At 41.1% G+C, this 48,645-nt stretch carries 45 protein-coding genes and 1 CRISPR repeat array (1 of these 46 running past the window's edge); of the genes, 25 read left to right on the top strand and 20 right to left on the bottom strand.

Annotation, left to right across the window (positions count from 1 at the left end):
* The first annotated feature begins 163 nt into the window (after positions 1-163).
* Together PY364_RS25605 and PY364_RS25600 are read left to right on the top strand one after the other, a co-directional pair.
* The gene (locus PY364_RS25605; protein ID WP_275570529.1) at positions 164-844 is read left to right on the top strand and encodes a hypothetical protein; all 681 of its coding nucleotides are present in this window, start codon (positions 164-166) and stop codon (positions 842-844) included.
* A gap of 39 nt (positions 845-883) precedes the next feature.
* Positions 884-1,480 (top strand): GNAT family N-acetyltransferase, encoded by a 597-nt coding sequence (locus PY364_RS25600; protein ID WP_275570528.1) that lies wholly within the window; start codon positions 884-886, stop codon positions 1,478-1,480.
* A 40-nt stretch (positions 1,481-1,520) separates the two neighbouring features.
* On the opposite strand, the gene PY364_RS25595 is transcribed toward PY364_RS25600, so the two are convergent.
* Positions 1,521-3,458, bottom strand: a complete 1,938-nt coding sequence (locus PY364_RS25595; RefSeq protein WP_275570527.1) for a serine/threonine-protein kinase — start codon at positions 3,456-3,458, stop codon at positions 1,521-1,523.
* A 189-nt stretch (positions 3,459-3,647) separates the two neighbouring features.
* On the opposite strand from PY364_RS25595, the gene PY364_RS25590 reads away from it, so the two are divergent.
* From PY364_RS25590 to PY364_RS25565, 6 genes are read left to right on the top strand one after another with little or no spacing between them, the layout of a single operon-like run.
* Complete coding sequence (locus PY364_RS25590; RefSeq protein ID WP_275570526.1) at positions 3,648-6,329, top strand: type I restriction-modification system subunit M; 2,682 nt, start codon at positions 3,648-3,650, stop codon at positions 6,327-6,329.
* Entirely contained in the window at positions 6,326-7,615 is a 1,290-nt protein-coding gene (locus tag PY364_RS25585; RefSeq protein WP_275570525.1) for a restriction endonuclease subunit S, read from the top strand. Before PY364_RS25590 ends, PY364_RS25585 begins: the two co-directional genes overlap by 4 nt.
* An 8-nt stretch (positions 7,616-7,623) precedes the next feature.
* Positions 7,624-8,526 (top strand): nucleotidyltransferase, encoded by a 903-nt coding sequence (locus PY364_RS25580; protein WP_275570524.1) that lies wholly within the window; start codon positions 7,624-7,626, stop codon positions 8,524-8,526.
* Entirely contained in the window at positions 8,523-9,173 is a 651-nt protein-coding gene (locus PY364_RS25575) for a hypothetical protein (protein ID WP_275570523.1), read from the top strand. Before PY364_RS25580 ends, PY364_RS25575 begins: the two co-directional genes overlap by 4 nt.
* Positions 9,174-9,190: 17 nt before the next feature.
* Complete coding sequence (locus PY364_RS25570) at positions 9,191-12,322, top strand: type I restriction endonuclease subunit R (RefSeq protein ID WP_275570522.1); 3,132 nt, start codon at positions 9,191-9,193, stop codon at positions 12,320-12,322.
* Positions 12,323-12,342: 20 nt separating this feature from the next.
* Positions 12,343-13,026, top strand: a complete 684-nt coding sequence (locus tag PY364_RS25565; RefSeq protein ID WP_275570521.1) for a SprT family zinc-dependent metalloprotease — start codon at positions 12,343-12,345, stop codon at positions 13,024-13,026.
* Between the two features lie 76 nt (positions 13,027-13,102).
* Here PY364_RS25565 and PY364_RS25560 read toward each other — a convergent pair whose 3' ends face one another.
* Together PY364_RS25560 and PY364_RS25555 are read right to left on the bottom strand one after the other, a co-directional pair.
* Positions 13,103-14,029 carry a HEAT repeat domain-containing protein gene (locus PY364_RS25560; RefSeq protein ID WP_275570520.1) on the bottom strand — a complete coding sequence of 309 codons (927 nt, stop codon included), beginning with the start codon at positions 14,027-14,029 and terminating at the stop codon, positions 13,103-13,105.
* 64 nt (positions 14,030-14,093) lie between these two features.
* Entirely contained in the window at positions 14,094-14,492 is a 399-nt protein-coding gene (locus PY364_RS25555) for a protein kinase (RefSeq protein WP_275570519.1), read from the bottom strand.
* Between the two features lie 172 nt (positions 14,493-14,664).
* Between PY364_RS25555 and PY364_RS25550 the strand changes: the two genes are divergently transcribed.
* Positions 14,665-15,492: an NADPH-dependent oxidoreductase gene (locus PY364_RS25550; protein WP_275570518.1), complete on the top strand. Its 828-nt coding sequence runs from the start codon at positions 14,665-14,667 to the stop codon at positions 15,490-15,492.
* Between the two features lie 48 nt (positions 15,493-15,540).
* Here the strand turns inward: PY364_RS25550 and arfB are convergent, their stop codons facing one another.
* Positions 15,541-15,957, bottom strand: a complete 417-nt coding sequence (gene arfB, locus PY364_RS25545) for an alternative ribosome rescue aminoacyl-tRNA hydrolase ArfB (RefSeq protein WP_343278863.1) — start codon at positions 15,955-15,957, stop codon at positions 15,541-15,543.
* A gap of 109 nt (positions 15,958-16,066) precedes the next feature.
* Positions 16,067-16,681, bottom strand: coding sequence for a hypothetical protein (locus PY364_RS25540; RefSeq protein WP_275570516.1), 615 nt, complete (start codon positions 16,679-16,681; stop codon positions 16,067-16,069).
* A 189-nt stretch (positions 16,682-16,870) separates the two neighbouring features.
* On the opposite strand from PY364_RS25540, the gene PY364_RS25535 reads away from it, so the two are divergent.
* The 12 genes from PY364_RS25535 to cas2 all read left to right on the top strand — a co-directional run bounded on the left by PY364_RS25535 (position 16,871) and on the right by cas2 (position 27,732).
* Positions 16,871-17,215: a hypothetical protein gene (locus PY364_RS25535; RefSeq protein WP_275570515.1), complete on the top strand. Its 345-nt coding sequence runs from the start codon at positions 16,871-16,873 to the stop codon at positions 17,213-17,215.
* Positions 17,216-17,236: 21 nt separating this feature from the next.
* Complete coding sequence (locus PY364_RS25530) at positions 17,237-17,485, top strand: hypothetical protein (RefSeq protein ID WP_275570514.1); 249 nt, start codon at positions 17,237-17,239, stop codon at positions 17,483-17,485.
* A 15-nt stretch (positions 17,486-17,500) separates the two neighbouring features.
* Positions 17,501-17,704, top strand: a complete 204-nt coding sequence (locus PY364_RS25525; protein WP_275570513.1) for a hypothetical protein — start codon at positions 17,501-17,503, stop codon at positions 17,702-17,704.
* Positions 17,691-17,915 carry a hypothetical protein gene (locus PY364_RS25520; protein WP_275570512.1) on the top strand — a complete coding sequence of 75 codons (225 nt, stop codon included), beginning with the start codon at positions 17,691-17,693 and terminating at the stop codon, positions 17,913-17,915. The genes PY364_RS25525 and PY364_RS25520 overlap by 14 nt, the downstream gene beginning before the upstream one ends.
* Before the next feature lie 169 nt (positions 17,916-18,084).
* Positions 18,085-18,360: a hypothetical protein gene (locus PY364_RS25515; protein ID WP_275570511.1), complete on the top strand. Its 276-nt coding sequence runs from the start codon at positions 18,085-18,087 to the stop codon at positions 18,358-18,360.
* 179 nt (positions 18,361-18,539) lie between these two features.
* Positions 18,540-20,739: direct repeats of the CRISPR family, unit length 37 nt; unit sequence GTTTCAGTCCCGTTGCCGGGATTCTATTAATTGAAAG.
* A 390-nt stretch (positions 20,740-21,129) separates the two neighbouring features.
* Complete coding sequence (locus PY364_RS25510; RefSeq protein ID WP_275570510.1) at positions 21,130-22,938, top strand: hypothetical protein; 1,809 nt, start codon at positions 21,130-21,132, stop codon at positions 22,936-22,938.
* 131 nt (positions 22,939-23,069) lie between these two features.
* A complete protein-coding gene (locus PY364_RS25505) occupies positions 23,070-24,032 on the top strand; it encodes a DevR family CRISPR-associated autoregulator (protein ID WP_275570509.1) in 963 nt (320 codons plus the stop codon).
* Positions 24,013-24,789, top strand: coding sequence for a hypothetical protein (locus PY364_RS25500; RefSeq protein WP_275570508.1), 777 nt, complete (start codon positions 24,013-24,015; stop codon positions 24,787-24,789). Before PY364_RS25505 ends, PY364_RS25500 begins: the two co-directional genes overlap by 20 nt.
* On the top strand, positions 24,767-25,804 hold the full coding sequence (gene cas6 / locus PY364_RS25495; protein ID WP_275570507.1) for a CRISPR system precrRNA processing endoribonuclease RAMP protein Cas6: 1,038 nt from the start codon (positions 24,767-24,769) through the stop codon (positions 25,802-25,804). Before PY364_RS25500 ends, cas6 begins: the two co-directional genes overlap by 23 nt.
* A gap of 72 nt (positions 25,805-25,876) precedes the next feature.
* Positions 25,877-26,461, top strand: a complete 585-nt coding sequence (gene cas4 / locus PY364_RS25490; RefSeq protein ID WP_275570506.1) for a CRISPR-associated protein Cas4 — start codon at positions 25,877-25,879, stop codon at positions 26,459-26,461.
* A gap of 3 nt (positions 26,462-26,464) precedes the next feature.
* Positions 26,465-27,442 carry a type I-D CRISPR-associated endonuclease Cas1d gene (cas1d, locus tag PY364_RS25485; protein WP_275570505.1) on the top strand — a complete coding sequence of 326 codons (978 nt, stop codon included), beginning with the start codon at positions 26,465-26,467 and terminating at the stop codon, positions 27,440-27,442.
* Positions 27,439-27,732 (top strand): CRISPR-associated endonuclease Cas2, encoded by a 294-nt coding sequence (gene cas2, locus PY364_RS25480; protein WP_275570504.1) that lies wholly within the window; start codon positions 27,439-27,441, stop codon positions 27,730-27,732. The genes cas1d and cas2 overlap by 4 nt, the downstream gene beginning before the upstream one ends.
* 525 nt (positions 27,733-28,257) lie before the next feature.
* Here cas2 and cas3 read toward each other — a convergent pair.
* The 11 genes from cas3 to PY364_RS25425 form a co-directional block, all read right to left on the bottom strand.
* The gene (cas3, locus tag PY364_RS25475) at positions 28,258-30,306 is read right to left on the bottom strand and encodes a CRISPR-associated helicase Cas3' (RefSeq protein ID WP_275570503.1); all 2,049 of its coding nucleotides are present in this window, start codon (positions 30,304-30,306) and stop codon (positions 28,258-28,260) included.
* Entirely contained in the window at positions 30,293-30,940 is a 648-nt protein-coding gene (locus PY364_RS25470; RefSeq protein WP_275570502.1) for a DEAD/DEAH box helicase, read from the bottom strand. Before PY364_RS25470 ends, cas3 begins: the two co-directional genes overlap by 14 nt.
* 1 nt (position 30,941) lies before the next feature.
* The gene (locus PY364_RS25465) at positions 30,942-33,239 is read right to left on the bottom strand and encodes a TIGR03986 family CRISPR-associated RAMP protein (protein ID WP_275570501.1); all 2,298 of its coding nucleotides are present in this window, start codon (positions 33,237-33,239) and stop codon (positions 30,942-30,944) included.
* Positions 33,240-33,251: 12 nt separating this feature from the next.
* A complete protein-coding gene (gene csx19, locus PY364_RS25460; RefSeq protein ID WP_275570500.1) occupies positions 33,252-33,851 on the bottom strand; it encodes a CRISPR-associated protein Csx19 in 600 nt (199 codons plus the stop codon).
* A complete protein-coding gene (locus PY364_RS25455) occupies positions 33,851-35,368 on the bottom strand; it encodes an RAMP superfamily CRISPR-associated protein (protein WP_275570499.1) in 1,518 nt (505 codons plus the stop codon). The genes csx19 and PY364_RS25455 overlap by 1 nt, the downstream gene beginning before the upstream one ends.
* 4 nt (positions 35,369-35,372) lie before the next feature.
* Positions 35,373-36,947, bottom strand: a complete 1,575-nt coding sequence (locus PY364_RS25450) for an RAMP superfamily CRISPR-associated protein (protein ID WP_275570498.1) — start codon at positions 36,945-36,947, stop codon at positions 35,373-35,375.
* Positions 36,944-37,642 carry an RAMP superfamily CRISPR-associated protein gene (locus PY364_RS25445; RefSeq protein WP_275570497.1) on the bottom strand — a complete coding sequence of 233 codons (699 nt, stop codon included), beginning with the start codon at positions 37,640-37,642 and terminating at the stop codon, positions 36,944-36,946. The genes PY364_RS25450 and PY364_RS25445 overlap by 4 nt, the downstream gene beginning before the upstream one ends.
* Positions 37,635-39,350 (bottom strand): hypothetical protein, encoded by a 1,716-nt coding sequence (locus tag PY364_RS25440; RefSeq protein ID WP_275570496.1) that lies wholly within the window; start codon positions 39,348-39,350, stop codon positions 37,635-37,637. Before PY364_RS25440 ends, PY364_RS25445 begins: the two co-directional genes overlap by 8 nt.
* Positions 39,351-39,419: 69 nt before the next feature.
* On the bottom strand, positions 39,420-40,751 hold the full coding sequence (locus PY364_RS25435) for a DUF1887 domain-containing protein (protein ID WP_275570495.1): 1,332 nt from the start codon (positions 40,749-40,751) through the stop codon (positions 39,420-39,422).
* Positions 40,752-40,816: 65 nt separating this feature from the next.
* On the bottom strand, positions 40,817-41,398 hold the full coding sequence (locus PY364_RS25430) for a hypothetical protein (RefSeq protein ID WP_275570494.1): 582 nt from the start codon (positions 41,396-41,398) through the stop codon (positions 40,817-40,819).
* A gap of 20 nt (positions 41,399-41,418) precedes the next feature.
* Entirely contained in the window at positions 41,419-41,724 is a 306-nt protein-coding gene (locus PY364_RS25425; RefSeq protein WP_275570493.1) for a CRISPR-associated protein Csx3, read from the bottom strand.
* A 99-nt stretch (positions 41,725-41,823) separates the two neighbouring features.
* Here PY364_RS25425 and PY364_RS25420 point away from each other — a divergent pair, with 99 nt between their 5' ends.
* From PY364_RS25420 to PY364_RS25410, 3 genes are all read left to right on the top strand, one after another.
* Entirely contained in the window at positions 41,824-43,164 is a 1,341-nt protein-coding gene (locus PY364_RS25420) for a TIGR03985 family CRISPR-associated protein (RefSeq protein ID WP_275570492.1), read from the top strand.
* Between the two features lie 7 nt (positions 43,165-43,171).
* The gene (locus tag PY364_RS25415) at positions 43,172-43,747 is read left to right on the top strand and encodes an HD domain-containing protein (protein WP_275570491.1); all 576 of its coding nucleotides are present in this window, start codon (positions 43,172-43,174) and stop codon (positions 43,745-43,747) included.
* A 218-nt stretch (positions 43,748-43,965) separates the two neighbouring features.
* Positions 43,966-44,844 (top strand): GAF domain-containing protein, encoded by an 879-nt coding sequence (locus PY364_RS25410; protein WP_275570490.1) that lies wholly within the window; start codon positions 43,966-43,968, stop codon positions 44,842-44,844.
* Between the two features lie 52 nt (positions 44,845-44,896).
* On the opposite strand, the gene PY364_RS25405 is transcribed toward PY364_RS25410, so the two are convergent.
* The 4 genes from PY364_RS25405 to PY364_RS25390 form a co-directional block, all read right to left on the bottom strand.
* Complete coding sequence (locus tag PY364_RS25405; RefSeq protein WP_275570489.1) at positions 44,897-45,049, bottom strand: hypothetical protein; 153 nt, start codon at positions 45,047-45,049, stop codon at positions 44,897-44,899.
* A gap of 260 nt (positions 45,050-45,309) precedes the next feature.
* On the bottom strand, positions 45,310-47,169 hold the full coding sequence (locus tag PY364_RS25400) for a C-terminal helicase domain-containing protein (protein ID WP_275570488.1): 1,860 nt from the start codon (positions 47,167-47,169) through the stop codon (positions 45,310-45,312).
* A gap of 111 nt (positions 47,170-47,280) precedes the next feature.
* Positions 47,281-48,297, bottom strand: a complete 1,017-nt coding sequence (locus tag PY364_RS25395; RefSeq protein ID WP_275570487.1) for a histone deacetylase — start codon at positions 48,295-48,297, stop codon at positions 47,281-47,283.
* Positions 48,298-48,355: 58 nt separating this feature from the next.
* The gene (locus PY364_RS25390; protein WP_275570486.1) at positions 48,356-48,544 is read right to left on the bottom strand and encodes a hypothetical protein; all 189 of its coding nucleotides are present in this window, start codon (positions 48,542-48,544) and stop codon (positions 48,356-48,358) included.
* A gap of 90 nt (positions 48,545-48,634) precedes the next feature.
* Between PY364_RS25390 and PY364_RS25385 the strand changes: the two genes are divergently transcribed.
* Positions 48,635-48,645, top strand: partial view of a nuclease A inhibitor family protein gene (locus PY364_RS25385; RefSeq protein ID WP_275570485.1) — the start only. It continues 391 nt past the right edge of the window; only the first 11 of its 402 coding nucleotides appear in the window; its start codon is at positions 48,635-48,637; its stop codon lies beyond the right edge, outside the window.

The raw sequence follows: 48,645 nt of genomic DNA, 5'->3' as shown, positions 1-48,645 counted from the left end.
CTGAAGATAAACTTTTGTTGCTGCGCTCTGGTGGAAAGCCTAGTCCGGTGGAGCTTGTGAAATTAGCTGCGGCGCTTGGTTGGGAAGCTCAAAAGTTAATCGATCTGTATCAGCAAAGTTTTCCGTGTGAATGCGAACAGAACCTATAGGGAGATAAATAATTATGGAATTACACGAATATTTACCAGATGGCTGGAGAGTAGAGCTAAACAACGGAACACCATCAATTATCGCTCCTAGCCAGCAAGCTGCTGATTGCTGGCTAGAAAGACTTTGCCAGGAGTTAGTTCAAACGGCCGAAAATTTAGGCGGCATCGTTGAGCTGCGCTGGCCCAGCGCGGTGCGTGGCTATCAGTTCGATTCAAAGCTTAAAGCGATCGCTAATACTGAATCGAGCCAACCCCAGAATTCCGTCATATCTACGCCCAAAGAAATCGGAGCCGCCGTCCAAAAACTCTCCCCTGCAACACCGATAGAACAAAGCCAAATTGATTTTGCGGCGCTTTACGGGAGTTCTAACCCAGTCTACATCCAGCAAATAGCCGATCAGCGGATATTGTTTGCTAACGGAGCCGCGCTAGCAGCTCAGCAAAAAACGGCAGCGGAGCTAATTGGATCGGACGGCAGTGCTCTGGACGATCAAAGCGAGTTGGATAAAATGCACGAATATTTATTACGCGATCGCGTTATTGAACAATACGAATTTCCTGGCTGGCGATTTTACAAGGACGATTCTGGGATGTGGAGGCGCAAGCGCATGATTTTCATTGAAAACTTCACTTTTGTGTCGTTTCTTGGCGAAGTTTGTCGAATCGGCGAAGTCTTAAGCGCCCAGACAGCTTAGATGTGAGGTGAAACTTAGGAGCGATACTATATGAAGTAAATGCAGTATAAAGTTGAAGTTGTTAATTCAAGCACTTTTCCCGAACGCCTCTCTTCCTTAATCGAAATTTATCAGAACATTTTTGCTGAACCCCCAGAATTTCAGCAATGGAGTAATTCTGATTTGGAACAAATTCTAAGTTCCTATTTAAAAATGGGGAAGTTGGCGGTTGCGATCGCGCCCGATCATCAAGTTGTAGGCTTCTGTGCAAGCATTCCATTTAAGGGGAGTAAACTATGGAAAAGCTCGGCATTATTTTCTAATAATTCTGTTTCCCTCTCCGCAGATTTCTTTCAGGAGTGCTTTCAAATTGATGTTGAAAATTTAGATTATATTGCGGACTTGGGCGTAGTAAAAGCGTTTCGGCATCAGGGTGTTGGCACTCAATTGATGAAGGCGATAAGTGCTCTGAAAGAGCAGCCAACTTTACTGCGGGTTTCTGTATGCCGCCCAGAAGCTTACGCATTGTATTATAAACTAGGTTTTCGCGATATGGGAGTGAAACAGTGGGCAGAATATCGGCGTATTGATGGTACTATCAAACCTTCGGAAAAAATATTAATGTTTCGGTTTAGCGCGGGAACAGATTTTAGTTAAACTCGCAGCTCTCACTTAAGGTGAATTGTATATTTTTGTATTATTTCCACAGTTTTATGCTGAAATCCTGACTCCCACTAGCTAAAATTTGACCATCAGAGCTAATAGCTAAAGAGGTGACAGGTGCTAAATTCTGAGTGAGGGTTTTAATTTCCTCCCCAGTCTCTAAGTTCCAAATTTTGATACTTTTATCTTCGCTACTGCTAATAAGAGTGTACCCATCTGGGCTTATTACGACAGACAAAACAGAGGCAGAATGTCCGGTTAAAGTACGAAGCAGCTCACCATTGCTCAGGTTCCATACTTTAATTTGTTTGTCTTGGCTACCACTAACAAGAGTCTCTCCATCTGGGCTAATTGCTACACATAACACAGGAGCAGAATGATCAATGAGTGTGTGGTTAGGCCAAACAATAATACTACAATCCTGACTACCACTGGCTAGTATTTTTCCGTTGGAGTGAATTGCTAGGCAAGTAACGCCATTAGTATGTCTAGTGTAAGTGTGCGTTATTTGAGCTGTTTCAATATTCCAAAGCTTGATAGTTTTATCCGAACTACCGCTAAATAAAACTGAATTCTTTTTTGGGTGAAAAGCGATGCAAGTTACAGGCTTTGAATAACCAGAGAGAGTTTTAATTTCTTGCCCATTTTTTAAGTTCCACAATTTAATAGTTGCATCAATACTACCACTTGCCAAAGTTTCACCGTCTGGGCTGATGGCTACAGAAGTTACGCTTGCTGAGTGACCTGTAAGTGCGTAAATTTCTTCGCCTTCAATAAGATTCCAAACTTTGACGATCTGATCGTCACTCCCACTAACAAGAAACTGCCCGTCTGGACTAATAGCCAAGCAACGTACAGGCCCTGAATGTCCAGATGATAAATCCCCCAATGTGCAGTCTAAGGAAACTTTTTGCCAATCTATCGAATTTTGCAATGCAGGTTGAAAAGTTTCATAGTAATGTTGAAATCCCTGGTAAAGATCAGAGAAAAGTTGTTCATTCCTCTGCATCCTTTGCATTTCTTTTCGCAATCGATATCTTTCTGGCGTAATGGCTACAGTAGGATGCAAAATTTCGTCAATTTCTTTGAGCCGTTGCAAAATAGCCTGGGCATCAGTAAAGCGCTTTTGAAGAACTCGCGCCATAAGTTGGTCGATAAACTCTGCAAACACAGGTGAAATATGGGGTGCTTCATCGCGCCAATTCTCTAATTCATCAGTGTAGAGGTCATGTTCGTAGGGATTGTGGAATTCAGTAGGATGCTTTCCCGTTAGTAAATAGACAAAGGTACGACCCAAGGCAAAGAAATCAGATTGTGGGGAAGCTTGACCATTATATTGCTCCAAGGGAGCATAGCCAGGGGTATGAATAGTCGTGATTTGCTCCGCTGCGTGTTTCCCTTCGTAAGTGTTGGTAATTTCCCGCACCGTTCCCAAATCAATTAATGTTAACAATCCATCGGGAGAAAGCATGATATTGGACGGCTTAATATCCCGGTGGAACAACTGATTTTGGTGGAGGTCGCTGAGGATATAAACTAACTCCTCTAACCAATAACGGGCTATTTTTTCACTGATAGGCTGATTCTTCCGCTGGGACATCCAATTTTGCAAATTGTCGCCTTCAATTTTCTGCATTACAAAGCAATGCACTTGTTCCTGACTGTTACCATCCGTAAAGGTAAAATACTCCTCACCTTTGGGAATTCCTAAAATATTGAGGCGACATAGAACTTCGGCTTCCCGCTTGAATAGTTCTACAGCCTTGGGGCTGTTTTTAATCAAAACTTTTAGAACTTTCGGAGGTCGCCCGCGATCGCTTACTTCATAAGTTTTGCCAAAGCCACCTTCTCCCAGTAAATGGATGGCGCGATAGCGCCCTTCTAGCAACAAATTAGAACCACAGCTAGAGCAACGTGACAAATTATCGGTATTTTTCGGATTGGAGCAATGAGGATTAATACACAAGCTCATCTTTGTAATTTGGTGGGAGTAGAATCTGGTCAACTGGACAAGGCAGCAAAAGCGAGTCCCTATTCTGCTACAGTTATAAACTAACACAACGTTTTATAATGTGTACGTTCAGGGATGGCGCAATGCGATCGCCAAAATATGACTTACACTCGATCGCTTAGTAAAACTTAAGGAGTTGGAAAAATTACCTTGCAGCAAGATAAGATTACTCTCAGTCAATTAGAGAATTTTCTCTTCAAATCCGCCGATATTCTGCGCGGTAAGATGGATGCTTCAGAGTTCAAAGAATTTATCTTTGGAATGCTATTTATTAAACGCTTGTCGGATGAATTCGATCGGAAGCGTAACGAAGTTAAAAAAACCTATACTCATATTGATGACCCGAAATTGTTAGCGGAACTGTTGGAAGATAAAACTTCCTATGGCGAGACGTTTTTTGTGCCACCCCGCGCCCGTTGGCACGAAGCTTGGTTAGATGAAGATGGTAATCAAGTGCCGCCACTGAAGCATCTCAAGCAAGATATTGGCAATATGCTGAATAAGGCGATCGCGGCGGTAGAAGATGCCAATGATGCCTTAGCGGGAGTATTAAAAAACAATATTAATTTTAATGCTATTAAGGGCAAAACCAAGATTCCCGATCAGAAGTGGAAAGACTTACTCGATCACTTTAATCAGCCTAATTTTGTATTGGTTAACGATAACTTTGAATTCCCCGATTTGCTAGGGGCAGCCTATGAGTATCTGATTAAGTATTTTGCCGATAGTGCGGGTAAAAAAGGGGGGGAGTTTTATACGCCGTCTGAGGTGGTGCGGCTTTTGGTGCAACTGGTTAAACCAGAGGCGGGCAATACAATTTACGATCCAACTGTGGGGTCAGGAGGCTTTTTAATCCAATCTTATCAGTATGTGGAAGAACAGGGGCAAAACCCGAATAATTTGGCTCTGTATGGTCAAGATTCTAATGGTACGGTTTGGTCAATTTGCAACATGAATATGATTTTGCACAACATCAGCCGTTTCACGATTGAAAATGGGGATACACTCGAAGATCCACAAATTTTAGAGAATGGTCAAATTCGGAAGTTCGATCGCGTTTTGGCTAATCCTCCTTTTTCCCAGAACTATAGTCGGGCTAGTTTGCAATTTAGCAATCGGTTTTGGGAGTTTTGCCCTGAGACGGGTAAAAAAGCCGATTTGATGTTTGTGCAGCACATGATTGCTAGTCTGAAACCTGACGGACACATGGCGACAATTATGCCGCATGGGGTGTTATTTCGAGGGGGTAAGGAGAAGCTGATTCGGGAAAAGTTAATTGAGAATGATGTCATTGAGGCGATTATTAGTTTACCGTCAGGGTTGTTTTATGGCACTGGGATTCCTGCCTGTGTTTTGGTGGTGAATAAGAACAAACCCGATGAATTGCGGGATAAAATTTTATTTGTGAATGCCGATCGCGAATTTGCGGAGGGTAAGGCTCAGAATAAGTTACGCCCTGAAGATATTGAGAAAATTGATTTTGTGTTTACCCACAAAAAGGAGTATCCCAAATATAGCCGTTTGGTGAGTAAGCAAGAAATTGTTGAGCAGCACGATTACAATCTGAATATTCGCCGCTATGTGGATAATACGCCCGAACCTGAACCCGAAGATGTGACGGCTCACTTGATTGGTGGGATTCCCCAGTCGGAAGTTGCAGCCCAAGCGGTAGATTTTGCCCGGTTTAAGGTGGAATCTAAGACGTTGTTTGGGCCATTGCGTGAGGGTTATTTGGCGTTTGTAGAGGCGATCGCTACTAAGTCTACGATTAAGGCTACGTTGGAAGCGGATGCTAATCTCCAAAATACTATTAATCAACACTATGAGGCACTCTTAAACTGGTGGCAGGTGGCACGGGATGATTTTGCTCAGTTGGGCGAAGGCAAGAAAATGCCAGAGGTTCGGCGGGAGTTGCTGACGGGGTTAAAGGATAAGCTGATTGGGTTGGGGGTGTTGGATGAGTTTCAGGCGGCGGGGGTGTTTGTCAATTGGTGGCAACAGATTCGCTATGATTTGAAAACGATCATTAATACTGGTTGGCATCATACCCTGATTCCTGATGAGTATCTGATTGCGGCATTTTTTCAGGATGAGGTGAGGGCGATTGAGGATTTGGAAGGGCAAATTAGTGGGACTCAGGGGGAACTGAGTGAGGCGATTGAGACGGCGCAGGAGGTGGCGAGTTATGAATCAGAGGAGGATGAGACGGTAACGGCGACTTCGATTAAGAAGGTGTTGAAGGATTTGATAGACGATCTTATGGATGATATTAATAATGTGCTAAGTATTTCGGCGGCGCGGGAGTTGGCAAAGTATAAGGCTGAATACGAGGCGATCGCCAAGCTTGAGAAGCAGATCAAGGAGTTGAAGGCGGATGTCAGGGAGAAGCAGACAGAGTTAGATATAAAGTTGCGGCTAAAGCGGGTTGGTGGGGAGGAGTTTCGAGCAGAAACTGAGGGATTGATTCAGCAAGTGATGGCGGAAATGGCGGGGCTAAAACCTAATGACAAAGATGATAAAGGGAAACTGGCGCGGTTGACTAAGGATAAGGAGGCACTAAAGAAACGGCTGACACGCATTGATGGGTTATTAGTGGCGATTGGTGGGCAGTTGACGACAGAGGAGGCGAAGGGGTTGATTTTGCAGAAGCTCTATGATTGGGTGAGGGAGCAATTAACCCGCTATTTGAATGGGGCAAAAAGGGCGCTGATTGCTTTAGTTGAGAAGCTTTGGGATAAGTATGCGGTTTCTAGTCAGGAGTTGGAGGCAGAGCGAGAGGAGACTTTAGCGGAGTTGAATGATTATTTGAGTAAGTTGGGATATTTGGCATGATGAAAAATTGGGATATTAAAAAGCTGCGCGATCTTGCTGATATACGAGTTAGTAATGTTGACAAAAAAATCTATCCTAGCGAACGCCCTGTAAAGCTTTGCAACTACATGGATGTTTATGCAAATGACTATATTACTGGTTCAATTCAGTTTATGAAAGGTTCTGCAAATGATGCAGAGCTTGAGCGATTTGGTTTAAATATTGGAGATGTAATTATTACCAAAGACTCAGAAACTCCTGATGATATTGGCATTCCTACCGTTATATATGAGCAAATAGATAACTTAGTTTGTGGTTATCATCTGGCACTAATTCGGCCTGACAATGAAAAAATTGATTCTATCTTTCTCTCTAAATATCTTTCAACTTCACGAGTAGCTAATTATTTTGCCCTTCATGCTAGTGGTTCTACACGCTTTGGGCTTCCCATTGGAGCGATTGAGTCGGTTGAAATTTTAACACCGCCAAAAGAAGAACAAAAACAAATTGCTACGGTTCTTTCGACCATTGATCGCGCGATCGCCCAAACCGAAGCCATCATTGCCAAGCAGCAGCGAATCAAAACCGGACTGATGCAGGAATTACTCACCAAAGGCATCGACGAAAACGGCAACATCCGCAGCGAAACCACCCATGAGTTTAAAGATTCCGCGATCGGGCGTATTCCCGTAGAATGGGAAGTAAAAGAATTACGAGAAGTATCCCTAATTATTGACCCAAATCCTAGTCATAGGTATCCACCTTCATCTGATATCGGTGTTCCTATTGCTTCAACAGAAAATTTTGTTGGAGATAATGATTTTGACTTATCTGTTTCAGAAAAAGTACCTTTCTATGTTTTCGAGCAACAAAATCAAAGGTGTAATTTTTCCCAAACGGATGTAGTTTTTGCGAGAAAAGGAAGACTCGGTTTTGCAAGATATTATGGTGAATCAGAAAAAGTATTTAGCCATACAGTAGTTATCTTTAAGAAACGTGATGAACAGCTATTAGAATCACATTATCTTCTATGGCTTGTGAGATTTCGTGATTTTTTTGACCAACTTGATAAGCGAATGAATAGTAATAGTGGTGTTCCAACTCTTGGAGTGCAATTTCTTGGATCTGTACCCGTTAGAATCCCTAAACTATCTGAGCAAATTCAAATATGCTCAACTCTTGATTCATTAGAAATGAGGATTGAAGAAGAAAAAAGAAGTCTCTCAAAACAAAAACGGCAAAAAACTGGACTTATGCAAGGCTTACTCACGGGTAAAGTCCGCGTTACCTCATTGAACAAGGAGTAAATTGGTGTATGAATATAACAGAGGATACTTTCATATCATGGTCTAAAGGACCCTCCAAAACGGAATCTGAGAAGTGTGATAATGCAGAAAGACTTGTGCGTAAAGCAATAAAGGCTGATGCAGATATTTCATATCTAGATATTTCTGTTTTTGCCCAAGGTTCTTATCGTGCAAGAACAAATGTTAGGCAGAACAGTGATGTAGATATTTGCATTTGTTATAACTCAGCATTTTTTCCAGAGTATCCTAAAGGCACTATTAAAGAAAATTTTGGAAATTTTGATAGCAATCTGTCTTTTTATGACTTTAAAGATATAGTTGGTAAGGCTCTTGTCAATTATTTTGGAAAATCTGGCGTTACACGTGGCAACAAGGCTTTTGATGTCCATCAAAACACCTATCGAATTGATGCAGATGTAGTGCCAACATTTGAGCATCGGTGTTATACTGGGGAAAAAAATTCAGACGGTACTCATAATTATCTTTCAGGTGTAGCATTTAAGCCGGACAAAGGAGGTTTAATAAAAAATTGGCCCCAACAAACTTACGATAATGGTATTAGTAGAAACCTTAGTACAAATCGAAAATATAAACGGCTTATCCGCATCCTAAAACGACTGCGAGACAAAATGCAAGACGAGAACATAGTAGAAGCTAAAAACTGTCCTTCATTTCTTATTGAATGCCTTGTTTGGAATGCTGATATTAAAGCATACCAAAAGGAAACATACACTGAGATTCTTCGATATATTATCGCAGATGTCGGGAATCGAACAAGTAATGATGCAGATTGTTCTGAATGGGGCGAAGTCAATGAGTTAAAATACCTTTTCAGGACTTCTCAACCTTGGACACGTAAGCAAGCAAATCAATTCCTCCAAGCAGCCTGGGATCGAATAGGGTATCTATGAAAAATTTTAAGACTAAGCCTTTTGCTTATTTTATCTTCACTCTGTTTGCAATTTGCTTTGCTGCGATTGCACTAATAACAAATGAAGAAATAGTTGATGTCTGGAGTACAGTAAAGATAGCCTACAAAACAATTCCTATTCTGTTAATACTATGGCTAGGCTTTACTAAATATGCCTGGAAGTGGTCGGTATTTCAAGCTTGGCTTGTGCCATTTCCTTATATCGAAGGAACGTGGCAAGGAAACATCCAAACAACATGGAAAAACCCAAAAACAGGTGAAATACCCGGTCCGATACCCGTAATTCTAACAATTAAACAATCTTTTTCGAGAATCAGTTGTGTTATGCGAACGGCAGAGATGACTAGCAGCAGCCATTTCGCAGACTTTTGGTTAGATAGCGATGAGCAGTTACGGAAGCTTGGATACTGCTATGTAAGCAATCCTTCAGTATCCGTTGCAGAACGTAGTCAGCCTCATCAGGGAACAATTGTTTTAGATATTATTGGTAATCCTGTCAATAAACTTCGTGGTACTTATTGGACAAGCCGAAAAACAACAGGTGAAGTAGAGTTAATATTTCACTGTAGAGAAAGGCTTGATGAATATCCAAATGACCTCGGAGAACATCCGATGAAAGACCAATAAAAACTTTCCACAACGTTATGCCTACTCTAGATAAAACCACAACCGCTATCAAACTTGACGAACGCAACCACGTCGAAAAGCCATTGCTAGATCAATTAACTGGCTTAGGCTGGCAAGTACGCGACCTCGACAAACACCAAAAACCCCAAGATAGCGATCGCGAAAACTTCACCGAAGTCGTCCTATTGCCAATTTTGCGCCAACAACTTCAGGTAATTAACCCTTGGCTCGAAACTGACCAAATCGAAGAAGTCATTAAACAACTTATCGCTAATTTCCCCAGTAATAACCTCCTCGAAAATAACCGCCATCTCTTCACCCTACTCCAAGAAAATACCAGCGTCTCCGAAAATCGCAAGACAGGCGAAAAAAGCCCCACTGTCAAATTTGTAGACTTTACTCATACCAGCAATAACTGCTTTATCGCCATTTGCCAATTCAAAATCCGCATTCTCGGCACAGAACACCACATCATTCCCGATATTGTCCTATTTCTCAACGGCTTACCCATCGTCGTCATTGAGTGTAAATCCCCCAAAGTACACGACCCAATCCCCGAAGCAATAGACCAACTAATGCGCTACAGCGAACAGCGCGGAGCCAAAGGCGAAGGCAGCGCCCCTCTGTTTTGGTATAACCAGTTTCTAATAGTTACCTGTCGTAACGAAGCCAAATTTGGCACCATTTCCACCCACATCGAAAAATACTTTTATCGTTGGGCAGATCCCTACCCGCGCACCCTTGAAGACTTAGCTCATGGAGCCAGTAGCCCCAACGATCAGCAACGCCTCGTAGCGGGAATGCTTGACCATAATAACCTCCTAGAAATCATCCGCAACTTCACCCTCTTCTCCGTTAGCGACAAAGGCGAAACTATCAAAATTGTCGGGCGCTATCAACAGTTTCGCGCCGTCAAAAAAGCCGTGCAGCGCCTCCTAGAAGGCACAACTGGGCGATCGCGTAGCGGCATCATTTGGCATACCCAAGGCTCAGGCAAGTCCCTCACCATGATGTTTATGGTAAGAGCTATGTACCGCCATCCCAACCTCTCCCAGTGGAAAGTGGTATTTATCACCGATCGCACCCAATTAGAGCAACAATTAGCAGAAACTGGTCAAAACATCGGTTTCACCGTCAAACCCGCCGACAGTATTGCCAAACTTAAGGAACTCCTGCGTAGCGACTCCTCGGATCTCGTCATGGCAATGATCCATAAATTCCAAGAGCGTGACTTACAGGAAACTTTTCCCGAACTTAACCCCAGCACCAACATTCTAGTAATGACCGACGAGGCACACCGATCGCAATATAGCCTCCTGGGAGCCAATCTCGACAAAGCCATCCCTAACGCCTCTCGCATTGGCTACACCGGAACCCCGATCGACAAAACCGAGCGTGTTTTTGGCGATTACATCGACAAGTACACCATGCGCCAATCAATTGCCGATAAAGTCACTTTAGAGATAGTTTACGAAGGTCGTACCCATAACGCAGAAATACCAGACAAATCAGGTATGGACAGCGCTTTTGCAGATGTTTTTAGCGAATACAACCTTACCGAGCGCCTTCAAATCTTGGGCTATGGTTCCCGCGATGCTTACTTAGAAGCTGAATCAACCATTACCGCCAAAGCCAAGGATATCATAACCCATTATCTGCAATCAATCTTTCCCAATGGTTACAAAGCCCAAGTCGTAGCCACCTCTCGCGAAGCCGCCGTCCGCTATAAAACTCACCTCGATCTTGCTCTAACCAATACCATTACTCAACTAGAAATATCTAACCCCCATAATCTCAACCTCGAACGCCTCAAAAAACTCAAAACTGATGTAGTTATTTCTGGTAATAACAACGATTTACCTCACCTCAAAGCATACTCTAACTCTTCCAAACACAAGACTACCATCAAAAGCTTTAAACTACCCTTTGATAGCGAAGATAGTGGGATTACAGGTGAAATCGGCATTGTCATTGTTAACAATATGCTATTGACAGGCTTTGATGCCCCTATCGAACAGGTGATGTATCTCGATAAAGTTATCCAAGCTCATAGTTTGTTACAGGCGATCGCCCGTGTTAACCGTGTCGGTGGTGCGGATAAAGAAAAAGGCTTTGTTGTCGATTATGTAGGCATTGGGCATCACCTCAAAAAAGCACTCGATAACTACGACGAACGCGAACAAAAAGAAGTCGAAAACACCCTCAGTTTTCCCGAAGCAGAAATTCGCCAGTTAGAAGCAGACCATCGGGCGATAATGGAAATGCTTGCCGAAAATGGACTAACTGACCTAACCGATGTTGATGCCTTTTTCGATCTATTTTACGATGAAGACATTCGCTTTGAGTTTATTCTAGCATTCAAACAATTTACTCGCAGCCTTAACTTAGTTTTCCCCGCTAAAGAAGCCCTTGCGTTTATGTCTGACTATCAGGTATTAACTAACATTAACCTGCAAGCTAGCAATCACTTTCGTGATTCTCGCCTGAGTATGAAAGGCATCCCCGCAAAACTACGAGCAATTACCGATGCTTACCTAATTTCCCAAGGTATCGATCTCAAAATTAAGCCGATTTCTATTTTAGATGATAACTTTGAGCGTGAAGTCAGCAAGCGCGATCGTGCTAAAACCAAAGCTGCCGTCGTCGAACACGCTATTCGTCACCACATCGATATCGAACTAGATGATGACCCCGACCTACAAGCCTCTTTTGCCGCCGCCCTTGCAGAAATCCTCGAACAATTCAAAGACAATTGGCAGGCAATCTACGCAGAGTTAGAAAAGCTACGTCAGCGCCTTAAAAATGCCGAAAACGAGCCTACTTATGGATTGCACAAGAAAAAACAAATGCCATTTTTTCGGATGTTCAAAAGTGAATGTTTTGGCGATACAGAACTGGATGAAAATCAAATTGCCCAGAACGTAGCACTAACTCAACAAGTGTTTATAGTAATCGAACAAGAATTGCAACTAACTGGTTTCTGGGAAAGTATTCCAGCCTGTAATAAACTCAAGTCTGAGATTCAAAAAATCCTGTTATCACCTGAATTTATAAAATTACCCAACATCTTTCAAAATCGCAATCAGATTATTTCGCGAGTAATGGAATTAGCTAAGAAAAATAATGATACAATTTTATACGCGGATTAAACTAGACTGACTCAACTAAAATGAAACTTGACTACGAGATTGTCTATTCTCCTAAACGCAAAAAGCTAACTATTACTGTTGAGCGAGATCGCTCTATTGTTGTTAAAGCACCCACTGGCACAGACCTCGAAAAAATTCAGGAAGTTGTAGAATCACGAAAACTATGGCTTTATGAAAAAACCCACCACGAACAAAAGTATCATCCGCCTCTCTCCCCACCAGGGAAAGAATTAGTTAATGGCGAGTCTTTGCCTTATTTGGGGCGTAATTATCAATTAGAACTATCAGATAGTAGCGAAGAAATTCAATTTATTAATAATCGTTTTTTAGTGCCCAAAGCACAAGCAAAGCAGCGCGGTGAAGTTTTTAAGAACTGGTACATCCAACAAGCCAAAGAAACGATTTTACCTCGCGTTCAACTTCATGCAGTACGTATGGGTGTAGAGTTTAACCTAGCAAAAATCACCGATAGCAAATATCGTTGGGGTTCCTGTACGTCCAAGAACAACGTAAATTTCAACTGGCGACTGATTAAAGCCCCCATGTTTGTCATAGATTATGTGATTGTTCACGAATTAGCCCATCTGTTAGAAAGTAATCACACTTCAACATTTTGGAATATAGTCGCCGTCCAAGTCCCAAATTATCAACTTGCTAAGAACTGGTTACGCGATAACGGTAATGCGTTAGAAGAAGACTTTTAGATAGCAAATACAGCGATCGCTATCTTAAGAGAATCATACACAAAACTTCACATTTTATCATATTTTACCCGTATCACTATCCCCGTTTTACCCACTCCAATTTCTGCCCCGCGTAAATAGCCTGCTCTGACCATTCACTTTTTATTTGAGGAGGTGTATCCATAGTCCTAAATACATTCCACGAAATTCTAATATCAGGCTTGTTCTCTTCTTTTTGTTTATTGCGTTGCTCTTCTCTAGCAAATATTACATATTCCTCCCCGGAAGTTTCTTTCCCATCCCTTGAAAACTTTATTTCTTTTATATCATATCCAATCGCTTTTAAAGCCTCAAGGGAAGCAAGAATAACCGCGTCTAATTCATTTCCATTTATAAGTTTTAGTAAATCTGGGATCGCTTCTTGAGCATCTTGCCCTATTCGTCCCAAAGCATAAGCACTATAAGCCCGAATCTCGGTTTCTTTAGCCCCTAATTTCTTAATAAGGGCAGGAATAGCATCTCGTGCTTCTAAACCAATTTTTCCAATAGTGACAATAGCGCACCAGCTTATTACTGGATCTGCATCTCCAACAGCCTCTATGAGTTCGGGTACTGCTGCGTTATTCTCTGCACCAATTCTCCATACAATATTAGCAGTGCGTCTCCTAATTTCAACAGACTCATTTTTGTCATTCATTACTTTTGCAAGAAGTGGTGCTGCTGAGCCGATCTGACTTAAAGTAGACTCGGCAGCCCCAAAAATTATACCATCTTTTTCTTTTAAGTAATTGATTAGATCGGGAATTGCATTGTTTGCCTTATCTTTATATTTAGCTAACTCATTTATAGAAAAAACACGGATGCCGATATCGGATTCAGGCGATGAATTAACTCGTAATTGGTTAATATTTTTTTGTTCCCGCTTTCCATCTAAATAATTTTGTCCGATCGGAGAATCTAGCAGTTCCAAAAACTCTTTTATTGAATGAGGTCGATCTTCAGGTTTCAATTCTAACCCTAACATAATTGCTATGTTTGTATTGCTACTAATTTGCGGATTGATTTCTTGTGGCTCTTTTAGAGGGCAATTATGAACTGCTCTGGAGTAGTGCGTCTCCAACTTGATGAATATACACTATTGCTTTAGGTTCTTTTAGTTGTTTACCATTTAAACTTTCGCCTTCAATATACTCCATAACTATCCCTATAATATTGTTATCTTCTTCTAGTATTTCGTAAACCTTAACAATATTAGGATGCTCAACCGTTTTTAGCTTTAATGCTTCATTCAAGAAATTATTCTTGTTTTTTGAGTAATCGGTCTGAATTGGATCGAGGTCTTTTAAAATTTTGATTGCCATCTTATCACCCCCTCTGTTTTTGGCAAGATAAGTGATTGCAAATCCACCCCTCCCAAGCTCTTTCTCAATCGTATATTTACCTTGTAAAACCTGTCCTGGAGTTAACATTTTATCATTCATGGTCATGGCTTTAATTTGTTAGAGAGATGTTTCCCTGTTTCAGGCCTGCGGGTGTGAAATGCAGGCGCGATCGCCTAACCCTAGAGATGCTCTAATGAATTAGATAAGGTAATGAGGTGGATGTAGAACAAACAGGATTGTTTTACTATACCCATGTTGAGCCAATTTGCCCTACTTTATGAATACTCCCAACGCAACTGATTTAATTCGCGATCGCTACGGCGTAGATACGTTCAATCCCGATAGTCTCTGGAATGAGACCTTGGCAACCCTGCTATCCCATCGTTCGGTTCGTGCTTATCTACCTAACCCCTTACTGCCGCAAACCCTAGAACTTATGGTCGCTGCCGCCCAGTCTGCCGCTACCTCCTCCAATCTCCAAACCTGGAGTGTCGTAGCAGTCGAAGATCCTGCCAGGAAGGAAACTCTGGCTCAATTGGCAGGAAATCAAGCTCATATCCGCCAATGCCCATTATTTTTGGTATGGTTAGCAGACTTAGCACGACTGCATCATCTGGCTATGCAAAGGGGGCTACCTGCCCAAGGATTAGATTATCTGGAAATGTTTGTTACAGCAACCATCGATGCAGCATTGGCAGCCCAGAATGCAACGATCGCAGCAGAGTCGTTAGGGTTAGGCACGGTCTACATTGGTGGAATGCGAAACCATCCCCAAAGTGTTGCCGAAGCCCTCAAATTACCGCCTCACTTATTTGCCGTCTTTGGTTTGTGTGTGGGCTATCCCGATCCAGCAAAACCAGCCGCCGTGAAACCTCGTTTACCGCAGGCTGCCGTTTTACATCGCGAAACTTATAATCTTACCCAACAAGAAGAGGCGATCGCCCAGTACAATGAAATTATGCAAAAGTTTTACGAATCTCAGCAAATGAACGTCGCAGGCGATTGGGTTGAGCATTCAGTAAAACGAGTAACAACAGCGCAAGCATTAAGTGGGCGGGAGCGATTGAAAGAAATGTTGCAAAAACTTGGATTCCCACTACTATAACAAGTCGCATTTATTCAACATTGAAGTTGATAATTCAAGTAAATATTGTTACTCATCATTAACTTTTCCTCGCATCATTTTAATCTGACTTCGCTTAGTTTTGCTATCCAGACGCTTTCTTTGAGAACTACGAGTTGGTTTACTTGTTTTGCGAGGTTTGGGGACGGAGATCGCACTTTTAATCAACTCTTGCAGTCGTTGCAATGCTTCCTCCCGATTTTGTTCTTGGCTGCGATGTTCTTGGGCTTTAATAACAACTACCCCTTCCTTAGTAAGGCGCTGGTCGTTGAGTTTTAACAGCCGTTCTTTGTAGTGTTCAGGTAACGAGGAAGCCATAATGTCAAAGCGCAGGTGAATAGCGGTAGCCACTTTATTGACATTTTGGCCTCCTGCCCCCTGAGAGCGAACTGCACTCATCTCAATTTCATGTTCTGGAATCGTAACAGTGTGGGAAATTTGCACTATATTTATTCGGATGCTATGTCTAGGATAGTACAGAAATGCTCCTTTACCTTTTCCCGCTTTACTGCTGATTTCTGTATGCCGCCCCGAAGCTGGCGCATTATATCAGAAACTAAGAGTTTTGGAGGCGCTGGGACAATTTTTGCAGCACTGAAATGGCTGTCCAATTGCCCTTTTTAGCAGCTTCTACATACTGTTGCAGTAAGTCTTCTGTGACGAGTCGATCGAGCCACTGCACTAATTCCACCAATTCTAGTTTTTGCTGTTCGCTGTGTCCAGCAAATAGTTCAAACATTCCTAAACGCTGAAACTGTTCGAGGTCAAAACCTGCCATATCAAGAGCAATTTGTTCTGACAATTGAGAGAATTCTTCAGGGGACAGATTGGGCACTGGTGGGTGTTGAGTCTCTAAAACTTTTTCGACTTCTGCATAGTCACCTACGTACATTTTCTGTTCCAGACAATCGCACAAAATTGCATGAGTGGGCGGTAAATCATCAGAACCCAGGTGGTATGACTCTAAATGAATCGCTAAAGCTGGATGTTCAATTAGCGGTGAATATACCCCAAAGTAACTAAAAGTTCCCAATCCTCTGCCATCGAACCAGGTTGCTTTGCTGCCCCAATAAGCGATTGAAAAATATCGGCTATTACCTACAACTCCTACCATTTTGGACAACATAGGTGGTAGGGGAACCGATAATAAAGTAAAATTGTGTTCATTCATAAAAATTCCCAAAATCGCCCTTAAGAAAAGTAGAAAATCTGCAAGTCACTCCCCATAGCGGCGATAGCCGCCTCAACCTAGAAACCATAATATCTTTATAGCCTTATATGGAAACAATAAATCCTCAGCTACAAAAGCGTCAAAGCTTTAGCTTTTGGGAGTTAGTGTTTTTCATTTAAAGGCAAACAAATGATTGGCGATTATTACTTTACAACAGGAATATTGATTTATCAGCGATATCCTGGTACGGATAGTTCATGGATAGCCAAAGTTGAATTTGAAGACTTGGGCCATGCTCAACTTGGTAGTATGAAAGGCTCCTTGTCAACCAAGTACCGAACTAACCTACTAGATAGTGTAAAAACTGTTTATGATGATGCTCAAAAACTTGGTATTGAAATTAAATGGGTGCCGGGAGAAAAGCCGCATTTATATGTGAAACAGTTGGATTTAAACACTCCCGAAGTTTGGCAAGAAATAAGAACTGTTGCTAATGAAATTGGTTTGGAACCTGTTGACTGTTTGCCTAGCTAATTTGAGTGTAGGAGCTTGAAATTGAAAACGATTAAATATGCAATTGCATTAGCTCATTATTCTGTTGGAATAGCAACGGAAAATGGTCAAATAATTTGGTTTCATAGTTTGGATGAGAACAGAATCAATTGGGTTGACGAATTTGAAGATGCTCAACTGTTCGATTCAAAAGAGATTGTAAAAACAACAGCTAAAGAATTGATACGTATCAAAGGCGAACTTGTGGCTATTGTCTGTGTAAATTTTACTGATGAAACTAATGAAAGGTAGTTACAAAGTTGTTCAATGGCAAAACAAGTAAACTACAAAATTCTCAATAGAAACGGTAAAGGTTTTATTTGTTGTGGAGTTTTGTATCCCGTTGATTTAGGATTAACCGACAAAACTCCCAATTCAATTCTTTTAGTCACCGCTAAACAATTGATTGAGTCAAAGTTTAAAAACAAGGTTGTTGATGTAACAATTGAGGGAAAAGATGATGAATCGTAAAGATTTAATAACTTATCCCGTCCAAGCTAAACCTTGTAGAACTTGTCCATTTGCAGGTTCTGAACCGGTGAGATTATCAAACAGCCGCTATCAGCAGATATTAAGTAATCTCGTTAATAGTCAGCAGCATCTTTGTCACTCAGCCGATAACAAAGCCATCTGCCGAGGCGGTAGAGATACAGCTTCGATGGCTGTTTCGATGGCTGTATAGCATTGGTGCTTTATCCGAGCCTACTGATGAAGCTTTTGATGCGGCTATCAATGAAACATTGAACAAATAGATTTACAACTATAGCGTAAATAACGGTCGCTCCGTCATTTAAGTCATGCTCTATGGTCTTATAAATTCCAATGGAATTGAGGCAGTCAAATCTAAAGAGATGCTCACCCTCAAAGAAATGCAGGATTTGGTGGGTATTCAAGGGGAAACCGCTTTTATTGAAGCTGTCTATCGTCAATTCACAGACCAAACAATTGTATTAATTTGTGATGATGAATTTCTACTCAAAGGTTACAAACCAAGTTGTAGAACGAGAACGGGTTTGGTACTTCATGGTCAAGTCCTGGCGTTGGCACTTTCTACTACTGAACCAGATTTCTGCTTGTTAACTGAACGGCAATTTCAAATAGTAAAAGCAGAATTAAAAGTAATATAAGTTCTCTGAGAATTGAACTATTTTGCCCCTAATAAGGGGCTTTTTTTATGCTTATCTCAATAAGCTCAGACTTTTTTGAGCCAGTTCAGACCCGAAAACATCCTCCCTGCAATGGTTTGGGGGCGCTTGTCGCCCCCTGAAGGTCTGATGTCTAGGGGGTCACTTGACTCTATCCAGTTGTTTCAGTCCCGTTGCCGGGATTCTATTAATTGAAAGTGCAAGACGCGATCGCCCCACACATAGAGTTGGTTCGTTTCAGTCCCGTTGCCGGGATTCTATTAATTGAAAGACACGGAGCGAGGTAGCGGTCGGATAGACGACTTTACCGAGTTTCAGTCCCGTTGCCGGGATTCTATTAATTGAAAGCTGCAATAGCTGTCGCTTGCCCTTCATTCTCTACAGTCTCTTTGATGTTTCAGTCCCGTTGCCGGGATTCTATTAATTGAAAGGCTGAACTTATGAGCCGATGTGACACTGAACACGGATGTTTCAGTCCCGTTGCCGGGATTCTATTAATTGAAAGCCTTGCCCGTATGGGGTAATAGAAGACACACTCTGGGGTTTCAGTCCCGTTGCCGGGATTCTATTAATTGAAAGTATGGGTCTGGCATATCAACGCCAGTTTTTAGTTCCGATGTTTCAGTCCCGTTGCCGGGATTCTATTAATTGAAAGCTATGTCCCCTAACGCGGCGCAACAAACATCAAGGTTTCAGTCCCGTTGCCGGGATTCTATTAATTGAAAGTTGGAACTCAGGCGATCGCTATGCAGAGTTTCATGTTTCAGTCCCGTTGCCGGGATTCTATTAATTGAAAGATTGATTCAGAAAGTTGAACATTGTTTAACAAGTTTCAGTCCCGTTGCCGGGATTCTATTAATTGAAAGGCAGGTCACAAAGACGGCCGGATGATTTTGCAGCATGTTTCAGTCCCGTTGCCGGGATTCTATTAATTGAAAGTAAGTAAGCAAGCTCGGAGATTTTATGGTTGGGGAGTTTCAGTCCCGTTGCCGGGATTCTATTAATTGAAAGCAGCGACTGGGCGATCACAACTCTCACGCCTGATACGTTTCAGTCCCGTTGCCGGGATTCTATTAATTGAAAGTAGAAAGTAAAAGGATTGAAACAGGAGATTAAAGATGATGTTTCAGTCCCGTTGCCGGGATTCTATTAATTGAAAGATGGAAATATTATATGTAGTTTTGTATTAAGAGATTTCCGTTTCAGTCCCGTTGCCGGGATTCTATTAATTGAAAGGTCTCTGTTGCGGACTCCAGTAAGTAGCACGTTTTCCAGTTTCAGTCCCGTTGCCGGGATTCTATTAATTGAAAGCCTTGGAGAAGAAAACGCCTCTGGGGGAGCCAAGGAAGTTTCAGTCCCGTTGCCGGGATTCTATTAATTGAAAGTCGCCTGTCCCAGAAAAATTTGGGTTTGAGGGACACATATAGTTTCAGTCCCGTTGCCGGGATTCTATTAATTGAAAGCCAAAAAGAATTTTCTTCTGGCGAAACTGCGGTTGATTCTTGAATGTTTCAGTCCCGTTGCCGGGATTCTATTAATTGAAAGCATCTGCTGCTAGTTGAGCCATTACAGCAGAGAATGGTTTCAGTCCCGTTGCCGGGATTCTATTAATTGAAAGCAGGCAGTCAAGGTGGTAAACTAGAACCAATCTCAGGATTGTTTCAGTCCCGTTGCCGGGATTCTATTAATTGAAAGTGTATGGTTGGGTAAATACTTACTTGAACATGAGTTTCAGTCCCGTTGCCGGGATTCTATTAATTGAAAGATGCCTTTTTTTATCCTCTTCTCCTAGATCCTTATTTGTTTCAGTCCCGTTGCCGGGATTCTATTAATTGAAAGATGAAACAATATTTCTACATATCCTATTTTTGCAAAGTTTCAGTCCCGTTGCCGGGATTCTATTAATTGAAAGTACTACGAAGACGCTCGCTCGACTGCTCGTGGAAGCTTCGTTTCAGTCCCGTTGCCGGGATTCTATTAATTGAAAGCACAACAATAACAATTCAATCTAAGACACCTTAACTATTGTTTCAGTCCCGTTGCCGGGATTCTATTAATTGAAAGTTTCGTTTCCCCAGCTATCACGGATAGCAAGTTTTTGGTTTCAGTCCCGTTGCCGGGATTCTATTAATTGAAAGGGACGAAGTGCCTAAAAATCAACGGGTCTGCGGCTTGTTTCAGTCCCGTTGCCGGGATTCTATTAATTGAAAGCATGGTTAATCATTGTTGATTTAGTTGATTAGGTTTGTTTCAGTCCCGTTGCCGGGATTCTATTAATTGAAAGTTGGTTATGACCCAAATTGCTAGCCACAATTGTATTTTTCGTTTCAGTCCCGTTGCCGGGATTCTATTAATTGAAAGTCCGCTGGCTGAAACCCAGACAGACAAGGCATCCTGAAGCCAGTTTTCGTGAACCTCAAAAACACCTTCATTTCAGCCGACCTTATTGCTAGTAAATCGCAATAAATAGACGACCTCAAGCGTGTAAACTATTCTCTTGTCAAGGTTCTAGCGATTTTCGTGAACCTCCCGAAGAAATCGCCCTCGCTTCGGTTCACGAAAATCATAGTAAACCCAAAACATCTCCCTTGTCAAGCCTCTTTTTCAAATTAGTCGTCTAAAGACGACTTTCTCTATCAGGCAGGGGTTTCAACCCCTGACTGATTATGGATAAAATTTTCGATAATTCATTGGAACTCTCCCTTTCCAGGGGGGTGTATGATAGCAACAGCAAAATAAAAAACCCCAGGAATGATTAACCAACTGTTCGTTCCCAAACCATTCAACACATACACCGACACCTTTCTCCTATTGGGATTAGCCCAAATCGCCGCCGATGCCCTCCATCGCACCGGCCAAAACCCCACCATCCAACTAATAGATAAAGGCACTCATGCCTGTATCCAATTTGCCCGCGCCATCAACCTAGAAATCATCGCCCAACTGGATTATACCAATCCCTTCCCCCCCGTGCGCGGACAGAAAACAGATTGGGACTCAATCCCCCCCGAAACCACCTACTTTGATGTCGTCAAAGAAGTAGAAAAACGTAAACTTTATCGCGACTATCGCTATCAAAATAGTGGCAAAACCCAATGGACAGAAGAATCACCTAAACCCCCTGATGCCAGAACCCAAAATGGAGCCATATTAGTTTCCATGCGCCACGATCGCAATCATAACAGCTTATGGTTAGAAAGTTGGCATCTGAGACAAAACTATGGGAACTTAGTAGCTGGATTATTCCATAGCTTCAGCGACCCCAATAGTTTAGCACTTCCTGACAAAATCCAGCTAGTTGCTGACTGGTTTCAACAACAAACCGGCAGTAAATTACCAGCACAAGCAAATGCCGTCAAAGTTTATTTACCCACCACCGTTCAAGGAGTCAGCCGCATTAAAGCCGATAGTAATAAAACTGACCCTCAAAAAACCGATTGGTTAAGTTTATGGCTAATAGCTAATGGCTTATTTCAATTTGCCCTAGCCGAACGTATTAAAATCGCCGAACGCACTTATGACTGGCGCGTAATTGCCTTAGAACCCAAAGAAATCACCTTTGAAAAATACCGAGAAATCCTCGGCAATCTCCGACAATTTAACCCTCCCGGCGGCGGTCATGGCATTGCTAGATTTGATGCCGAATTAGTGTTAAAATTCTGCCAACAACTCTTAGAACATCATCAAGCCCAAGCCCAAAATAGACCCGAAGATCCCTTTGATTTTTTGGGCAAACCAGTTAATAATTTTGTCGGCAACTTTCGCGGCACTCATTTTGGTTCCAAAGGGCAAGTTTATGGAGTTAAAGAACTCTTTACCCTGGGACTTCCTGGTTGGATTATTCCCGAAAGTTATCAAGATTTACTCGCTTATCTGGAGGTATTACAAGAACATCTATCCGTCATTGTTTCCCTTTCCGCCGAAGAGGGACAGAGTGAAATTCTCGCAGCCTATCGAGATTTTATCACGGGAACTAACCTGCAAAACTTCTTCCGCTTTCAAGTTAGTTATGCCGATTTTGTAGTCAAACGTTTAGCCGATTCCCAAGCTAGAAGTCCCCGCCTATTCTCAGTTAACGGATTGAATATTATGACTAAAAAAGATGCTGACTTTACCAAAATCACCCAAGACCCCAGCTTTCTAAGAATTGCCAAAGCCATTAATCAAGCTACCGTTTATGCAGGCAAAATTCAAACCCAAGAAGGAGTGAAAGAATTAGACTGGCAGCGCAATTATGGTTTAGCCCAACTCTTAAGCACTCAGTCAGGTTCCAAGAAAGATTTTATCAGCGCCATCGCTGACTTCCTAGGGAAATATCAACAGGAAAACCTCCGACTGCAAGAGGGATACTTAAAGCAAGGTAAGCGCTTAATGCGAGTGCAACCTACCAAGGAAGACTTAGACAGATTAATCGAAATCATCCATCAATTCGATACCGTATTAGTTGCTAATTTACTAATTGCCTACGGCTATGCAAAGTGGTCAAAATCGAAAGATGAACCCCCAACAGACACCGATACAACTAATGATAATACCGACGAAGAACCAGAAGAACTGTAGGGGCGGTGCCCCCGTGCCCGCCCAAACCCCAGAAGAAACGTAGGGAAAGTGCCCCCGTGCCCGCCCAAACCCAAGGGGCAACCACAGGGGGATTGCCCCTACAAAAGATAGAAACATAAGGAGAATTAACCATGACTAACCAAACAATTCCCGTTTATTCCATTTCCATCAGCGGCCAAATTTCCTTACAATTACACGCCCTCAACAATGAAGGCAACGAAGGCAATCAATCCCTCACCCGCCGTTACTATATCGTCCAAAAAGGCGACCCCGAACCTAAATTTGTGAATGGCATTTCTGGCGATATGTTCAAACATATTCAATCCGAACATTTGCATCGCATCGCCCTCGAAGAAGGGCTAAGTTTATCCGAAGGTGGCAAACGATTTGACCCCGACCGCATCGGCTATGATATCGACCATAACTTAGGGCTTTTTTCTGACCCCAATGGTGACTTATCCAGCAAGACTAACCAAGTTTTGCAACGTTGCACCATCAGCGATTTAGAAGGCTTTATGGTGACAGAAAAGAAAGGACAAACCCTTAAACGGGAGTCAGTAATTGAATTTGGCGCTGTCGTTGGTTTACCCACCTTTGTCAAAACTCAAAGCTATTTTCATGCCAAGTATGGTGTCGATAATCCTACACCTTATAATGTGCAAATTAGTTCTGGTTTATATGCCACAGTTCTCAACTTAGAGGCCTTTCGGATTGGCTACAATCCCCACACTTTTAAGTATGCCATTGATGTCGCTACTCGCAAAAAACGTCTCAATGCCTTACTCAAAAGCGTACTTTACACCTACTTGCAACCCAATGGAGCCAAGCGTAATACAAATTTACCCCATCCCGACCATTTTGAAGGTGTAATTAGCGTTACCACCCGCCGCTGTCCCGCACCGATGATTAGTCCTTTGGAGGAAAGTTATCACCGTCAAATTGAAAGTATTGCTAATACCCTAAATCGGTTAAATGGTGAGGGGACAGTACATTTATTTCCCTTTAGCAACATGGCAGAATTTGCCGAACGCATCCAAACTTTAATTGCCGTCGCACAACCTTGGGAGAGTGACAATGCCGAAACAATTGAATAAATCAAAAAATCCCGTCATCCCGCCTCTACCAGAGGCGGAAATAGGGAAAAATTTAAACCAATGGCTAACAGTTAGCTACCAACCCGTAAGTTTATTTTCCCTCAAACGTTCCGATGCTACTAGCATGGCCGCCCGGTCAAATTTAGTCCCGACTCCCTACGCTATCAAAATGGCTTTGTTGAAGGTATTATTAGAAGCCGAAGGTCTAGCACATTCTACCAACTTTGATGCTTGGATAAAAGACGAATTTGCCTGGATTCGGGACTTACAAATTTTTCTGCAACCTCCCGAACGTTTGCTAGTAAATCGCAATGGCTACAAACTTCGCTACTATGACCAAACGGCGGATAAAGCGGATAAAAATAAACCTACTTTAGCGATACAAGATGGTTTTGTGTTTCGAGAGTGGGTGTATTTAGATGGAAATTTGCAGCTTTGTTGTGGCCCGACATCTCAGTTAAATCAGTTAGAGAAACTATTGGCTCAAATTAACTATTTTGGCAAACGAGGTTGCTTTTTTCAATATCTCCCAGAGGCAACGGAACGCACTCATAACCCCCAATTTCAACCAAGTTTAAGCCAAAGTTTTACAGTACAACCAATGGATGATTTAGGTGCTAATACTACCTTTAATAAAATCAATCCTTTTTCTACAACCAAGGCTCAATTAGACAAAGACCGGATGATTCAACCAGGCTTTTTACCTCTGGAATTAATAGCGAGTAGTGCGCGATATGACCTTTACCAAAGAAAATAATTCATCAAATCAAAATAATTCATCAATTGCCGGAATTAGGCTAGTATTGCAGCCAACTAGCAGCATCAATGCTACTCCTTTAACTGATTGGTTATCGGAGTTAGAAACTTCTCCAGTTTTGGTTCCCTTGGCCAAACAACAGGGAGTGCAGAAGGTGATGGCAGTGACGGCTAATGCTAAGAATTATCCGGTGATAATGCAGCAAATTATTCAAGAAATTAGCTGTCGAACGGTGTTAGAATGGCAGGGAAGATGTTATGAATTAACTGGCATTGAAGTAGATAATCACCAGCTTTATGTCCTAGAAATTCCCTTTTTTGCCTCTGCACCTTTGCCACCCACGCTAGGACGGGCGCTTCATGCTCAATGTCTCCAATGGTTAGGACGTGCTGACCCAGGTTTAGCTGAATATTTGCATAATGCCGAGTTTTTTCCAATTACTTTGGTGATGAAACCTGGGGCATCTCGGACGCAAATGTTTTTAAGGATTGGGTTACTACAGGGTAATTTATTGGCTCCTTTGTTGTGGGGTATGAGTCAAGATATGAATGTAGATGTGGCTTGGACGGGGATTGATTGCCGTTTGGGTAAATGGATAGAAATTAAGCAATCTACCACCTTTGAAGCTTTAACTCAATTGCCAACTCAACGGCTGATTCATCTGGAGTTTTTTTCACCGACTAGCTTTAAACAAGGTCAAAAAATCCAACCCTTTCCCCTGCCAGAATTAGTGTTTTCTAGTTTGCTGAGAAAGTGGAATATGTTAGCCCCTGAAAATCTGCAATTTCCTTTAATTGAATGGCAGGGATTGACGGCTGCTTATGATTTAAAAACCTTGGCCATGAAGATGAAATCGGGGGCAGAAATTGGGGCAAAAGGATGGGTAAAGTATGAATTTTCTGAGCCAGAACAAGCGAAAATAGCGACAATTTTAGCTCATTTTGCGGCCTTTGCTGGGGTGGGCCGCAAGACAGCAATGGGGATGGGACAAACTCGATTAATTACTTCTAATTAAACACAAATACGTAACGCCGCCCTCTGGGCGTTAACATACCGCCCAGAGGGCGGCGTTACAGATACTTTAGCCATGAATGACAATTACTTACCTTTGGCCTATCTCAATGCTTGGGAATATTGCCCAAGACGCTTTTACCTTGAATATGAATTAGGAGAAATGCAGGACAATGAACACATTATTTTAGGTCGCCATATTCACGAGAATATCAACCAGGAAGGAACTACTCAAGAGGGCGCTATTCTCATTCATCGCCAACAGTGGGTATGGAGTGAACGCCTGAAAGTAAGTGGCATTATTGATGCTGTGGAAGAACGGGATCATCAGCTAATTCCTTTGGAATATAAAAAGGGAAAAATGGCACAGCATCTTAATGATTATTTTCAAGTTTGTGCGGCGGCTTTGTGCTTAGAAGAACGCACGGGTAGAGATATTGCCTACGGCGAGATTTTCTATCATGCCAATCGTCGGCGACAGCAGGTAAAATTTACCTCTCAGTTACGACAAATGACAGAACAAGCTATTAGCATGGCTACTAAAACTGCCAAGGGCAAAATACCGCCGCCGATTGACAATGCTAAAAAGTGTCAAGCTTGTAGCTTAATGGGAATTTGTCTGCCTTTTGAAGTTAAACAATTACTACGCGAAGGAGTTTAAACTATGACTGTTCTTTATGTTACTCAACCGGATGCTGTTTTAAGCAAAAAATATGAAGCTTTTGTGGTGGCGATGAAACAACCTGATGATACTTGGAAAAAGTATTCTGTGGCGGCGCAAACTGTGGAACAAATAGTTTTAATGGGTAATCCCCAAGTTACGGGGGATGCGCTGACATATTCTTTAGAATTGGGGATTCCTATACACTATTTGTCGATTTTTGGCAAATATTTAGGCTGTGCATTACCGGGATATTCTCGCAATGGAGCCCTGCGGTTGGCACAGTTTGAATTATATAAAGATACGGAGCGTCGTTTGCAGTTAGTGAAGGCGATTGTAACGGCAAAGATTCAAAATCAATTTACGATTTTGTATCGGCAAAAAATTAGTGATAGTCCACTGAAAAGTCACAAGAAATTAGTGGCACAAAAGCAAACTTTGGATGAAGTACGAGGGGTGGAAGGGATTGCGGCTAAGGACTATTTTGCGGATTGGTCGGCTATTTTAAAAGAGCCTTGGTTTTTTCCGGGGAGAAATCGTCGCCCGCCTACGGACCCGGTTAATTCTTTGCTCAGTTTTGCCTATGGATTGTTGCGGGTACAGGTGACATCTGCGGTGCATATTGTAGGTTTAGATCCTTATATTGGCTACTTGCATGAAGTGAGTCGGGGTCAACCTTCAATGGTGTTGGATTTAATGGAGGAGTTTCGTCCGTTGGTGGGGGATAGTTTGGTGTTTTCGGTGTTGAATAATCGCCAAATTAAGCCCCAGGATTTTACGGAAAGTTTGGGTGCTTATCGTCTGGCTGATGATGCACGTAAGCGATTTTTGCAGGCGTTTGAAGACAAGATGAATGATGAGTTTACCCATCCAGTATTTGATTATCGTTGCACTTATCGACGGGCAATTGAGTTACAAGCTCGATTGTTGGGTCGCTATTTGCAAGAGGGTGTAAATTACAAACCTTTGGTGTTGCGATGAAGGATACTTTGTTTTATTTGATTATCTACGATTTGCCGGATAATGATTTGGCGAATAAGCGACGAACTCGATTACATAAGTTGCTTTCTGGTTATGGGAAGTGGACGCAATATAGTGTGTTTGAATGTTTCTTGACGGCGATGCAGTTTGCGAAGCTACAAACTCAGATTGAGAAGTTGATTAAACTTGAGGATGGGGTGCGGATTTATGTTTTGGATGCGGGCTCGGTGCGGCGGACGATTACTTATGGTTCGGAGAAGCCGGCACGGGAACAGGTGATTATGCTGTAGCTTTACGCAAAAAACCCGGTTTCTGCCCAAAGTCATGGCTTTTTTCGAGAAATATTGACGCGGAAACCGGGTTTTTGACCTCCCGTGCGTAAGTTCTGTTCTTCAAGAATATCTGCTTAACCTAAAACCCAGGTTCGTCTCTGAGCCTGGGTTTTGCGATTATTTGGAAAAGAGGCTTGACAAGGGAGATGTTTTGGGTTTACTATGATTTTCGTGAACCGAAGCGAGGGCGATTTCTTCGGGAGGTTCACGAAAATCGCTAGAACCTTGACAAGAGAATAGTTTACACGCTTGAGGTCGTCTATTTATTGCTAATTACTAGCAATAAGAGAGCCTGAAATGAAGGTGTTTTTGAGGTTCACGAAAACTGGCTTCAGGATGCCTTGTCTGTCTGGGTTTCAGCCAGCGGACTTTCAATTAATAGAATCCCGGCAACGGGACTGAAACGTCACCGCGTCACAGGCGCAGGGCAATACTGATAACCAACTTTCAATTAATAGAATCCCGGCAACGGGACTGAAACCATTAAAGTTGCACCGAGCGCATATCGCACAATCGCAAAGCCCTCACCACCAGAGAATAAAGGTGCAAATAATCAATCTCAGTATTAGAAAACTTATTCAAATCAATCTCTCTAACTTGATAGCGAGATTGACTAAAAATCGGAGTCCCTGCCGGCAGAGATAAAGAATCAGGCAAAAATCGCACAAGGCTGCGCCAACTAGCCGCGATCGCACTGTTAGCCCCCGGATGTAATACAATCTCCTTAATCTGACTAACATCCTTCATTTCCCATCCCTTCGCCCAAGCCGAATGATGCCGCCCCGCCGCCAAAAGAATCGTATAAGCCACCCCAGAAATTTGTTCAGAAGTCGCCGAGAAATACTCACCCAATAAAGGAGCGAGATATTGTCCTAAAATATATTGAGCCAGAAAAGCACTTTCCACCGCATGATTAGGACGTTTATGCTGCTTTTCATAGGCTTTGAGAGCATCCTTTTGTGCTTTTCCCCCTGGGTTATAATCCGTGTGAGCTAACAGAAAAGACTTAGGAGATTTCCCCTGAAAATCACGATAGGCAATACTTTGCCATCCTCTCATTACTGATTGCCATTTTTGCTGCAATTTGCCTAAATCGTGAGTAAAAATAGCCAACATTACCAAATATTCAAACAGCGCGGCGGTATCGTCTGACGTAGCATTAGGAAAAATTTTCTGCTGAATAAACTGCCCCCCTACCTTCTGAAGTTCATCCCGAACACTAAGATATTTAATGTCAACCAAAACGCCATTTTTTAATACCTTCGTTGCAAAGGGATTGCGCCAACATTGCCACATACAACCCAGATGAGCAACATAAGTATCCATCTGATATTGATATTCGCTAACCGCCATTTTCATCGGTTTATTGGGAGAAAAAAAGCGATTCCCAGTAATCTTAACTCCCAACTGCAAACCCACTTCCTCATCATAGTAAACATAACGAGGATTAACTAAAATTTGAAAGCTACTTTGTAACTCATTATAGGAATGAATGCGGGGATAACTCGGTAGCGCGTAAGTTTCCGACCCCTTCTTTTCTGGGTATGCAATCCGCTTAAATATCCAATCAGTTTCATAACCTAAATTCTTTACTTCTTGCCAAACTTTACAGAGAGTAGTCAGGGGAACCGAGAAAGGTAATAGCTTTTTCGGGTCAATTTGCACTGAGTCATCAAAATCAATGATGGTTGGTTCATTCCAGATAAATAGATTGCGGTTATCTACGGAACGAATTAAATCATCAGCCCATTCACGATTTCCTTTAAAAATAGCATCATTAAACTTGCGTTCAAATTCAGATCGATCGTTCTTTCTCTTTTCATTTTCCAATAAATCCGCCACCAAATGAACTTGATTAATCCAGTCTTGTTCTAACTTAAACCCGACATTTTCATGGGCTAATTCTGATTGATTATGAGATTGTAAAACCTGCCAAGTATTTTGACAAAGTTCTTTATTATATGGTAGAAAACTTTTCTTTTCTGGCGTTACTTCTGCCGTTTCTAATTCTAAATCTGACTGGGCTAATTCCCCCAATTCTGAGTTAATTTTAATTTGCCAATAAACATAAGCTTCCCCTCGTTCGCCCTTAAATCTAGCACAACGTCCCGCCCGTTGTAATAGTGAGTTCATAGGGGCAAGTTCAGTGTGCATGACTTCACAGGTAATATTCAATCCTGCTTCAATAACTTGAGTGGCAATTAGCAGATAACATTGCCCGTCATCCTGCCAATTTTCCGAGAAATTAGCTTGAATTTCTGCTTCTTTTTGGGCGCGATGTTCGGGTAAAAAACGTGAATGTAGCAGAGTAACATTTAAGGTTTCAGTGTGATTAATTTGGGTTAAATCTTGAAAAAGTCCTTGAGATTGAGAAACGGTGTTACAGATAACTATTACCCGTTGACGGCGATGGCTTTGAATATCATTAAGAATTACATCAGCCGTTAATGGGGTAGAAATTGCCTGAAAAGTGCGGTGGCGATTTCCCTCAATTTCGACTAAATCTGTGTCGCTAACTTCAATGATTTTCATGTTCAATAACTGTTTGAATTTGTCGAGAAAGTTCATCAGTCAAAGTCGCTGTCATCAACAAAAAAGGGGTAATTTCTTTAACTTGTTGCAAAACTTTTAATACCGTAGTAAAAGAACGTTCAGGGTCAAGAAGATGCAATTCATCAAATACTAAATAGGAGGCAAAAATAGCTCCAGAATTAACATTAGCAGAACCGCGACCGACAGAATAGGGAATATTAAGAAAGCTGCTTAACATTTGGTCGATGGTACAGAAGATAATATCACCTTCAAAGCGGGGATCTTCGGGGTTTTCTCCAGTTTGGAGGGTGACGGTGAGGTGGCGGGGGGTAGGGTGAATGGTTGACCATCGTTGGATCAGGGTTTCGGTGCGTTGGCGTAGGCTGTTGGCGAGGGTGCGTAGGGGGACAACGTAGATGAGTTTGTTGGGGAAGTCGATTTGTAGGGGTTTAGCGAAGAGGAAGGGTGCGATCGCGGTTTCCGTTTTCCCGGAACCGGTGGGAGCGCGGAGGAGGATGTTTTCGCGATCGAGGAGGTTTGCGATCGTTTCTAGTTGGAATTGGCGGGGGGGAAAGCCGGTGAGGGTGTGGAAGTGGTGGTTAAGGTTCATGGGAGGGGGTGGGTGCGATCGCATTTTAGGGTTTCGGTTTTTGTGGTCTAGCTAAAGGATTTGGGTTATTTCCTTCAGAATTACTGTCAGTTACCCTTGTTGAAGGTGATACAGGAGAGTTATTAATTCTGTGCGTATCTTCCCATCCTTTTATTTGCAATGGAGTTGGTAGTACCAAGCGATCCTCATATTCATCTTTAGTTTTCTCATTTTGCTTAACCCGTTTACCACGATAACCCTTATTTATGTCTCTTTCAATTTCCATATATCGCGTTTCATCAACTGGTGGAAAATTCCAACTCAGCATAGCTAAAAGCATCTGAATACGCGGAATATCTTTCAACCTTAAATCTTTTCTGTCAGGACAACCTTCTGGTAAATCTGAATCATCAACGCGCTCGATAATATAGCAATCAAATGCTTCTACACAAGATTTGTATTCATCAGCAGAGCAAGGGCGATCGCCTGTTAACCAATTATCGTCATTAACATCAAATAGCTGGGTGTATCGCTGCTGAGGCTTATTCTGGGATCGTTCATTAAGGATAAGTTCGGATTTTTCAATAGTCACTGCACCCATTCCTAACGGTTTACCCATACCAAGAGACAAGCAATATTTTTCTTTCCCATCTAAATCAAGTAATTTTAGTTGGTTTGCATTGTCACTAGCGAGAGTCAATATCCACAGCAGTGCGCCCAATTCTACATTACTCAAATTTTCAAAGTTAATTGAAAACTCGAAGGTGACTCCGGCTTTGATAGGCTTGATTTCTGTGTACTGCGATCGTTTTTTTTCAATTTCCTCTGGACTCGCATCTGTTTGAATACCAGTTTTTACATCCCCTTTGTGCCAGTAAAGCTTATGTCCGCGAATTACAGTTTTACTACCATAATGTTTGAGATCTGATTTTTCATCGGTTTTTTGAACTAAATAGTGCTGAAATGTCGTTGGTTTAGAACTGGCAAGAATTTGGGGTGTTATTGTATCATTGGGGTTATCTTTGAGCCAGATTCCTTCCTCATCAGTTACATAGCGAGCATCGCTAACAAAAATACGCCCTGCACGAGATTGTTCTCGCTTTTCTTTCTTTTCATTAGATGGAAGTTCCTCTTTTTTATCTTTTCTACGTCTGACAAAACCAAAGATTGCATCGGCTAAGTCTATTTTGTCTGATTCACCTATGTGTTTGGGAATAAAATCAACTGCTGAAGCGGCTCTACCGTCATTATTTGGAGAATAAGGAATGCGAAAATTAGGACTCTGGCCAAATAATGTTACTGGCTCTGGGTCGCAGTAAAAAATAGGTAGTCCCTCTTGAATCACCCCCTTTTTTTTGTCAAAGCGATTTTTAGAATTATTTTTAAATTGCTTTTCTTCTCCTTTCTGAAAATTAGTAAGTGCTTCCCGATAATCTCTAATTGCATCTGAGCTAATTTCAATTCGCTTCACAGAGCGATCAACTTCCGCAATGATGTAATGATACTTACGGCCTTCTTTTTTTCCAAGTAATTTTTCTCGTTCTCTTTCCGTAGTTTTTTCAAGCATATTTTCAAGCATATTGCCGCTAGTAATGAGCCATCCAGTTTGCCCATTTTGGGAATATTTAGTCAAGTTTTCACTAACCTGTATAGATGTTGGTGTTACCTCAAAGCTAATTTGGATATACTGAGGAATATAGTTAGCTTTTTTTAAGATAATTAGGGAAGGAATATCGTCTTTAATATCCTCTTCCTTCACTTCAATAAATAATTTATCGTCAATTTTATTAGAGGGTCTGATAAACCATTTATTTTGTTTTTTGTCAAATTCTAAGTAACCAGCTTTAACATTTTTCGCCATATTGCCAATACGAGCTTTATATACATCCCTAAGCGGATCGTCATTTTCAGCCGCAACTGCACGGAAAAAGAATTTTTTCCGATCTGAAACTTGCTCAATTTTTCCAAAGCTGATAATTTCTACCAAAGTCCGCAACATTCCTCGCAAGCTGCTACCTGGGAGAACAGGATAGGAATTTGAGGGATACTGAAAAAACTCAGCTTTTGTCTTGCGCTGCTCTGATGTTAAATATTCATTAAGCTTATCACTAAAGTTTGAGAAATCAGTTGGAGTCAGACCACAACGAATATAGAGAGGTGATTCTGTTCTTAATGTACATTTGATTTTGCCAGTATGACGATCGGGGTAGTAGCGATCGTTATCTCGCAATTTTCCATTACATTGAAGTTCTGCCTCTACAATTTTATTCGGTAACTCTACAAAGTTATAGGGAGCAACTGCTTTACGGTCACTTTTGACTTGTGGTAAATGTCTGGGATTCATTGAATTATTTCCTTAGTTAAGAGATACGAGACGACTGATAAAAATTCTAGCGACTCCATCTGAGTCATAACAGAAGTAGTGATGTATGTCTAATCTAACTGAACGTTTTAGTATTTTCTCATCTTTATCTTTCTCAAAGTTTATATCAGTGAGAGGTACAGCGTGTTTTAATCCTTCAGAACCATCTAAAAGCAGGGTAAAGCCATACTCTTTATTTTCTTGTCCTTTAGTTCCCCAAAGAACTTGAGATTCTGGGATTAAACCAATTTTGTTTTGGTTTTTACTGATTAATTCTGATGCTTTAGTTTCAAGAATGAGGCGCGATTTCCACTTCCCACTACTATTCCACAGTAATACTTCACCTGCTTTTCCAAACACTCGGCATTGTTGCAAAGTGTTTAAACGCAATTCAGGAAAATCACACTCAGAAAACACCTCTCTAGCAGTTATTAAAGCCCCAGTCTCTACATCAAAACGTCCCCAGATAACTCCATCTTCAGCATGAGCTAATAGATAGTGTAAATGATGATCTTTCGCCTTCTGTTTTAGCCAATCCTTAAGGGACTGTTTCATAAAACTTTCAATTGATGTCTGACATAACTCCTGATTCATTACATTTCCTCCATAAATTTGCTAACAAAATGTTCTAATTTTTGTTTGTCCTCTTGAGTTAATTTGAGCTTTCCATTGTTTTGAGAGATTACCCATTTTTTCTCTGTTTTTTCTGGCTGTTGCCAAGTTATAGTTGCTTCTATTCCCTCTAACCGTCCCCTGCCAATACTACTTGTACCGCCTACAGGTAAGTCACCTGTCCACAAGTCTTTAAGTAGTAGTAGCAGCAAGCCAATTTCATGTTCTTTTGGATCACGCAATTCAAGTTTAAGCTCAATATGTTGATTCTTGTTAATAGGTTGAGATTTTGGGGAAGTATTTTTGTTTTTGGGTTTCTTTTCTTCCTCAGCTTCTTCTAGTCCAAAAATAGGCTGTTCACTAAATAATGCTCCGTGATAAGTACCTCCTGTGAAGCGGTCGATCGCGATTCGACTTTGCACTAATTCAGCCGTATTTTCTATAACACTTTCTTGGATAACTAGACGGCTTGCTTTTGCCCTTTGTCTTTCAACTATACCAAAAAGATCATAAACTATTTGCAAGTCTTTACCCAATGTCTTAACAATTCGCTCGGCTCGATGCCATAGTACGCCTGCTAAACTTGTACCTGAAACAATAGGCTGAAGTTTTCCCTTTCTTTCAGAGTGTAAATGTACAACATCAGGAGATCGGTTATTTTGAATTAAGTCTTGACTGGAGCGAATGAGTAAAGGAGTAGCTAGTTTAAATTTAGCATGGATGGAAAGGCGATCGCGCTGATCAATCTGTTGTTTCAGCGATACTCCTCCAAGTGCGACTACAATTGATTCAAATGACTTCCTTTTATTGAATAATTCCCTAGTCCAGTGATCAAACTTTAACCACTCGATTCGGTCTTTATGCTTTTGTAAATCAAACTCCGAAACTTGCCACTTTTCTACATAACAACGACCAAAACCTCGACGCTTTTTCATCCCCAGGCAAATTTCACCTTTCTCTAATCCCTTTAAAGCAATAGCGAGTGCTTTTTTTAATTCAGCTTCATCTTTTTCAATGAGTAACTCAAAATTGAGTAAAAATTCTGTTCCGGCTTCCAGCAATTCTAAATCATATTTGGCACCATCTTCGGCTGTACCTGTTGCACTTTTAATCTTCACTCCATCCCGTAATTCAATCACTGGAATTGTACTACTAATTGCATCATCAATAATTAGAGGGCTTTGATTTTCTTCTTCCTTTGGCTCGTCACCTTCGTAACGAAACAGATGACCAAAAAGTTTAGTCGCTAACTCTTGACTAATTTCACTTTTCCCATAACCTTGTTCGTATTCATGTAAATAGTTCCGCAAAGCACCGGCAATTGATGAACCTGTTAACAAAGCGCGATCGCTAATACTATCCCTGAGTAATGGTAAATCAGTGGGACTATCTGCATCACCACTTCCTAAACAAGTGGGTGTATCCAATATCAAAATACCCCGAATAATAATTCGTTTGGTAATTCGACGATGATCGGATCTTTGTAAGTTTTCAATCATTGATTTACTCCTTAGTTGCTTTTTTGGCAATTGCCATAATTAAAAGTAGCGTGTACTTAGGGGCTAAATTTTCATCTTGACTTAAATCATAGGATTCTCCAGCAATTGTCACAGGTGAAATATCAATCCAACCTGACATCCACTCTTTAATTTGTCTTTCAAGTGATTGATTACCTATTTTTGCATATTCAAACTGATCGCTTGCATTGGATGGTAAATTACCCAGTAAGTCGCTAACTTGCTGAAGATTTGGCTTATTTCCCAGTTCAGGATCGTTAAGTGCTTTCCTTGCAACAATCATCAGCCGAGAAAGTTGGCTATTGCTGATATTTCCTTCTATGTTAAATTCACTAACTTTCTGACGTAATTTTTCATCTAATTTTTGACAAAATAAACGTTTTGCCATTTCTTTTGCTAACTGTGCTGATTTTGAACCCGTTGGAAGTTTTGGAGGATCTGTAGAACTGGGTTCAAATTTTGGTAAAGTAGCAGAAAATTCTGTACTGTTATCTAAATTTAACCAGTTAACCGCAACTCGTCCAAAACCTTCAATAGTTCTTTCTCCAAGCCCATAAAACTCTAAATCTTTAACTCGCTGTAAATCAAGCAGTAAAGATTTAAAAACAAAAACACTTCCTGATGCGATTGCCGGAACTTGAGGCAAAGGTAAACCCCATTTTTTATTAAACCCTCCTATTAAAGTGCTAGACATATAACCTTTTTGCAATTTTAATTGTTCAGGTTCTATATCTAATGATTCTGCTAAAAGTTGGATCGGTGGTTTTACAACATATTGACCCCATTCATTTTGAAGAATCATATCGCTCAGAAGGGTAATTTGGAAATATTCACTTTCAATTCGGTTTTCTAAACTTTGATTTTTACCAACTTCATCCCAAGTTTCGTGAAATTGAAATTCACTGATTTTAGTATGTCCATAGCCTGCACTTTGAGAACCACCTAACCAAATATTATCATTTTCCTTAAGTAACTCTTCCAAAACTTGCTTATCTTTTTCTTCACATAAAATTACCGATTGAAACTGCTGATTAGCGTCTAAAGCTTCATAACGAAATACCTCCCCTGCTGCTTCTGTCGATCTACCTTTACTACGATGTCTTTGGTTATGAATATTAATGCGACGTTCTTCTTTATACAGTATAACATCTGTATGATTAACGCTGCAAAACTGCTGCTTAACTGGCTTTGGTGAAATACCAGAGTCTAAATCAGACAATTCCATCCGACTCAGATCGTAAATTTTCTCTAATGGTTCTTCTCCTTTATTCTGAAACCAAGATCGAGGTGTTGGTAAGCTTCGAGGTTGATATTCTTCCTTAGTGACTAAATACGCATTGAGGTAACGAACTTGACCCGAAAAAAATAAATGTCTAACCTGAGTATCAGCCAGAATATCATCCCCTATAGCGGGATTTTGTTTGAGATAGCGACCAATTAAAGCACCCCGAATCATGCTCCCTGGAATATATGGATAGGAAACATCACTGTTAGGATCTCCTTGAAAGGATGTCGCTAATATAGGCTGTTGAGTATGAAGGGTAAAGGTAATGGCACTCATGCTTTTGTCTCCTGTTCAAGATAACGTAAATGTTTTGTAGTAATTTCTTCGGGGTTTTGATTTTCTTGCCTTTGCCATAATGTACATTTAACATGACCTCGACCTCGATTTCGTCCACTTCCAATGCGACGCAATGCGAGGACGCTAACAGCTAAAAGAGCTAGTATTTTCTGGGAATCATCGGAAGGTTTTAGATTTAAAGTAATGGGTGCTTTAAAACAGAGTTCTCGCAAAACAACTCGACTAGAACGTAAACTTTTATCTTTGGCAACACCCTCTTTAGAATCAATAGCAGTTTGTCGCCGAAAGGTGGTTAAAGATGAGAGAATATCTGTGGGAGTTAGAGTTATTTTTCCTCTATATTTCTCTAGCTCAAATTGCTTGGCGACTTCTCTACGCAAATCATCCGGTAAGCAAGCATCACCAACGTGCATTCTGGACTGGGTTTCTATTGTACTTCCTGCTTTACCTAGTAAGCTATTTCTAGCATTTAGCCAATGTTCTTGAGGATCGGGAATTAAGCACAATAAATTGTCACATTCTTCGCTTAATAATCCTTTTAATGTACGTCCTCGCAAATAGGGAAATCCATAGGAATCGTGTTCAACTTCTTGATCGATTAAGCCTGCAACTCCATCTCCTCGTCCGAAGGTGGTATCGCTTAATAGTTCAATGTTAATAAAATAATTACTCATCGTTCACTCCTGATAAGGGAAAATAAAATTCCATTGCTTCAATTGCATCAAAATAACCGCAAACTCTTTCTTCTTTACCATCATCAACCCAACCTCTTGTCTTTAAGTCATCATAAGAAGTATGCTCAAAAGAGGGTAACTCTTGCATTCGGTAAAGATGCAAAAATTGTTGAGTTGCATCTGAACCTTTGCGTAAGACTTCTCTTAAGGCAATAACTTTATTGCGTTTATCCCGCCAATCATCACCTATATTAAATTCTCTCACAACAGCTTCAAAATCATCCCAGTTTTGCCATTTTTCATTTTCTCCTTTAAGTCGAATAGGACGCATAGTAAGATTTTTTTCCGTTCCAGAACCAGAACTATTAACTTGATATTCTCGCTTACGAATATCACCCAGAGAACCGATTAAACCACTCGCAGCAATATGCCAATCTAAGGCAGAAAATCCACGTCCTCCTTCGCGTACCATTTTCTTTGCACTACCACACAAAGACTCACTTAATTCATAAGCACGCGCAAAAGGATAATGAGATTTAACAATGCTAATTCCAGCACAAGCTGTTAATTTTTCTCCATCTGCTGCCGTTTTTTCAAATTCTTTTAAGAAAAGAGTCGCTAGAGTTAATCCTAATCGTCCATCACAAATAAAGGTGACATCATCTCCTCCATAAACGAGGGGACGAAAAGGTAGGTAAAATTTGCCATTTTCAGGATTTTTCTTCAGTTCAATTTTACTAAATAGCTGACCTTCTGTATCAAGCCAATTAATAAAACCACCTTCGGAATTATGCTGAATAGAATTAACAAGTGTTTTTATAACGGTTATTAAAGCATCTTTACCTATTTTATTAACGCTCCAAGATAACTCGCGCATTTTGGTAATATATTCTCGGTTGGTTGATGCTGTTTCACTTTGTTTTTGAAAGCGATCGCCCATACTATTCCCATCAGCATGAACAACAGCCACATAACTAGATTCATCCTGAGTTCTACCTAAATGATCAGCCCGAAGCGGAAATTCATAAAGTTCGGGGACAAATCCTTCAAAAAAGTTGTTCAGCTTTTTATTAGCGTCATTGACCTTTTTTAGTTTGTACTTAACTTCTGTAGAAACCCAATATTTATCCTCTTTAGGTGAATCAAATTGATCGCTAGTTCCTATGGCGGGTAATTGAGTTGAATTACAAGAGGCTGTTACACCTAATCCTAACAAGGGTACAGAGGGAATCCGTTGTCGTTTTTTAGCTTCCATTTCATTTTTCATTAAGTCGTCAATAACTTGTCTTAGTTGTCTTTCTTGATCATCAAAATCAAATTTTTTGTGAGCAACAACTAGGTTAAGTCCTGGTGCTTTCTTCAAAATTCGACAACTTAAAATTTTAGTAAAATCTACAGCATCATCATGGGATGTAAAGAGTAAAACTGCATTACCTCCACCTGCATAAATAACTTCGGCTACTAAATTCCCATCTTCAATATACGGCTTGGCATTTGGTTCAGGCTGTGATTCCTGACCCTGTTCAGATAATTCAGGATCGGGAAAATAAAAAGGTTTACCCAGATCGGTCAAAGCTTCTTTAACCCATTGCTTTGTTGCTTCTGCAATTAAGAAAGATGCACCAATATTTTCTCGGAGGCGGTTACTCCCAAAAATATAAGGTTGAATCCCAGTTGTGTCAATAATTGTAGCTGTATATTCAGTCATTTTTCATTCCTAAAAAATTGTTGATTTAGGCGGTCGCATAATCGGCATATTGCCGAATATATAGTTTTGTCACTTGCCAGCATTCCTAAAAATCCACAAATCAAGTTTTTTAGCAAATTTAGTTGGCTCTAAGTCTTGTCTCCCAAAAACTTCTATTTTACTATCATCTACAACAAAATCTAGTTCCTTTTTTAACCACTCACTGGGTAAGTCATCACAGCACACTAACGCTACTCTTGCTTCATCACCCCCTAATTGTTGAACTCGCAATTGCGCTTCAAACAGCTTTTGCTTACACTTCTTGTGGTCAGGACTGGTAGTACAGGAGATCCCACAAAGTTGATATCCTCTTAAAAAGGCAACATCAAATTCAAATTGATCGGTTGGCCTGTTAGGATTTCTTGGATCTTTAATATGGAGAGACATAATCGAATCATGCAGAGAGTATTTTGTCGCTATTTTCTCTACTTGCGATAATACATAATCTTCTAACCATCCCCCATCCAACCATTGACAAACATCACCAAAAGTAGTAAATCTACCTTTGTCTTTAGCAATTGTTAAGCTAAGTTCATCCGTCAAAGCCCAACCCAACTCCTTTCTCAATATTTCTTGAATTTCATTGGGAACTGTAACATTTACGGGTGTAGTCACCGATAATTTCAGGTGAGGTGGGTTAGAAAACTCACTATCTTGTCGCCAATAACCTTGGGTATTTTTCAATGACTTAAATACTCCATCGCACCATTTTCTCCATGTTCTCGCTAAATCAGAATTTAGATGTAATTTGGCAAATGCTTCAGCAATATCTGGTAATTGAGATTGACGAATTGGATCTGTTTTCCAAGATAGATTATGCAATCCCAGAATTATCTCTAATTTCGGTGCAGGTGATAACGCTAGATCAACTGGGATAGGTTTGTCTTTGCCATCAATGTGCATGGCTAATTTACGAGAGTCAAGATAGCTAAATACAGGATCAGTAAGCTGAAGTTCTTGGAATGCTTGATAGGCGTGTACTGCCATTGCTTTCGTACCGCCTGTGTAATTTAAGCCTAGTCTTCCCTGTAAAGGAGGTTTTCCTTTGGGTTGAATTTTCTCTTTAATTTTGGCTCTAATTTTGTCTCCATCAGACTCATCATCACCCAGAGATATCTGTTTGATAGTGATGTTATGTTTTTTGAGTTCTTTTTCTAAAAGACCTGCGGGTTTATCGTCACCAGCAGTCTTTGTAGTGTGAACAAGATAAACAATGCTAGGATTTTTCTGTTTTTCTTGATCTGTTTTAGGTTTGATTAGTAGTCTCGCCGCCACATAATTCGGCAAAGGATTCTCCCCAACCAGCAAAAACAGATGATCTACTTGATGATCTTCCCAATCATTACCATTGTTACTGCTCATAGATTCCCCTAAATTTTTACTAAATTATAACAATTACTCAGGCTACAGAAAGCGATCGCGCCCCCTCACCCCCCATTACTCAATCCCACCAAAACCCTCGCCAAAACTTGCACCATCGGACGCTGCGAAACATCCTCCCCCCGTTCCAAATAATGAACACTCCCCCTCAGTATAGGAGACTCACATTCAATCGCATCAAACTTCCCCTCATAATCACTATGAACAATCGCAATAACTTTCAAATTCAACTCCCCACAAAACCTTTCCCACTCCCCAACTTTACCCAAATCCCCAGCTAAAATAACCCCATGAGTCGCGTGTTCCATAATAATTTTATTCTTTCCATCAATCCTTCCCCCAACATCAATTAGAGTTAAAGGTAAACTCGCATTCTTCACATCAAAAGCTATTTTTTCAGCAAAAGCTAAAGTAAATTTAGCTTTATATTCCCTCTTTAACCGTGCAGCTAAATCGGGATTATTACGGACTGTTTGTATATACCAAGAACCCTCACCATCTGGACAACCAGTGATAAAATAAGGATAGGGTGCTTTCCCTCCTCGATGTATAGCCATAATAGCCTGTTTCAACCCCTCCCTTAAACAAGATTTACCAGAATGAGGCGGCCCACAAAGCACAACTTTCATAACGTCAACCCTCACCTTAATTAATCAATTAAATCGCCAATCTTATAAGCTGGATTATGAGTAATACAAATTACGTATTTGCCGATTTTCGGATCGAAAACACTAACAGCCCCATAAAGATGAGCCACCTTATGAGTCAACACGCAAGCCACCGGTAACGAAGCTGGGCCATTGATTTTCAGCAACACTCCCCCCTTCAATTCTCCCGTCTCCGTCATTTCCTCTAACCTCACCGCCACATCTCGCACAATTTGGTCATTTTGTGCGGGTTCCCCAAAGTTTACTTTCAGTACATCGCTTTCCAGGTCAATTTTGTAAGTAGTCATCGGTCTATCACTTTTAGGAATAAACCCATCATACACCTACCTGGAAGCCACCATTTCCAACTAAGATTAAACTGAAATTAAATTTTTCCCTTAGCGCTAATGTCAGACATCCTATTCCGCGCACATCCCCACATTCCCCTACTGCAATGGTTAGCAAGGGGGTCACTCAAACAAAATCTACTGCGGGCCATTCGTCTCTGGGTATGGCTTTCCACCATCTATGGCGATCGCCAAACCTCCCTCGACCTCGATCGCCCCTTTACCTATTACAATTGGCGCGATGCCTTTTTTACTTCCAGCCATCCCAAAGGCGAAGCCATTCCCCACCTACACGATTGCCATTGTCCCTGTGCAAAAACCACCGCCGACTGGTTGTTTAATAGCCAAGTTTCAGCAACTCAGTGGCGACAAGCCTTATTAGCCCACGATTCCGTACCTCAATTAGATCAAATATTATCCAAGCGATTATTTGGTGTCACTCGTCGGACACTTCAAGGAGATTTAGAAATTTTAACAGAATTAGGGTGGCTAGAATATCGACAGCAATGCTATCATCGTGTCTCCCAACTTCCCCAATATCCAGAAGAAAACCATCAGGATTCAGCACCCATAAAAAGTAGTCAATATCCCTTAAATTTCCTGCATCCAGAACTAGCAAACATCGCCCAAAACTCCAGAGAAGTACGCGGAGTACAGCGATTTTTCTTGCACGTTGATTATGTAATTTCTAAAGACACCCTGGATTTAGTCGATGATTGGCAAGATCAATTGTGCAAATTATGGGAAATTAACCCCGTTCCCCCCATTCAATTACTTTATCAAAGTGCCAGAATGGGACAAACAATTGAATGTATTGTTTATCCTGTTTGTATCTACTACGTGCAACGGGCAGTTTATCTCTGTGCTTTTGGACAAACACCTACCCAACAAGGAGAATGGTACAACTATCGCCTAGACCGCATTCTTAAAATGCAACAATTAGATTGGACTGAGCCTCACCTTCCTAATTGCTTAAATCAAGCTTACCCCAAGCAATTACCTCAACCCGATGTAATTGAAGAAAAAATCGCTCAAGCTTGGGGCTTTGATTTCTACCTCGAACCTAAATGGATGCTATTACGATTTGAGCGCGAATTTAACCTGCGCTACATTCAAGAAACCTTTCGCCACGAAACTTTTGAATCACTTACTTATCAACAGGCATGGCGATTCATTCAACAACAAACTACCAATGCCCCACATCGTCATGAGTTATTAACAATTCTTCAATCTCGTTCACCAAAGGATGCTTACTATCGAGTTAATTATCGCGACGGGGATACGAATGTTGGGCTACGTTTGCGGTCTTGGCGACCCAAGGGCGAAGTAATTTTTCCTTGGAAATTGCGGCAGAGTTTGGCTCAAGAAGTAGCAGAAGAAGCTCGATTATACCTTAATTAATTCAACCATGAAATCACCCATCCTCACAGATAAATTTGAATTAGCTTTAGTGTATGCCACTCGCTTACACGCCAAACAATTTCGCAAAGTTGATGGCACGCCTTATATTGCCCACTTGCTCTCAGTAGCAGCATTAGTATTAGAAGCTAGGGGTAATGAAACTGAAGCCATAGCTGGCTTATTACATGACAGCTTAGAAGACCAAGGCGGCCCTCAAACTCAAGCAGAAATTCGTCAACAATTTGGTGCAGAAGTTCTGGAAATCATTAAAGGATGTACCGAATCCGAAGCACTTCCCAAACCTCCTTGGATGGAACGCAAACAGCGCTATCTGTATCAATTGGAAATCGCTTCACCTTCAGTGCGATTGGTTTCTCTGGCAGATAAACTGCATAATGCTAAGTCTCTTTTGGCTTCATTACATCAATATGGTGAGGAAGTATGGACTTATTTTAAGGTCGGAAAAGAGTCTAGTTTATGGTTTTATCAAGCGCTGCTCCCCATTTATCGAACCACAAATCATAACTGGATGGTGCAGGAATTTGAGCAAGTATTACAGCAGATCACAGGCCGCTACACCTAGCCATTTAAAAAAAAGCTAGGGATTTTAGTTAATAAATCTTGTGAGGCAATCGCGTTATTTGTTGATAAAGCCTGAAGAGAAAAATTGTTCAACAAACTTAAGTTTAGCCCCGGTCGATACAATCTCAACTGTGACAGTGCGAGTAGCATACCATGTTAAGCTTTACTACGAGCCGATTATCTCTGTTCTGAAAATCCATAAGAACGCGATTGAGGAAAATGATGAAGAAACCAACAGAAGTTATCGAAGTAACGCCAGTCCCGACTCCAGAAACCAATGAAAGCTATCGAATTAACGCCACTCCCGACCCCGACTCACCGACAGGGGTTTATATTCCGGTCAACTTAGAAGAAGCGATTACCGAGTTGGACAAAATGCTATCAGTCGTCGTGAAACTCAAATTGCTGGAGGATTCTATTGAGGATTATCATTTTTCTTTAGGATTGTGGCTCAGAAATAATTGGAATTTATGGAAGAATCCGCCACTCGTTCAGAATTTGGTTCAAATGGGAGCCAGTGCCCACCCGGATGATTTGGGAAGTTTGTTATTGCAGGGATATCAAAAATATCTGAAGTCTCCCTTCTGGGATATAGAAAGTTTAGAAGAAGAGGCTCATGTTAAGATACAAGAACGGTTGAAACTATTGTTAAATTGCGATCGCGCTACTCTCTGGGTACTAGATGATGGCCGTCAGCAGCTATGCGCGAAAGTCTCCATTTCCAATAAAATCCAAGAAGTAAGAATCTCACAGTTTGCTGGATTTGCTGGGCAAGTTATAGAATCTCAAAAAACTCTCAATATTCCTTTCGATTGGTACGAGCATCCCGAAAATGAAGAAATGAGAAACTCAGAAATGGGTAGTATAAAAAAAACAAATTATAGAGTTTGTAGTTTCTTGGTAATGCCAATTTTCACCGCTGATGAAAAGATAATTGGCGTTGTGCAGTTAGTAAATAAAATTAAGCCGGGGCAGTTTCCGCCTTACAATCCCCAAAACTGGCCGGAAGCCCCCGAATGTTGGCAAAATAGCTTTAGTAATGATGACGAAGCCTTCCTAGAGAAATTAAATCAACAAATTGCAACAATTATTAACTGATTTACAGTAGAAGAATAAAGTAGCTATTTCTAAGTTATTACAGGTTTATTCATTACTCACGAATAATCACCAATTCCCCATTAATAAACCTTGTCCCTGGCGGACACCAATTAGCTTCAGAATCAAGAGAGTAGGGATTATTGTATTCTTGTGCGGATTCTGCTGTATCAACAGATTCCAACTGGTCAAGCGCAATAGAAAACATGACTCGTCTGCATTCCCTCACGTTTGGGCATGGAGTAAGAGGGCATTCAAGTTTGAGCGGGCATGGGGTCATATTCGTGGTATCGCAGCATTATTACTTTAGGCATCACCGTGCATAAACGAGAAAATATACACCGCGACCAGAATCTGAGAGGCTTGTACCCTGCTTGTTGCCAATGCTTACACCACCACTGCACTCTCAGCACTGTTAGATCGAAACTCCATTTTATCACAATGTGCCGGAGGCTGAATCCAGAAAAATTAAGTAAATAAATCTGCCAAATCATCTCCTACTTTTTCTGGCTTGAGGTACAGTACACAAATCCGTTCGACATCTTCCCATTTTGCATTGTGTTTTTCACACCAAGCTTGGATACAAGAATGGCTCAATTTCTCAACTTCATCGTAATCGACATTAGCAATTTCAGTTTCCTCATGACAGGCAATTACATCTAAAATATTAACAATGTTTGGCTCACGTAATTCTAGTTTAAGGGGATTGTAAAAAACTCCATAATACTCTTTGTTGTGTAAAAGCAGGATATAAACAGAATGGGTTTCTCCTGAATAAGTTTTAGCGCTGACTATATCATCGGCAATACCTTCAGCGTACCTGCGGTTAAGTTGCAGTTGAGCAGTATGTTGATAGTAAGGAGAAATATCGGCATCCGCCAAGGCTTCCAAGTTTAGTTCACCAGATTGAATGGTAGTTCTAGAAGCCATTTCAGTTAAATTAATTTCTTGAGTAGGGTCAATTGTTAAAACGGGCAAATCAATCAGCTTGCTTGATTCTTGATGGCGAACCATTAAATTTTTCCATCTTTTCTGAATTTCAACTAAATCATACTGAAGATTTGTTTGTGAAGTTAAAGTCGGAACAAAAGCATAAACTTCAATAGTACGGGGCAAATGCCAAAACCGTAAAATTCGACCTGCTCTTTGCGTCGGCCCAATCGGAGTCCAATCAATATCATAATTGATCGCAATTGAGGCATCTTGCATATTGACACCAACACCATGAGCATCTGTCGAGATAAAAACGTCGTAAGTTTCTTCATATTCTCCCTCCGCTGCGTTGGCAATTGGAGCAAATTGCTTAATTAACTTTTCTATTTCTTTTGTCTCTTTCATCTCAAGTTTTTGAGAATCATTGTTAGACTCGATAGTTGCGGTTATTTGCAAAGAAGGAAGCAGTTTTTTTAAGGAATTACGGAGGTAGACAACGGTGGCATGGCGTTCGCAAAAAATAATAATCTTTTGAGAATTAGTTTGAGCTTTTTGAATAATGCTAGATAAAGCTTGCAGTTTTACGTCAGAACTTTCATCGAATTTTTTTAACTGGTCGATCAGCGGCTTCAGCACCGACTGCCGTTGTTGCCGACTCCAAGTAAATTGAAGTTTATCTAACTCATAAGCGTTGCTTCCTCCCGGCGTATCGCTCACCCTTTCTAATACTCCTTGAAGAGAGAGAGGAGAGCTAGCCCACGCAATTTTTACAGCTCGTTTAAATACTTCTCGAAACATAGGGTTCCGGGAATTTACGTCAAAGCAGCCGTTAAGAATAGCGTCCGTGAGTTCTGTATCAAAAATAAGAGGGAATATTATAGTGTGTAACTTTACTTTGGGAATGTAGCGGCTGTTTTCCCCAAATTTTATATAAATATCTTGCCCTTCTTGCTGACCGTAATATTTAGCAACGTGAGGAGTGGTAAGCTGGCTGGCTACGGGGAGCTGGACGAACTCCGAAGCGTTCGTGACCTTCCAAGCCCTCGCATCATCGACATAATCCGGTAATAAGGCATGACTTTCAGCGGTGTGAGGCAGCAGAAATAATTGGTTGTTAATATTCTCAATATCCCTAGCATAAGGAGAACCAGTTAACAGTAAAACCTTAAGATTTTCTTTTCCTTTTTTACAGAACTCCCGCAGGCGAATAAAAGCTTGCCGCTCTGAAGGTTGCTTTTTCATATTAAAAAGGTCTTGCTTGAAGCGATTCCTAAATTCGTGGCTTTCATCAATAATGAGCAACCACCGCTGTTGGTCGAGAGATTTTTGTATCTCATGGAAATCTTCTAAGCTAGAATCTTGCTTGGAGCTTGTCTTGTCAAAAGCTTGGCGCACGAATTATTGATACGCTGCGATGAAAGGTGGCGATCGCTCTTAGGAATTAAAAATGCCAAATTAAAAATGGGGGCATTTAACTTTTAGCAGAAAGAGCAAAGCAGCAGAATCTTAAATATATGTTGCTAAAGTCCTGACATGAGCGTTTGCTGCTGACACTGTTACTGGCAGTCTATAGCCACCTCCATGAGAAGAGAGCACTGGGCATCCATATCTTTTGGCAAAATCTAAAGCAATTTCAGTTAGTTTACAGAAGTCATCATTTGTCCAGCCTGTTGTACGTTCTCCACAATCATCTTTATGCGAATCATAACCCGAAAAAATAGCGACTAGATTAGGTCGCCACGGCACATTTTCTAAAGCTTGCTGAAAAGCATCAATACTTTCATCTCCAGAGTAGAACTTCCCAGTTATACCCTCCTCTTGCAAAACTTCAACTGGAAAAGATTTAGTCATAATAGGAATGTTACAGTGTCCAACCGCAACAGCCGCATCTGTAGTTCCAGCTTTCAAGTCTGAGGCTTTAGCCATGTAGAGATCCACGGCACTATGAATACTAATGCAATAGACACTGAAATCGTTGCTAAAAATTTCCTGAGTTCCGTCACCATGATGAATATCCCAATCAATAATCAGAACCTTTTCAAATCCCTGAAGCTGAGCATATCGAGCCGCAGCAGCAAGAGGATTGAGGAGACAATAGCCATGCCCCCAGTTACTGTGAGCATGATGTCCAACCATACTAAAACAGTAAGCACGTTCTACGAGCCCTTGTTTCATTTGGTCAATCGCTTCCAGCATTCCTCCTAAACCATATAAATAACCTGGTAAACAGTATTCTAAGCCTTGACACTCAATGCTTAATTCTGGTAAGGATAAGCTAATTTTGTCCAAAGGTTTACCAAGAGCTTTTAGGGCAAGTTTTCGGAGATATTCATGGGTATGAACTCTGAGATAATCAGAAATTTTAGCTTTTCTCAAGGGTAATACTGGATAATCTTGGAGAGATTTTTCAAGACTCTGGCGAACTTGGTTATAGTAAGGAAAAGAGTATTGACTAAAAGCAATTTCCTGAATAGGCTTAGAACTACAAAATGCTTGGGAGTGAAGGGAAGTGACAAGCCGCATTATTATCATCCTATACGCGATCTTAAAATCTGTTTGAAAAGAAGGAAAGCGCTCGTGCTTAGGGGGAAGAAGGGAGTTCGCACTCTCTTCCGTATCGAGTGTAGAGGTTCCCATCAGGTCGCGCCCTCACGCACCAACCCTCTCGCTTGCGGTAGACATCGTAAGCGGTTGCCCCAGCCATGCCCAGCAGAATGCCTGCGATCGCTATGAAAACATAGTGCTTCGGCTTAAATCTCAACTTGAACAAAAGCTATAGAATACCTAAATTTTTATGGGATCTGAATAATTCTAGCAAGTGAAAAGGATTAAGCTATCATAAGCCTGACAATTGAGACACATGACTGACTC

It is taken from the genome of Kamptonema sp. UHCC 0994 (assembly GCF_029167235.1).
GTDB lineage: Bacteria > Cyanobacteriota > Cyanobacteriia > Cyanobacteriales > Microcoleaceae > Kamptonema.
Note: the sequence above shows the minus strand (reverse complement) of the source record. Positions and strands in the feature narration are given on the sequence as shown.

Excerpts from the sequence above, each read along its gene's own strand:
- PY364_RS25605 (WP_275570529.1), top strand. The coding sequence starts at position 164 with ATGGAATTACACGAATATTTACCAGATGGCTGGAGAGTAGAGCTAAAC.
- PY364_RS25600 (WP_275570528.1), top strand. The coding sequence starts at position 884 with ATGCAGTATAAAGTTGAAGTTGTTAATTCAAGCACTTTTCCCGAACGC.
- PY364_RS25595 (WP_275570527.1), bottom strand. The coding sequence starts at position 3,458 with ATGAGCTTGTGTATTAATCCTCATTGCTCCAATCCGAAAAATACCGAT.
- PY364_RS25585 (WP_275570525.1), top strand. The coding sequence starts at position 6,326 with ATGATGAAAAATTGGGATATTAAAAAGCTGCGCGATCTTGCTGATATA.
- PY364_RS25580 (WP_275570524.1), top strand. The coding sequence starts at position 7,624 with ATGAATATAACAGAGGATACTTTCATATCATGGTCTAAAGGACCCTCC.
- PY364_RS25575 (WP_275570523.1), top strand. The coding sequence starts at position 8,523 with ATGAAAAATTTTAAGACTAAGCCTTTTGCTTATTTTATCTTCACTCTG.
- PY364_RS25570 (WP_275570522.1), top strand. The coding sequence starts at position 9,191 with ATGCCTACTCTAGATAAAACCACAACCGCTATCAAACTTGACGAACGC.
- PY364_RS25565 (WP_275570521.1), top strand. The coding sequence starts at position 12,343 with ATGAAACTTGACTACGAGATTGTCTATTCTCCTAAACGCAAAAAGCTA.
- PY364_RS25560 (WP_275570520.1), bottom strand. The coding sequence starts at position 14,029 with ATGTTAGGGTTAGAATTGAAACCTGAAGATCGACCTCATTCAATAAAA.
- PY364_RS25555 (WP_275570519.1), bottom strand. The coding sequence starts at position 14,492 with ATGACCATGAATGATAAAATGTTAACTCCAGGACAGGTTTTACAAGGT.
- PY364_RS25550 (WP_275570518.1), top strand. The coding sequence starts at position 14,665 with ATGAATACTCCCAACGCAACTGATTTAATTCGCGATCGCTACGGCGTA.
- PY364_RS25540 (WP_275570516.1), bottom strand. The coding sequence starts at position 16,681 with ATGAATGAACACAATTTTACTTTATTATCGGTTCCCCTACCACCTATG.
- PY364_RS25535 (WP_275570515.1), top strand. The coding sequence starts at position 16,871 with ATGATTGGCGATTATTACTTTACAACAGGAATATTGATTTATCAGCGA.
- PY364_RS25525 (WP_275570513.1), top strand. The coding sequence starts at position 17,501 with ATGGCAAAACAAGTAAACTACAAAATTCTCAATAGAAACGGTAAAGGT.
- PY364_RS25520 (WP_275570512.1), top strand. The coding sequence starts at position 17,691 with ATGATGAATCGTAAAGATTTAATAACTTATCCCGTCCAAGCTAAACCT.
- PY364_RS25515 (WP_275570511.1), top strand. The coding sequence starts at position 18,085 with ATGCTCACCCTCAAAGAAATGCAGGATTTGGTGGGTATTCAAGGGGAA.
- PY364_RS25510 (WP_275570510.1), top strand. The coding sequence starts at position 21,130 with ATGATTAACCAACTGTTCGTTCCCAAACCATTCAACACATACACCGAC.
- PY364_RS25505 (WP_275570509.1), top strand. The coding sequence starts at position 23,070 with ATGACTAACCAAACAATTCCCGTTTATTCCATTTCCATCAGCGGCCAA.
- PY364_RS25500 (WP_275570508.1), top strand. The coding sequence starts at position 24,013 with ATGCCGAAACAATTGAATAAATCAAAAAATCCCGTCATCCCGCCTCTA.
- cas6 (WP_275570507.1), top strand. The coding sequence starts at position 24,767 with ATGACCTTTACCAAAGAAAATAATTCATCAAATCAAAATAATTCATCA.
- cas4 (WP_275570506.1), top strand. The coding sequence starts at position 25,877 with ATGAATGACAATTACTTACCTTTGGCCTATCTCAATGCTTGGGAATAT.
- cas1d (WP_275570505.1), top strand. The coding sequence starts at position 26,465 with ATGACTGTTCTTTATGTTACTCAACCGGATGCTGTTTTAAGCAAAAAA.
- cas2 (WP_275570504.1), top strand. The coding sequence starts at position 27,439 with ATGAAGGATACTTTGTTTTATTTGATTATCTACGATTTGCCGGATAAT.
- cas3 (WP_275570503.1), bottom strand. The coding sequence starts at position 30,306 with ATGAAAATCATTGAAGTTAGCGACACAGATTTAGTCGAAATTGAGGGA.
- PY364_RS25470 (WP_275570502.1), bottom strand. The coding sequence starts at position 30,940 with ATGCGATCGCACCCACCCCCTCCCATGAACCTTAACCACCACTTCCAC.
- PY364_RS25465 (WP_275570501.1), bottom strand. The coding sequence starts at position 33,239 with ATGAATCCCAGACATTTACCACAAGTCAAAAGTGACCGTAAAGCAGTT.
- csx19 (WP_275570500.1), bottom strand. The coding sequence starts at position 33,851 with ATGAATCAGGAGTTATGTCAGACATCAATTGAAAGTTTTATGAAACAG.
- PY364_RS25455 (WP_275570499.1), bottom strand. The coding sequence starts at position 35,368 with ATGATTGAAAACTTACAAAGATCCGATCATCGTCGAATTACCAAACGA.
- PY364_RS25450 (WP_275570498.1), bottom strand. The coding sequence starts at position 36,947 with ATGAGTGCCATTACCTTTACCCTTCATACTCAACAGCCTATATTAGCG.
- PY364_RS25445 (WP_275570497.1), bottom strand. The coding sequence starts at position 37,642 with ATGAGTAATTATTTTATTAACATTGAACTATTAAGCGATACCACCTTC.
- PY364_RS25440 (WP_275570496.1), bottom strand. The coding sequence starts at position 39,350 with ATGACTGAATATACAGCTACAATTATTGACACAACTGGGATTCAACCT.
- PY364_RS25435 (WP_275570495.1), bottom strand. The coding sequence starts at position 40,751 with ATGAGCAGTAACAATGGTAATGATTGGGAAGATCATCAAGTAGATCAT.
- PY364_RS25430 (WP_275570494.1), bottom strand. The coding sequence starts at position 41,398 with ATGAAAGTTGTGCTTTGTGGGCCGCCTCATTCTGGTAAATCTTGTTTA.
- PY364_RS25425 (WP_275570493.1), bottom strand. The coding sequence starts at position 41,724 with ATGACTACTTACAAAATTGACCTGGAAAGCGATGTACTGAAAGTAAAC.
- PY364_RS25420 (WP_275570492.1), top strand. The coding sequence starts at position 41,824 with ATGTCAGACATCCTATTCCGCGCACATCCCCACATTCCCCTACTGCAA.
- PY364_RS25415 (WP_275570491.1), top strand. The coding sequence starts at position 43,172 with ATGAAATCACCCATCCTCACAGATAAATTTGAATTAGCTTTAGTGTAT.
- PY364_RS25410 (WP_275570490.1), top strand. The coding sequence starts at position 43,966 with ATGATGAAGAAACCAACAGAAGTTATCGAAGTAACGCCAGTCCCGACT.
- PY364_RS25405 (WP_275570489.1), bottom strand. The coding sequence starts at position 45,049 with ATGTTTTCTATTGCGCTTGACCAGTTGGAATCTGTTGATACAGCAGAA.
- PY364_RS25395 (WP_275570487.1), bottom strand. The coding sequence starts at position 48,297 with ATGCGGCTTGTCACTTCCCTTCACTCCCAAGCATTTTGTAGTTCTAAG.